We start from the raw sequence: 53,535 nt of genomic DNA, 5'->3' as shown, positions 1-53,535 counted from the left end.
TGGGGACTCTCACCCTAGTATCTGGTTACATCGCTATGAGGCAGCATTGACACTTTTTTTAGGTACTGTTTGATTGGTGGTGTGAATGCCCTCAATCATTGCTCTTTGTCAATGATGGATGAACTAGAGACAATGCCAGGATTGGAGCCTAACAAAGTTTTCCGTTTAATCTCAGCGTGACAAAAAACCATGTAAATCTGAAAAATTGACCCAATCAGGTTTACATTTTTATGTGCGTACAAATAAAAACAAATGTGATTTTGCGCTCAACAATAGAGATTATACTGAGTTATGCACGAAGATTATGCTAATTTTTGATAAAGAATACGTAAATTATTTGGTAAATATACTTAAATTTTCTGGAAGAAAGTAATTATATTGAGTTATTCGCTATACAATACCAGCGATATTTTTTGTATTGAAGCTATAGTGTTTCTGTCACTGCCATAGCATTTCCCGATCATATGAGGTACAGTCTAGTCTCTAATTTCTAGCCTCTAGCCTCAACGAAATGTACCTCACTAAAGCGAGAAATGACTGCTAATGCTAAAGAGAATGATGTTGAATCTTTAGAGGAAGTGGGAGAGGTAGTTATCACAGTCAACAAAACTCAAGCAGTAGTTTGCAGGTTGTGTTGCCAAATATGGAGTCAAATCAATACTAACACCTATGGATAAACCAATTCCTGAGAAATTATCTACCCAAATCGATGCAGGTGTTAAACTCGCTATTGCTCAAGCTATTGAAAGACACCGCCGTTTAGGAGAATCTATTAGTATTTGGGAAAATGGTCAAGTTGTTACATTAACCGCAGAACAAATTCCTCTCCTTGATTCACCTCTACTATCAGTTAGGATAATAGGGGGATAATCTTTCATTGATTATGTTTTTGATGACGATTTTGAATATATTCGGCAACAATTTTTTTACGATTTTCTCGTAATGATAAGTCAGCAGGAGCATCTTGTAGGAGATGTTGAGGATGACCACCTCTACGTTGAACTAGGGTTTGGCGAGGTTTTAAAGTTTGCCAATGTTGATAAATTAGTTTTTTCAGCAGTTCTTCAGATGTAGTATTTTCTTGAGCAATTATTTCTGTTAGGTAGCTTTCTGTTTCTTGATCTAGGTTGATAGATAACATTTTTACCTTACATCATGTTTTTTTATATTTTATATTAACTTCAAAGCGATCGCCTACGGCGGAGCATCGTCGCACTTTCCGAACTAGTGTACGGTGGGTGTCACCCACCGATAATATTCAATGTCAAGGTGCGTTACAGTGAGTGAGAAAGTTTAGTTTTTTGTCAGAGATTATCGCCACCTAGCACACGCTACAAGATCAGGCGATGACCGACCTTCTGTCGTAGACCATCGCACTTGGTTTGTGGTTGAGTGTTGTATAATCTTATAGTTGAAGGATAAAATGAGCAAAGTGTAGATTGTATGGCTCGTGATTTATTTCACAACATTGTTAGGTCTGCACTAGAGAAAGAAGGTTGGATAGTTACACATGATCCACTAAATATTCAGTGTGGTGGAGTTGATATTCAGATTGATTTAGGGGCGGAAAGGCTTTTAGCTGCCGAGAAAAATGGAGAGACAATAGCAGTTGAGGTCAAAAATTTTGTCAGTGCTTCTAAAATTTCGGAATTTCACATGGCATTAGGACAGTTTATTAATTATCGGACTGCTTTGCGTGCTGAAGATAGCAGTAGAATCTTGTACTTAGCTGTACCACTGGTTATTTATAATAACTTTTTTAATTTACCTTTTATTCAAACTGTAGTAGGTGAAAACCAATTAAAGCTGATTATTTATAACGTTGATACAGAGGAAATAGAGTCATGGATAAATTAAATAACTATCGGACAATAATTAAAGAATTATTAACAAAATCCCTTCAATATAAGCCTAGTTACGGAGATGTTGAAGTCGAGCCAATTTTTGATACAGAACATGACCATTATCAAATTATTAGCATTGGATGGAACAATCAAAAGCGGATTTATAATCCGATAATGCACCTTGATATCAAAAATAACAAAATTTGGATTCAGCAAAATACAACTGAAGTTGATATTGCTTTAGAACTTATGGAAATGGGAGTGCCTAAACAAGATATTGTCATTGGTTTTCATACCTCAAAAATGCGTCAATTATCGGGATTTGCTGTAGAATAAAACGACCATACATCTGCTCAAAATAATAGTTATAAATTTTCCCGCCCACCTACTTAACTAGTCTAGGAGAGCCATAAATTTAGGCGTTCCGTAAGCGTCAGCCGAATGGAGATTTGATAAGGACGTATTGTTTCTTGTACTACATATCTCTAAACAAATATTTTTAGAGCCTATTTATAAAGTAAATATTAAGGTAGGGTGTGTTACGGCTGTGCAAGGATTTGGGAGTTTGAGAAAGTAAAAATGAGCCGTAACGCACCGAGAAACATGGTGCGTTGAGTGTTGCTATAACGCACCCGACAATTTAAGGTTTACTTTATAAATTACCTCTTACTTCGTTCCATAGTTCACCTGATCAAACCTCGACGCGGTTGTGGTGATGGCTGCTGAGAAATAGACAATTTAGCTTGACGTTGCTGTTGTTTCAGTTCTATCTCATCCTTAACACTTGTTAGTCGTGACTGTAATTGAGGAGAGTTTAGTATTTCAGCCATAGTTTTCATTTCAATAGTTTGCTGCTGCTTCTCCCAAGAGTGATGATTTTCTACCTGGGTTTCGTATTCCTGAAGTTTGGACTGAAGCTGCTGCTGATACGTGACCAATTCTTTGATAGTTCCAATAGTTTGCAATTGCTGCTTTAGTGTCAAGTTATACTTATTACTCAACTTATAAAGCGGAAAATGCTCCATTGCTCTGATAGTTTTCTCTTGGATAGCGTGTTCTAACCACAAACTATCAATTTGTGGCTGGAGCTTACTAATTTCGCTTTCAATAGCTTGTCTATCAATAGGTGTTGGTATTTGAGCCACTGGTTGGGCAAAATATTCCTTGACCGCTTGTTCTAAGTACAGTAGTTCTCGGTCAGTCAGTGCATCGATCGCCTTCTTAAATGCCAATTGATTTTGCTGACCTGAAAAACGTTGTTGCAACCGTTGTTTACGCTCAATATCACTCAACTTTTTAGGTGGTGCTGGTGGTGAATGCCGTTGTTTATTATTGTTATCCCGCCATGCTTTGAGAGTTGAGGCTGCGTAAAACACCTTCTCGTATGCCAGTGGCCCCTGAGTCACAATCAAATCATCAACCCCTTTATCCGGCCCCGGCAATGTCACAATACTGACCGATGCTCCCCGTTCTTCCAACAGTCCCCCAGTACGTGAAATAGCAATCTCTATATTTCGCTGAGTTTCTTCTCGTGTCTCATAGTCAAAGCAGAAAGTTATTTCCCGTTCTGGAGTGGCGAAAACAACTAACTCATCCATGAGCCTAGCTTTTACCTGTTCACCAAACTCATCCTTACTACGATAACCAGCGTAAATTCCCGGCAGTCCGATCGCTGCATGACCCTGGCTCAACAAACTCGCTGCTTTCTTCGCTCCCTCAGTAATCGTGACTGGTAAGTTGTGCTTCCAAACACAATACCAAAATCCACTCTTCTTATCGCTTTCAGTTGGGTTAACACCAGCTTTCTCATAGATACGAAGAGCAATATCATCCGGCACATCTAGCAGGAAGATACTCAAATCGGTTTTGGGTGGATGCTCATATTTAATGACCTTGCCGGGTTTATCAGCCTTCTCTCTGGGATTATTAGGTTTGTAGCATCCCCATAACTTTTTATCAGGTTGATTCCCTGGCTGTAAGTCAGCAAAGGACTTGGGATCAACACCAGCATCACACCACCAGCCCCCATTTTCAATATGAGTATACTTACTTATAATTCCCGACGATAACCTACCTGTGTTAGTGCGTGGCAACTGGTCACTATACATGAGATATTCCCAAGCTTCATGCTCCCATTCTCTAGTCTGATGCAAACTTTTGAAGTTACAGGCGGCAATTTCAGGGTGAATGGCACTACCTTCTACTAATTCTTGCCAGTGTTCAGTGTCCAGTCGTTCAGGGGCTTCATCAACATTACCAGGAGTCCAAAATGCTACCGTGGGCTGTGCTGTTTTGGAGACTGTTTTTTTAATAACAGGCTTGGGAGTAGGAAGCGGAGGCGGAGGAGCAGAGGGGCAAGGGGGCAGAGGGGAAATACTGGGCAGGAGAGTAGAGGGGCAGAGGGGCAGAGGGGAAGACTCAGTGTAGGATTGCTCCTCCGCTCCCCTGCTCCTCTGCCCCTCCGCCTCCATAATGGGTGTTTTAGCTACAATCGCAGCAGTTATAACCATTTCTTTCTCTAATTCTGATTGGCGCTGCTTTTCTAACTCCTTCTGCCGAAGTAGGAAAAGTGCATTTTCCTTGGCTCTACTTGATTGCGCTAGGGCTAGTAGATGGTTTTTATCTTCTGTATACAGTTTCAATTCATACCTAGCACGGCTAACCGCAACATAAAAGCTTTCTTGCCCAATGGTGTTATCAGCAGCTATCAATACTCGGTCAGCAGTTTTACCTTGACTACTATATGTAGTGCTGACGATCGCATAATCTAAATGTTGTGCTTGTTGCAGGTTAATAAATTCAGTTTGACCGCTATCGAAATACTCGATTTGAGCGTTAGACCCAGCGATTGCTCTAACTACAAACTCCTGACCGTTACGCCGTCCTAATTGTCGGTCGTTCTTTGTCCAGCGTAGGCGATCGCCCTCCGCAATTTCAATCTGTTGGCGTTGATAAACCGCCTTACTAAATCCTGTATCTACCTGAAAGTGCTTCCCATCACTAGCTTTGAGCGTTAGTTGGTCATTGTCCTTACCCACCACTTCATAAAGCTGTCCTTTCTCCAGTCCCCGACGTTTGTAATTGCGGGTAGGCATAACCATATCACCCAATTCAAAGTTATGGGTGTAGCGCATTTGTACTGAGGTTAAGTCCTTGGCTTGCAGTTGGGTGATGCTGGTTGCAGTTCCTAAACTGCCTTCAGTTTTCAAATGCTCCCGAATTGCTTGGGTAATTTCCAACCGTTCTTTATTGGTTCCAGCTAATACCAGGGTTCGCGTTCGTTGTTCTGGTGTGGCTGTTACATACTCGTGGGCAATCGCTGCAATTTTGGATTCTGCTGTGACAGTCTGAATACAACCGTTTTCATCAAGTCGTGAAAATCCTTCCTCAATCCGACCAGAAGCAATTAAGTCTACTGCCAATTTCAATTTCGGCGCACGTTGTCTTAAAGATTCGTTGAGATGGCTGGTTTTAATTCCTGCCTGTTGCAGAGATTTGAACGGGTTGCCAGCCTCTACTGCTGATAACTGTTTTGTGTCTCCCACTAACAGCACTCTGGCTTGCTCAAGGGTTGCTCGTTCTAAAAGGGCAAGGGCATCTTTAGCACTCAGTAACCCTGCTTCGTCCACAATCCAAATTTGATGAGATTCAATCTCTTGGGGTGGTTCAGAAACTAGCAATCTAGCAACAGTTTCAGCTTGAATATCCAACTCTTGACCCAAAACCCTAGCAGCCATCGAACTGGGGGCAAAGCCTTTGATGGTGTAGCCAGATGCTGCGGCGATTTCCTTCAATTCCTTAAGTGCGAAAGTTTTACCAGCACCGGCTACCCCCTGCCATGCCATAAATTGGTCTGTTGTGGTTGCCGCCACTAGGACTGCGCGACGTTGATCTGTGTTTAAAGCAGTCTTCTCCAGATGACTTTCAACTACCTCTGGGTGGGCGAGTGGGCTAACTTGACCCTGCCCAGACTGCATCAATTTAATAGTTGCTAGTTCTCGGTTGACTGCTGCTAGGGTTGTAAAGTCGCGGTTTTTCTGAGACAGACTGAGTAATTCAGAGTTAGTTTTAACTAGCGGATCAATCTGGCTAACATCTGTGGCTAAACCTTGGTTGAGGATAAATTTTTCTAAATCTTCCTGGGTGAAAGCGACATTTCTTTCCGAGCAATGAGCGATCGCCTCCTCTAAATTTTCATAGCTGACTAAGCGGGGTTGTAGCTCCGGCTGCGCTTCAAGAGGTTGTACAAACTTGATCCCCAATGTAGCCGCTTCTTCTCTCCACTTGACTTTTAACTCCACAGGGTTAATTTTCTGCTTCAAGTTACGGGTTGCAGTCCAAGCCGCTTCACGTTCTGCCCAAGTTGAGTTTTCGCCTGCTGCACTTAATATTTGCTGCCGTCGTTTAGAAAACTCCTTTAAATCCTCTTGCTGAAAACCCTTAATTTCAAACTGCCCATGATTCCTAGCTTCCACCTCATACCCTAATTTTTGCACCTCAAGAGCTAGGTAGTTCTGGTACACCATGCCCAGAAATTTCTTATTTTTGAAAATTTCATCGTTGAGGAGACTGTACCATGAGGCAAGAGCAGGGGGAGATGGCGAGGCAGGGGGATCTGGGGAAGAAAGAAAGTTTTTCCGGTCTTCTTCATCTTCTTCTGCTTTCTTCTCCCCCCCCTGCTTCCCCTGCACCCCCCGCTTCCCCTGCTCTAGATAGGTCATATTCATGACCAGAGCATGAGTATGCAGATGCGGGTCTAGTTCCCTGGTTTCAATGTGGTCAAACTCCGCAACTACTAAATTTCCTGTTCTGGTAGTTTCCCTTAGAGTATTTGTTGTTACCCTAGTGTAGCTATAGCGTTCTTCTATCAATTCTAAAGTTTTTTGCACCGCTAACTGATGGGCAGTGATCAGCCTTTCATCACCGCCCACTAACGCCTGTAAACTGACACTTTTCGGTGCAGAGAAAGTAAAGTCAGTAGCCGCCCGTCGTTGTGATGAGTCTAATTTTCTAGCACAGAGGTTTTGGCTGCCGTCAGGCGATCGCCCATTGACGACGTTAGAAAATGTTTCTTGATGATCTACTGCTCCAGATAGTCCCAATTTTTTCGCACCCTTACCAGACCAGCGTGAAGTACCTTCTTGGTAATACCCTTCCATGAAGTAATGTACTGCTTGCTGTGGTTCTGAGTTCTTGCCTGTTAACACTGCCCACTCCTCTCATAGAATGTCAGGTTTAGTGGTTGAAACAGTTCAGGTATTTGATCAGGATTGCTAATTATAAATTCAAGTCCTATATCCACATAATTGTTGAGTTCGCTTGTTACGTTTTTAAAGTGCTTAACATCAATACACCACACTTTGAAAGAGGTATAACAATTAGGTTTTAGCTCATAAAAGAATTTTTCACTCTTGGGCAGTTCTTGAAATATTCCCACTGCCTCTGCATGGTATTTACAAAAATTAAAACCCACCCAATTGACTTTTTTGAAATAAATTACCCGAATCACTACACCAGAAGAATATTGTTTTCTGGGTGATAGTTGACTACTCCAGTAATGGCTATTCTCCCAAAAGCATATCGACATCATTTGATGCGCTTGGGTCTTTAAAAGCGTTGAACTTACTTTCTGTAGTGCTTGATAATTCAAAACTTAATATTAGTTAATAAAATTTTTCTGCACAATCAAATTTTAAATCCAACTCGATTTTTCTGCACAAACTTTTTGGCGTACTGTGCGAGAATTTTTAGGGGAGTCCAGAGGGGTTTCCCCTTTGGGAGATATTGGGAGATATTGGGAAATGTCGGTATATATCTAACAATTATTGGTGCTGTTTGGTGACTTTTAAGATTAATGACAATCCTGTCAATAATCTCTAATCATCATTTTAATTCTTGGGATTAATTGGGAAGTATTGGGAGAAATATCTTCCTTTTGGTGAATATATTTTTTCTTTGTAGGGTAATATTGGTATTTATTAGAACTCAAATAACTTCTTGAGAGTTCCCATTCATAAATAGAGTGTTTTTTTGGCAGAATAGACCATGATCTTACCCAAACCATTGAAAAATCGTGGCTAATTTTTATTAGCAGAATTTCGCAATTAATAGTCTCAAAAAAAGAGGTAGCTGGCAGTGAATTTATTGCTCAGTCTTGACCCTGGTTCTTCGATGACCAAGATGATTTACCGTGTCCTTGATTCCACACCATACAAGCCCCCAGAATTATTTTGTATGGAACCAGAGTTAATCGCCATTGCTAAAGAATCAATTGACCTATACAAGTCAGGTAGGCTCAATAGCCCCAATCCAGAAAATGAGGCTTGGGTAGAATTTGACTCTGAATATTATGCAGTAGGATTTCTAGCACAAAAGCATTTTGAGGCTCAGGTCAAGTTGTCGGAACTCAAGTATGAAAATGCCATTCCCAAAGTATTAGCAGCAGTAGGAGCGATCGCCACAAAATGGGGATTGGGAACAAGCTTTACTTTATCACTGGCGCTGTTGTTGCCTTATGGGGAATGGGAAGATAGAGAGCGATTGGAAAGGGGTTTAACGGCGGCGTTGTCTAACTTCTCCTTCCGTAGTCAGCAGTTTTCTGTAAACTTGGAATGCTTTGAATGTATGCCCGAAGGTGGGGGACTGGTACTAACCCGCAGCAAAAAACTGGGGGCGAATTTCAATCAGTTGAGTATAGCTGTGTTGATGTTCGGCTTTCGGGACATCTCCGCCGTCAGGTTTGAGCGCGGATTATCTTCTGGTTCATCAGCTAGCTTGGGGTTGGCTTGGATGTTAGAAAAAATCAAAAACCGCACTTCCGGGCAGAATCTACAAGATTTATTGTGGGCGATTCATCAATCAGGAGCTACCCCCAAAGCCAAATACTTTAAATCTTTAGCCAGGAGCAAGAAAGCTGAGTTTAGAGCCGAGGAAGTCACACAAATTATTGAAGTGGCAACTATGGCACGTAAGGAATACTGGGCGAAGGTATCAGATTGGCTCAAAAGTCATGTTCCTGCCAACGTGGATCAGGTGATTATCGGTGGCGGCACATCTGAATATCTAAGTAACGAGCTAAAAGCCTTTTTTGCTCACACCAAAATTTCCTGGGCAGCTGAATTAGAAGAGGATGTGCGCCTAGCGTTTAACTTACCTCCGCACAAAGATGCGCTGATTCTCCGTGTGACCGATGTTTACGGATTATTTCGATACTTGCAAAATCAGGTGACTTATTTGCCTGTGAATGCTCTAACAGATGCGTAATTATGGAAAATAACACCATACTAGAAGATTTGGAATTTCGTCTACGCACCAGAACCTTCCCAGATACTTCAGAAGCTATCTTACTGAACTATCTCAACTCTAAAGCTACTCTCTATCCTTCCAAGGATATGGCAATGATTGCACTGATGAGTTATTGGCTACCGTTAGCCTATCGTGCTGCTGGTTATGGAGCTAAGGAGAATCTAGAACAAAGCATTAAAGATTGCATATATCGCTTGAAGCTTCACCAGCAGTATTTGCAAGAAATGCTGACAGGAGGTTTAGGGAGTATGGCAAATGATTTAATTGAGTCTCCACCGACAAATAGCCACCTGGGTCAATTGTCAACAACTCAGCCTGAGCAGTCCTTGGTGACTAACAATGTACAAGACAACCCCGCAGACGTGACTACTCTTCAACCAAATGATCTGCCTGTGGACACTCCAAGGGAAGAACAAGAGTGGTTTAATCCGCTGGAACCTCGATAGCACAACATGACCAGAAGTCAGAAGTCAGAATACATCCGTCAGAATACCCCATGCCTAAAGTCAGGGGTTTCAAGTAAGGAAAAATTTTCTTATCTCCACGATTAAAATCGGGGGCTTTAAACCACGATTCATCCACCGGTCGCACAGAATCCCAACTGAATTCTGGCTCCTGAATTCTTATTCGGTAATTTCACTTCAATTTGAGCGAGGAATTCCTTTATGTATCGTCAAGAAGAACTGTCTTCAAGCATTACACCAGAAGAAATCATGAGAACTTTGTCTCTCTGTGGTATACCCCAGAAAGAACAATATACAGAGGATGAAGCTGACTGTTTCCGTGAATGTCGTCAGCTCATTGAACAGGGTAAAACTGACTCTGAGGTGATGGAGTTGTTAAAGCAACGTGATACTGTAGCAACTAAAGCTATGCCAAAACCTAAGAGATCAAAAAATTCTCCTAGCTCAGATGAATCCCAGTCAGATGAGCCATCTGTCGATAGTGAACCAAAAGATATTTCTCAATTACTGTCATTAGCCAAGGAGCGAGTAGGCGCTAAAATTACGCTTGGTGAATCTCTCTTAATTTTGCAAGCTTGTGGACTAAAAGACCAGGATGAATATAACCAAGCCGAGTGCGATCGCTTTTTTGAGGCTTGTGATTTAATCAAAAATCAACACAAATCTTTTGAGGAGGTTGCACAATATTTCGGGCTGAATAACTCGACACCAGATGTAGATACAGATAAACTTTTGGAACAGCTAGGAGATACTACGGCTTTATTGGGTGAGGAGGAGCGAGAGTTAATTAGGGAAATGGTGCGACAGAAGGCCAAGGGTGATATGGCTGGGTTGCCCAAGTTATATTTGCAATCTTTATTAGAGGAGATGAAATCATCTGCTTTTCAACAGGAATGGCAGCAACTACGAGAGGCGTTTAGAGCTAAGGTCATGGGAAAAAAGCCGATTTCCCCAGTATTCCAGCCGCAGCCGCCTTTAATGAGCTTGCCGCCGACATCGGAGAATGGGTCAACATCAGAATAGCTGAGGAAAAGCGTACTATTGAGGTCAAAGCACATAAAATTATTGAGGAAAAAGCCAAGCTTCGGGCAACCCAAATAGCTTTGACCAAACTTAATGAATCACAGCAATGGATTGAGACTGAACAGAAGCAAGCGACACTACGTAGTCAGCGATCTCAGCAATTCCGAATAAATTTAATTCATTTTGCTCGTTGGATTGGTTCTGGTTGGTCTGGCTGGTTAATTTATCTGGGGTCGTTTGCAATTTACTTATCCTTGGGTTTCGCTTTAGGTGTCAACTTTCCTTCAGCGATCGCCTGTCCCAATACCAAAAGTTACTGCTACCTTTTGCGGTTGCATAAAGAGACTGTGGTTATTCCTAGTGATTACATCAAACAAACATCTCCAAAAAAATCCAATCGTCAACGTTAATTAGTCTTGCTGTTTTCAAGATTGACAAATGATTTTTCTCAAAATTGATTTGTCAATTGGTCAACTAAAGTCGCAATTCGGAGGTCGGAATTCGGAAATACTTTTACTTCCGACTTCCGAATTGTTTTAGTCATTTTTTAAAAGTGAGATGGTAGTTATTAACTACCATCTTGATTTTATTAGTGACGGCTAAAAACGTAGACTTTGTTATAACTTTCTTCTACTGAATAGTAGTCATCAATAAACCAATCACGGGCTATTGCCTTAAAATCGAGGTAGAAGCTAGGAATACCCATGTCTTCTAAGTTTTTCATCAATCCCTGTTGTTCGATTTGGTCATAAACAAAATCTTCTTCACTTTCATACTCACCCCAGTAATGTTTTTGAAAATCTTCTACACTAGCCTCACTACTGTCATACTCATAATAAGCGGCATAGGCTGCACCATGCTCTGATAATATTTGAGCAAGTTCAGCTAGTTTTTCTATGCTTTCGCATTCAGCAAGGTGAATACCATGCCAGTTTTGAAAATCATGGATCGCCCATTCCTCACAGGCTTCATATTGGCAGCAAGGCGACCAAGATAGCATCCATTCAATATCGTCTTGAATTTCCGAAGCATCTTGTGTACAGTCAATCCAAATTCCGTGTAATTTTCCATTGTTGTATGCAGATAGACAAGCTACATAAATTTGCGGTGCATCATCGTCTTGGCACTCGCGTTCATGCTTGGGAAATGGAAGCAAACAGCTTGCACCTTCAACTATTGGTAAGTCAACACCAGCTAAACTAATTGCTAAATCTACTGCCCTTTGTTCTTTAATAGGAACGATTAAAAGATTGCCTTCAAGATGACAGTTGTAAATCTGTTCAGCAACTAATTGAGCATCTAGTTCTGAGTGAAATATTAGGGTGTTAGAAAACAAATTCATGTGTTACAATCCTTCTAGTATTAGACTCAGAAAAAGCACCTTTAGATTGGTCGTCGGGGGTGCTTTTTCTGTTTTTGATGTAAGAGTTTTGGACTTGGCACTACGCTCTTGGGCTTGATGCTTCGGTCTCGGTTCCGTTGCCGGGAGTCTTTTTGGCACTCCATTTCCTATTTCTCACTCTTTTATTATCCCATATATATATGGGAATTTTCACAATATTTAGTTATTTTTGGATTAAAATAACTAATATATAGCCATATATATACGGGATTTGCTAAGATAAGCTTATAGAAAAAGGCTCATTACTATGGAAAGAAATGATATTGCTACTCGCTTTCAATCAAAAGGAGTAGGAGTAAAATCTGGTGCGAAACCTATATCTGTACTGTTGCCAGACGAATTAGATACTTATGTGCGTAACAAGCCTAATCGTTCCGAATGGCTACGTCAGGTTATAGCTGAGGCCGTAGCTAAAGAGCAAGCTTTAACTTCACAGAAAGATCGATTGTGAATTTTGCTCAGGCGATTCTGCACTCATATATTTGTTATTGTTCTGTGAGGCGCGACGGTGCAGGGGGCTTGTGAAGTGGAGGCGGTCACAAGTATTATTAATACTAGATTTTTATAACCAAAGTAAAAAAATGAGATTGAAGTTTCTTACTTTCAGGTTTTTGAAAATATTTTGAGCATCTCCTACAAGGAGATAATTGCTACTACAAATTAAGCAAGAAATAGCATCATGCCCCTTGATAAAGGGAAAAGCACTAAAAAACAGCAAGCTGAGAATATCAGTTCCCGGTATCTATCAACTACCATTTTCTCATACAACTAGCTCTACTTAACTTAACGCCTATGTGGGTGACTCAGGAACACACATACTCAGGAGTTTTGTACCTATCATCATAAGTGATAACTCCCAACCCTCAAAGATGGCAAAGCATAGCTATTTCTAGCTCTTAACCGAGCATACTTAACTTTAGAAATGAAACTTTTATAAATTGAATAATAAAAAAGAGATATTAGTCAAAATATCACTGAAGAATAACTAGTAATTGTTAATCTTATAAATCAACCAAAAATCATATTTACTCAGCAATAAGAGCAAGTATTCAAATAAATTACCAAAAGTTTTGTATCAGTAAGAATACTGTATTAATACATAAAGTTATTTTTTATTTTTCCGAAATATTACTCATTTAAATTAGATGGCTTTGCGTCTAATTTGAAATAGACTTTCGTATTTTAGGGAATATTTTTTAAAATTAAGCTACTAAGTGGTGTTGCAACTGCCGCTTCAATAGCATCATCAAACTTGGTGCTATTTTCAAAGTTATTGGTATAGCTACATTACTTCAATTTGGACATTAGAGAGAAAATTAAATGGAACTTAATATTGTTTCTAAATTAAACAATACCCATAGTCTTTTACAAGAATTAGGTAATTCAGTTTCACGTTTAGTTAACTCATCTCCTGAAATTTTTGATGATCCTGGTATTAAATCTTGCTTAGAAGGATTTTTAACTGTTTATCAAGAAGCAGTCCAACGATTAGACAATCCTAGTTTTCGTATTGCAACTATTGGGACAACTTCTTCTGGAAAATCAACCATTGTTAATGCGCTGATTGGTCGTAAAATTGCACCAATTGAAGCAGGTGAGATGAGTGGTGGAGTCCTTACCCTAAAACATTCTCAGGAAGGAAAATTATTCATTGTAGACACAGAGAATGCAGCGTGGGAAACTGGTGAATGGACGGGGTTAAGTGATGACGATTTATATCAACGTATTCGCAGAGTAATGCACTCATATCACGATGCACGTAAAAAGCAAGAGTATGTTGCACCACAACTAACAGCTTATGTTCCTCTTTTACCTGCTTGTGATTCTTCCTTACTAGGCTTACCTGAAGGGATAGGAGTAGAATTGATTGATTTACCTGGGCTTAAATCAGTTCAAGATAGAGCTAATTTGGCAACTATTCAACAACAAGTTAATAAAGCTTTTAGTCTAGTTGCTTTAGATTATATGCAAGTGGATGATGACCATAGAAAACGTCTATTAGAAGAATTAAAGAAAGTTGTCGAATATTTACAGGGACGCACAGATTCAATGATTTTTATCTTGAATCGAGTTGATCAACGAGGAGCAGATGATTTACCTCTAGAAGTGCGAATTAATAAATTAAGAGAAGAAATTAAAGACGTTTTATCACTTCCAGAACTTCCTGATGTTTTGCCTTTTAATGCTCGTCTTTTATATTATGCCCAATGTGCTTGGGGAGCAGGAGCTTTTAACCAAGCATCAAAAGTTGATCAACAGACACGGTTAAAATTCATCCAAGCAATGTTTCAAGATTGTGCTGGGATAATTAAATTAAATACTAAAAAAAATCGAGATTTAAAACATTGGTTTCGTGATATAGAAGATGATATAGACAATAATAAGCCTATTGATGATGAAATCATGCGGCAAATTCTCCACTATTGTTTAGAATGGAGCGGTGGTAGAGAACTTTGGGAACGCTTCCGTATACGAGTTCAAGAATCATTTGCAGAACTGGTAATACTCCCAGCTTTAGTGGATGTATTTGATAACTATTCGGCTTTATCACAATTTCTGGATGTCCTAATTCAAACACGAAAAATTTATAATCAAGAACAAGTTGAGGAAGAAAGGGGTAAATTAAATAAAATTAGACACATTTTACATAAAAATATCAATGAGATAGGCAGAGAATTTAAAGCTGAAATTGAGGATTTAATAGGAGGTTTAAAAACTGATAATCCGCAGATTAGGCTTAAAATTAAAAAAAATGCTGAAAAAAAAGGCCGTAATGGGTTTTCTCTAATTTTTGATGCTGTCAGTGAGGTAGAAGGAGATTTAACGGATGTTTTAATTGTTCCAGTTCGTGATGCTCTTAAAAATAATCAAGGAACTTTTGAATTAAGAGATAGGCTACGGGAAGTTATATCACCTTCCTTAGCTGATGACATCGCTAAAACCTATGATAATGTTAGTCGAAGAATAAGCCAATTTTCTTGTGAGTCAGAATATTTAGTTAAGCGTGTACGTGCTGATGATGAGAAAGGACAGAAAGAACTTGAGCATAATGAACGCCATGTTCGTCTTTTATATCACACTATTAGAGCAGCTATAACAGCCAGAGCAGAGTTCTTTCTCCAAGGAAAATCGAAACAATTTGAACAAGCTTTAGAATCATTAATTGATGAACAAATTGAGAGATTAAAGATTTGTTTCGCTGAAGACAGCCTTGATTCTTCAATTGATTTTGAAAATGCAGCAATAAGTGATTTCCGTAAAAAATTAGCTCAAAATCTACCAACTTTACCTGAGAAATTTTTTGAAATTTCAGATACTATTAAGCAAGATCGTTCTAAAAAGACAGAAATAGTTGGACAGAAAACCGAAAACGTAATACGTACAAAAACAGAAGATGAAAGCTATACAGAATATTATCAAAGTGGTTCGTGTTTTCAAAGTACAAAAAGTAGAACCAAAACAAAACCTGTAACCCGTAGTTATACAGAGTCCGTAACTCGTGATATTACCGCAGATGTAGAATATATTGAACTTTTCCTTCCATCCCCAGATTTAATGGCAAAACAATGGTTAAGTGGAATTGAGAAAGGAAAAGGAAGTTTATGGGATATTTTACTAGACTGGATTCTCAAACGCTTAGATTATGTTAGCTGTATCTTTGAAGATTCTGTTAATGACCTCACTAATCTAGCTGAACGTGCTTTGGAAAAGCAATTAGGCATTATCGAGGATAATTTTGAACATGAAAAACAGTTTTGGCATAATTTTGAAGTACTAAAAGATAATGCAACAGGAATTTATCAAAAGTTAGAAAAAGATTTACGTCAATCTTGATTTTACTTTTATCAAATTTTAGGGAGCATCTTGCTTCCAACTAAAATATTTCATTTCTTAATGATTAATCTTTGATTATGTTTGTTAAAAAATTAAACGAAGTAACTGAACAAATATGCAGTGAATTTCCAGGTCGTAACTCTGTTTATTTTTTTCTATATCATGCTAGTAAAATTTGGTGTAATCAACTTGATTTACCTAAAAATATCGCTGATTATATTCTGAGAGGATATAGCCAGCTAAATCAAATACAAGAATTAACAATTTATATTTATGAAGAATGGAAACCAAAACAGCAACAAAGACTAACATTTTTAGGCTTAGAGAAATATGATGAAGAAAGTCAATTATATAAATTAGTCAACAGAATTTTTGCGCTAATAAATATAAAGAGTCAAAATATGAAAATGATTGCACTTATTGCTTTCGTTATTACAGCAGTTGGTTATTTGCTTTATAAGCTCAATCAACAACCAGAACAGCGAACTCGTGCAGCAGAAACTAGACATATTGATAATTATCCATCTCCCTCAATTCAAAGAATTCCTAAACAATTTTTAGTTTTAGTAATTTCTGCATCACAATCAGATTTTATTAAATTATTAGATGCTAAACAAGTCATTGATATTAAGGATGCAGAAAAACTTTATAAATTTACAAAATATTTATGGCTAGGTTCTGAAAATAACTTTAATCAACAACAAGCCAATCTCAAAAATTATTCAGTGACAGCAGGAGAATCAGAATACGACATTAACTTAGTCTGCCTTGAACTAAAACAAAGTGAAGAAGGATTTAAGCCGAATATTAATCAACTTGATAGATATGATGCTTTTCGTAAATTACCTGATTTAGTCGTTAATTTTACTATATCTCCAAGGCTTCAAATGGAAGCATACGAAAATTTTGAAGTTTATAATCGCTAGAAGTGAGAATAAGAATGTTAATAGATACCACTCTTTTAGTTAATAATCCAGATATTATCAAAGGTTTATTAGATGGCTCGATGAAACGCTATGGTAGTGTTATTCGTTGGGCTGCTGGTACAGAAAATGCAGGCCAAATCGTCCGCCATTTAGTAGAAGCGCCAGGAGTAACTAATACAGTAATTAGCGGAGCTAAGGTCATTGGTGAAGGTGTTAATTATTATAAATTATTAGGCATTGAAAAAACTTTATCCTCAGTAATGGGTTTAAGTCAAGTAGCTGCTGGAGCAAGTGTTTTAAATCTTGGTGTCAGTATTCTTGGCTTCGCCTATATGGGCTATAAATTACACCAAATTCAAAAGCAATTAGGTCATATTCAACAGTCTATGGAGGAAGGTTTTGACCGAATGGAAGCAAGCTTATATCGTATTGAAGGTAGTATACAAAAAGGTTTTAGCCAAGTTGGAGTCAGTTTAGATCGTGTTGAGCATCGTTTAAATATTATCTCTGGGCAACTTGGGTATCTTTTTTTATTAGTAGAAGATAACCGACAAAAACAACAAAGTCTTGCTAAAGCTATCTCTCATCTTCATCAAGCAATGTTAATTAAAGAAATTGCTGCTTTAAATGCTGAACTTGATGATCGCAAACGCTTTCCCGATGAATCATCTAGAGAATCCCTAAAAGTCGCTTCTAGAGTACGTTTATTTTTAGCTAACCAAGCTCTACAAGCTACTCCAGAATTAGATGCTGAATTAATGCTCAATACTGATATATCTATTCAAGGTTGGGCTGTAGCCACAGCAACAGAAGCGCAACTTCTCTTAGAAATTGGTCAACATCAAGAAGCTAGAGAATTACTAGCTATAGAAGTACCAAAATTTAAACAAGTAGCAGAAAGATGGGGCAATGAATTAATTAGTGATGAAAACCCTTATTTATCTACAACTTATCGCTTTAATCATTCTCGTTTTCAAGAGTATATTACTCCAGAAAGGGTAGAAAGAATTGTAGAAATTTCTCCCAGCGATCGCACACTATCTTCTGAGCATATTCGCACTAAAAAAATTCATGTTGATGTAGAGTTTGAAATGTCCCATAGCTCCCAGTGGGATCAAACATGGTTACATCGTCAAATTGCAATAGCTGAATATTTAGATACTCTAAGCGAACTTTCAGCAAGATTAGACGGTTTACAATCTTTTGCTGCTTTATGTGAAAGTAAAAATGTTAGCAGTAGCCGACATCTTTTACCAGATTATAATGCTGCAACCGGATTATATGTCTTACAACCTAATGAATAAGCACTTGCATATATATCATTTTAGCTACATCTGAGTTTTTGAGGGTTTGAAGAGATCAAGCTCAAATGGAGATTGGAATCAATGATTTTTAAAATTTATGAGCTATTTGCTGATGATAATTGATGCAAGTAAGAAATAAAAGTAAGAAAAAGTTTGATTACCAAGCTAAAAAGCTTTAATGATAAGGGTTTTGAAAGCCAACACGTCATATAGCAGGATTGCTTGGTCGGGGCTACATCTAGAAAAATCAGATTATAGAACCATTATTCACGTAAGTATAGAGATAACATTAATTATTACTATAAAAACTATAGATAGCAGTTGGTTTTAGCCAAAATCCGGTGTTTTTACATAGGTAATACGGAATTCTTATAGTTATCATGTAGCCAATAATGCGACCACATTAGTGGCAAAGTATTCGTCTAATTAGTTCTGGGTGAAAGTAAGCAGGTTAACTTAATCCGCGCTTGCTTAATTTCAGTATGGGAGATGCCTGTGGGGGGCTGCGCCTACGCAGTTTTGACGTGCAGTTTTTAAGACTAGTGAAGAAAACAAATGTAATGAAAACCTTATTTGAAATTTGTAGCCCTCGCCCTGACATATTAAAAGGGGATATTCGAGAATCTGATTTCGCAGCAGATTTAGCTCAGGTCATCACTGGTACAGCACCACCAGAGTATGCTTTACCAAACAAATTCTTTGCCAATACTCACCCTACTCAAGGGTTAAAAGCATTATTAAAAACTGTTTGTCAAAGGCTGCAAGGCGTGGGCGGTTCCGCCGTGTTGCGTTTGGATACTCAATATGGTGGTGGTAAAACTCACAGCTTGATTGCTTTGACTCATGCTGCACAAGGGATGCAAGGTGTAGAAAATATTCAGGAATTTATTGACCCTGAACTCGTCCCCAAAACTACAGTTAGACTGGCTGTTTTTGACGGAGAAAATGCAGACCCGGTGAATGGTAGACCTCTCGGTGATGGTTTAAGAGCTTACACGCCTTGGGGAGAACTGGCTTATGGATTAGCTGGGGTAGCTGGATATGAGAAAGTACGTAAAAGTGATATAGAAAAAGTTGCACCAGGGGCGGCTACGATTCAGGAGTTATTTGGTGATCAACCAGTATTAATTCTATTAGATGAATTATCTATATATTTACGCAAAATTAAAGGCAGAAAAGAACAAGACCAACTCACACCTTTTCTGACTGCTTTATTTAAAGCTGTGAGTTCTTACGCAAAAGCTTGTGTAGTTTTTACTTTAGCAGTTGGTAAAGAAGGGAAAGCCACAGATGCTTATTCCCAAGAAAATGAGTTCGTAGCAGAAAAACTTGATGAAGCTACTAAAGTAGCAGGTCGAGTAGCCACACTTTTAAACCCAACGACCGAACAAGAAACTGTACAGGTTTTGCGCCGCCGATTATTTTCTTATATTGATGAAGATGCAGCCGAGGAAGTAATTCGTAATTACGAGCAATTATGGATGACTCATCGCAGTGATTTACCAACTGAACGGGTGAATGCAGACAGAGTAACTGATTTTCGCAATGGTTTTCCTTTTCATTCGGGGTTGATGGATTTATTTACAGATAAACTCTCAACGCTGAGTACCTTTCAGCGTGTCAGAGGAATGTTGAGGTTACTGACACGAACCATTGCTCATCTTTGGCAAGAACAACCTGCAAATACCTACGCTATTCATTTACATCATGTTAATCCCGGCTACATTCCCATTCGAGATGAGATTACCACTCGTTTAGAATTAGGGCGTTTTGACCCTGTGATGCAAAATGACGTAGCAGCAACCGAAAAAGAAACTTCCCTAGCACAACAGTTAGATGCTAAATGGTATGCGGGTTTAGCTCCCTATGCTTCTTTTGTCGCTCGTAATATTCTTTGGAATACCTTTGCGTTTAATGACAGTTTACAAGGTATAGACGAGGTAAATCTGCGTTACGCTATCCTCGCCTCTGGTTTGGATATCAGTTTTATTAATGATGCGCGTCAGAGGTTTATTGCTGAATCTGCCTATTTAGATGACCGTCCGGTTGCACCGTTACGGTTTTTAACAGAAGTCAATCTTGGTGTTCTCATTCGCCGCCAGACAAAACAGGTGGATACGAACGAAGCCAGAAATCTGTTGCAAGACCGGATTCGTACTATTTTTTCGGCTGGGAAAACCTTTAATTTGATTCCCTTTGCAGGTGGAGCCTACGATGTAGCTGATGATGTAGCGGACGGTAAACCCAACTTGGTACTGATTAGCTACGATGCTGAGACAGTTCGTAATGAAGCGGTGACAGTACCGCAGTTAGTGGAAAATATTTACCGCACTCAAGGTTCTCAAGGAAAGTTTCGTCAATTACTGAATAATTTGGTCTTTCTGGTTGCTGACGATGCCACTCGTGATGAAATGAAGAATAAGATGCTTTATCGCTTGGCATTAGATGCGATGCGATCGCCTGACCGTTTAGCACAATTACCAGAACACCAGCAAGAGAAAGTTAACGAACTTTACAATAAGTCTGAACAAGAATTAGCAATTATTATTCAACAGTGTTATCGTCATCTGTTTTACCCGTCTCGTAACCGTCTAGAGGGAGCAAGTGTTGATTTAGCTCATACAGCCTTTGATTTACCTTCTGTTTCCGAACGTCCGGGGAATGGACAACAAGAAATTGTCAAAGCGTTGCTGGATAACCAAAAATTACTCCCACCTAATAGTGATCCTCCTGCACCAAATTATATAAGAGATCAGACACCTTTGAAAAAAGGACAAATCAGCACGGCTGAACTCAGAGCAGAGTTTCGCAAAGACCCCCGGTTTCCCATCATGCTTAGTGATGACCCCTTTATTAAAATGGTGCGGTTGGGGATTGAACAGGGAATTTACGTTTATCAAAGTGGAGATTTACTGTTAGGACAGGGCGACCCTTACGCCGAAATTAAAATTGATGAACAGTCAATTGTTTTTACATCAACTTATGCCAAAGAGCGAGGTATTTGGCCTCGTCCTGTTGTTAAGAAACCAAGTGAAATAATAGAAACTGACACAGGTAATATTGCTGATGGAGATAATCAACCTACCACATCTAAAGTAGGGGAAAAAAGCGGTAGTTATAGCGTTGATACTACCGAAGATTCTAAAGAAATACCTGTAATATCACCTTCTCATCCCAATATTTTCAAAGCAGAAGCACCCTTACGGGAAGCTTTAACCAAAATTTGGGAAGATGCACGCAACGCCCAAATTAAGAAAATTAGCCGACTCAGTTTAAGGGTTTTTGATGGTAGCGACGGATTTAAGCTGCTTGGTGTCATTAATACTGTGTCGGGTGCAGATAAACAAGTAAAACTAAATGCAGAATATGAAACTACTAATAGCAGTAGTTTTAGTATCGAGTTTACAGGACAGGTGAGTGATGCTCAACCGATTAAAGATTTCTTGCAACCTCAATTACGTGCTGCACCTGAAACTCACATAGAAATAACATTTACCTTAACCTACACCAACGGGTTAGACCTCAATACAAATGAACCGGAAACAATAACAGAAAAGCTTGCCAGATTTGCTACTGGTGCAGCTTTTGTAGAAGCTTATGCAGAGGCGTGTTAAAAAATGGTTGTTGCTACTCTTCCCTTAAGTCAATTTTCACATCACCATAATTCTTTCACTAAGAATTTGAGTAAACCTCACTATCAATTAAAAGTAGAAAAGCTGCCAGGAAGCGATTTATCTTTAGAAATTTGGCAGTTACCTTGTCCTGCTACACCACATCTCAAAAATCCTAAACGTGTTGCTGGAATTAAAGGTAGAAATTTCGGTTTGATTGAACATCGTTTACTACGTCAACTCAAACAGATAGATATTGATTTAACCAAATTGCAACGAGGAAAAATCAAAGATTTTGATCTTGATGAAGAACAGGCTTTGAGAATGGGTTTAATGTTTCGCGTGTTAGCACCAATGCGAAATCGGGAAAATATGCGCTGTTGTGCTGAGGGAATTGAAGTTATGGGTAAGGAAGAAGCTGCTTATTGGTTGGGAATGGCGATGCACCGTAAAAATCCCAGACGAGTTTTGATGGCGTTGCGTTGTTTGTTGACAGATCCAAATAAAGATTAAAGGAATAAACAATGACCCGACGTTTGATTGAAGAGTGGCTACCTGTAGCGGAAATTGGTGAGGAAAGTGCTAGAGAAAGACGTTCAATGACTGCTTTACCACCTACTTATTATCTCCATGTTTGGTGGGCAAGGCGACCTTTGGTAGCGTCACGCGCTGCGGTTTTAGCTTCTTTATTACCTGCGGATGTTGATCATGAAAAGTTTCTTCATGTTTTAGGTATTCATGGTGATCCTATTGCAACTCGTAGAAAAATTGATTTAGCGAGAAGGAAAGGAGAACGTTTTGAAGGTGAAGCCTATACTTATAAACGTGCTTTTTCTTATATTCCTTCAGAAGCAGATAGAGAATGGTTAAATTATGAAAGTCGCAGAATAGGTTTAAACAGCCCTACAGTTTTAGATCCAACTGCTGGCGGAGGTAGTATTCCTTTTGAAGCAATAAGATTAGGTTTAAATACGTTTGCTAATGATATTAATCCTGTTGCTTCGCTTATTCTCAAAGCAACTATTGAATTTCCTATAACAAATGGCTTACAGGTTTTAGAAGAATTTAATAGGATTTCTCATAAATTTATCAAGTTACGAGAAGAAAGGTTAAAAGAATTTTATCCTCAAGAACCTAAAGCAAATGCGATTTCAACTAATTATCTTTACGCCCGTACTATATGCTGTCCCTATTGCGAAGGAATTATTCCGCTTTCTCCTAATTGGAAACTTGCACCAGATGGTACAGGAGTACGTTTAAAGCCTGACGTAAATAAGCGTATTTGTGAATTTGAAATCGTCCATAAAAGCAAAGACCAATCAGCCGGAACAGTTAGCCGAGGTGATGCTCAATGTCCTTATCCTGATTGTCATCGAGTTGTGTCAGGTGATGAAATAAAAGCTCAAGCACAAGCAGGAGACATGGGCGACCAATTATTTGCTGTTGTGTATAAAGAAAGAATCGTTTCTACAACCAAAACAGGTAAAACACGAGAGAAATGGGAAAGAGGATACCGTGCGCCTCTATCTAGCGATGATAACTCAGCAGAAATTAAGACAAAGTTAGAGAAAAATTTAATTGAATGGGAAACTTTAGATATTATTCCTATTGAACCTATACCTCATGATATTAATGATGATAGACCAATTCAATATGGAATGCCATTTTGGAGAGATTTATTTCATCCACGTCAACTACTTGGTCATGGTACAAGTGTAGAAGTATTTCGAGAAATATTAGAGAAAGAAGAAGCCCAAGGGACATTAGATGAAGCTACAAAATCAGCATTTATTTATTTAAGCTTTGCTTTAGATAAATTGCTGAATTATAATTCTCGTTCAGGACGTTGGGATACAACAACAGGTAGAGTACGTTCTATTTTTGATAGACATGATTTTGCTTTCGTCTGGTCTTACGCTGAAATGTCACCTCTCATAACGGGTTTAGGTTATGATTGGGCGATAGAACAAACGGGTAAATGTATTGCCGAACTTATTGAATCAAGTCGTCCAGACATTGATACCAAAAAAGCTAACAGCAAAAGTAAGCAACTTCAATTATTAAATACGTCATACTTTACTATACCTAATATTACAATCACAAATGATTCAGGAGATAATCTATCTCATTTAGAAGATAAAAGCATAGATGCTATTGTATTTGACCCTCCTTATTATGACAATGTGATGTATGCAGAACTTAGTGATTTCTTTTATGTTTGGCTAAAGCGTACCGCAGGTTATGTTTATCCCGAATTTTTCACCCGCCAACTAACAGATAAAGAAAATGAAGCCGTAGCCAACCCTGCAAAATTTCAAGGCGAAAAAGGTGCAAAAGCATTAGCAACCAAAGACTATCAAGAACGCATGGCGAGTATTTTTAATGAATGTCGCCGTGTATTAAAAGAAGACGGTATTCTCGCCCTCATGTTTACCCATAAAGCCCAAGGCGCGTGGGATGCTTTAGCCAGTGGTTTATTAGAAGCGGGATTTACTATTACCGCTTCTTGGCCTATCAACACTGAAGCCGAAGGAAGTTTGCACATCAAAGACAAAGCCGCCGCTAAAAGTACAATATTCCTTGTTTGTCGTCCCCGTCCTCCCAAATCTGAAGAAAATATCGTTTATTGGGAAGATGTAGAAAAAGATGTTGCTAAAGCTGTCAGAAAACGAGTCCAAGAATTTCAAAAATATGGCATCAAAGGCGTTGATTTATATCTTTCCTGCTTTGGCCCAGCCTTACAAGAATTATCCCAACACTGGCCTATAACTCGCGGTACTCCTAAAGCTCAACCAAAAACGAAACATAAAAGTAAACAAACCAGTTTATTTGATGAATTTGACCCCTATGCAGTCACCCCAGAAGATGCGCTAGACGCAGCTAGAAGGGAAGTGAAACAATGGCGTATGGAACAGCTTTTAGGCACAAAACGCCAAACAAATTTAGACCCTATTACTGAATGGTTTGTATTAGCTTGGGATGCTTTTGAAGCTCCTCGTTTTCCCTACGATGAAGCCCTACGATTAGCCAGAGTTGTAGGCGTAGATTTAGACAAAGAAATTGTAGGTTATTTAGCACAAAAACAATCCAGCGATTTAATTTTATGGGATAGTAGCCAACGCGCCGCTAAAGCTAGTCTAGGTTCACCAGATGGTAGTCGCAGTATGATTGATGCACTACACCACGCTGCTAACCGTGCGCGTAGCAATGGCTTAGAAGCAGCTAAGAAATTACTAGAAAGCAACCAAGTTGATAAAAGTCCAGATTTCCAAACCGCTTTATTAGCCGTATTAGAAGTATTACCTGTTTCTAGTACCTATACAGGTTTTGCTGAAGAAGAAGGAGAAGTTGCAGAAGCTGCTAAAGATTTCGATGTCTTAGAAAGCTTGCGCCGTTTAGCATTTAGCGAAAAAGTTCCCCAGCCAAAACAATTAGAACTGTGGTTGAATATTCAAACTGCTTAAATACTAAAGAGTCAGGAGTTAAAATCATTGTGTAGTGTTGTTTAAATAATTAACGAGGCGAGTAGCAAAATGCAAACTTTAAAAGCTATCTACGAAAATGGTGTATTTCGCCCTCTCGAAAAACCGGAATTGACTGAAGGACAATCTGTCCAACTAATAGTTGACACTACTAATCCTCTTACTCCTCAAGAAATGCTACAACTAGCATCTGAGGTATATGAGGGATTATCAGAAACGGATGTTGACGAAATTGAAGAAATTGCCTTAAAGCGAGACTATTTTTTTACCAATAGAAATGAAGCATGAATCAAGAGCAAGTTCTTTTAGATACTGATACGCTGTCAGCAATTATGCGTCAACATCCGGTTGTCATTCCTAAAGCTCAAGCATATTTAGCTCAACACAGCAGCTTTACATTTTCTATTATTACTCGTTACGAAATTCTGCGAGGATTGAAAGCTAAAGGGGCTAACAAACAACTTCAAGCGTTTGAACATTTTTGTGCCAACAATATTATTACTCCTTTGACTGACGAGATAATCGTCCAAGCATCTGATATTTATGCGGAACTTAGAAAAAAAGGAATTACCATTGGGGATGCTGATATTTTAATCGCTGCTTCAGCAATGGTGAATCGCATAGCTGTTATTACTAATAATCAATCCCATTTTTGTCATATTTCTGGACTGACTATATATAACTGGTTAGTTTAACTAATGGTTTTACTTACAGATTATACTTGGGCGACTAAGTACGACTCTGACACATTGAGTCTAATTAAAGAGTTTTATGAACCTGCGCTGAATTGTGCAGTACGCTATGACCGTTCTACAGGCTTTTTTTCGGCGCGTATCTTGACCTTAGCCGCAATAGGAATTGAGGGTTTAATCCGTAATAACGGAACCATGCGGTTAGTCATTGGCTGCACTCTAGGCGAACAAGAGGTAGAAGCGATCGCACGAGGTGAAAAACTCAGGGAAGTAGTAGATCGTTCTCTATCTAATTTTCCCTTAATCCCAGAGAATATTGAAGAAGCAGACGCATTAGAACTTCTGTCTTGGATGGTTGCACAGGGTTATTTAGAGGTTAAACTTGCCTTACCCTGTTCTCCTGATCGTCAGCCGATACCCGTACAAGGTATTTTTCACGAAAAAGCCGGAATTATTGAAGACAAAGCTGGCAATAGACTAGCATTTAATGGCAGTGTCAATGAAACAGCCAAAGGCTGGGCAGGAAATTGGGAGAGTTTTCATGTCTTTACAGATGGGGGTGGAACAAAACTCCATTTAGATGAAGAGGAACGAGGCTTTGCTAAACTCTGGACAAACCAAGCTAAACGCTGTTTAGTCATTGATGTTCCTACTGCGGTAAAAGAACAACTCCTCAGTTATCTTCCACCTAATGATCAAAAACCAAAGCGATTAGAAGGAATTCCTGAGTCAGAAGTCATTAGTCAGCCTTCTAGTGCTGATTTGAGCGATAAATCGCTCACTACAAACCCTGATAGCAATGAAACAGTTTTTGTTGAAAAGAATCAGCCTCTGGATCTGCAAGAACAATTTAAACAGCTTTGGCGCTTGATCCAGTACGGCCCTGCAATCCCCGAAAAAGGCGATCGCGTTGGCGAAGCTACCTGTGCAATTACGCCTTATCCTCACCAAATCAAGGCTTTTCAACGCCTTTATCAAAACTGGCCTCCCAAACTCCTCATTGCTGACGAAGTTGGTTTAGGTAAAACGATTCAAGCTGGATTATTGATTCGTCAGGCTTGGTTAGCAGGTAAAGCTAAACGAATTCTTATCCTTGCACCCAAAGCGGTTCTGACTCAATGGCAAATTGAACTCAGAGAAAAATTCAACCTGAATGTTCCTATTTATGATGGTAAAACTCTAACTTGGTATGATTGCCCAGCTTTGAGGGTGTTAGGTAAACCCATTATTAAACCTGTCAGCCGTCAGGAATGGCACAAAGAACCGATTGTCATTACCTCCAGCCACTTAATGCGAAGAGCAGATCGCGCCAAAGAATTAATTAATGAAACCGAACCTTACGACTTAATATTTCTCGATGAAGCACATCATGCCCGCCGCCAGGGTGTCAGTGGTACTCAACCTAAAGGGCCTAATCAATTATTGCGATTAATACAGCAGTTAAAACATAGAACTCAAGGTTTAGTTTTATTAACTGCAACTCCCATGCAAGTTAGTCCTATAGAAGTTTGGGATTTACTGAATTTACTAGGGCTACCTCAACAGTGGGATCTAGGAAACTTCCGCCATTTCTTTGATTATGCCAGTACACTTAACCCTAGCCACGATCAATTTGAATTTATGGCACGGTTGTTTCGTGCTGTTGAAGCGCAGTTTGGCGAAACAGCCCTGGAAGCTGCCCAAAAATTTGTTCCAGGTGGTAGTAAATTAGCCACCAAAAAAGTATTGCAAGCCCTCAGAGATGAAGCCACCCTACCCAGAAAACAATTCAACAGCGACAAAAGACGAGTTGCGATCGCCATCATGCGAAGTAATACCCCTGTTAATCGCCTCATTTCGCGCCATACCCGTGAATTATTGCGTCGCTATTACGAAGCCGGAAAAATTAGTAGTCGTATTGCTAATCGTATTGTTGAAGACGGATTTGTTACTTTAACTGCTGATGAAAGAAAAGCCTATGAAGCAGTTGAAGATTATATTTCTACTACGTATAATAATGCTTCTCAATCTGATAAAAATGCTGTCGGATTTGTGATGACTATCTATCGTCGTCGTCTGTCTAGTAGTTTCGCGGCTTTAGAACATACACTAAATCAGCGAATTAATACTCTGAAAACTGGTAACACTTCTCAAGTCGAATCTAATGAAGAAAACCTTTCTGATGATGAAAATTCAGACGAGACAATGGATACTGAAGAAGCTAATCAGTTAGAAATTGTAGCCTTAAAAGCAGAAGAAGTAAGCGATTTAGAATTTTTGTTAAGACAAGTTAAGAAACTACCAATTGACACTAAAGCTCAGGTTTTACGCCAGAAAGTGCAAAAGCTTAGGCAAGAAAATTACCAGCAAATAATTATATTTACTCAATATACTGACACTATGGATTTTCTGCGTCAGTATTTAATTGAAACAGAACAATATAAAGTTATTTGCTTTTCAGGGCGTGGAGGAGAATTAACTGTAAGTAATGGCAATTGGCGAGTTATTTCTAGAGATGACACTAAGCGAATCTTTCGAGAAAGTAAAGCTGATATCCTACTCTGTACAGATGCAGCAGCCGAAGGCTTAAACTTTCAATTTTGTGGAGCATTAATTAACTATGATATGCCCTGGAATCCTATGAGAGTTGAACAGAGAATTGGTAGGATTGACCGCTTAGGGCAAGTTTTTGAAAATATTAAAATTATTAATTTACACTATGAAAATACTGTAGAAACAGATGTTTATGTGGCTTTAAGAGAACGAATTGGCTTATTCTCTCAGTATGTGGGTAAGTTACAGCCTATTTTAGCCACCTTACCTAGAAGTATTACCAATGCTGCTTTATCTAGCCGCACTCAAAAAGAGGAACAACGAGCAGCCCTGGTTAATGAATTGGATAGCAGCATTCGTCAAGCTCAAGCAGATAGTTTTGATTTGGACGTAATTACCGAAGCTGATTTAGAAGAACTTCCACGTCCAGAACCACTATATGATTTGAAAACTTTAGACCAAATACTACAAAGTCCTTCTTTATTACCTCCTGGGATTGATGTTCAACTCATGCAGGATGGCGAATACAAATTTTCCATGCCGGGAATGAAGGAAACTTTGCGAGTTACTACTAAGCCTGATTACTTTGACGAACACCCAGATAGTACAGAATTATGGTCGCCTGGGAGTCCTTTATTTCCCATTGTTGATGGTATTGAGTAGAAACCATAGAGATTGCGACTTTTGGCCTTCGTAACTATAAACTTACAGAGTAAGTTTAAAACTTTCAAATTTCCAGAGGGACACTGCGTAGCTCTTCTTCTCTATCACTTAAAGCTAATTAGCTTGAGTTAGCTAGGTGTCTGCCGAGATAACGGCAAGAGCGTGATCACTATTGCGCGTGAGCGTATCTCAGCGATCACTGTAAAAGTCGCCAATTGTATTGTGAGAGTTGCTGGAGTAACTAATTTTTCAGGTTTCATCACGCAAGTTTTTCAAGTTTCTAACCAGTTATCTAATTTTAAATTGGGAATATTTATAAAATCTTTGATATTGTTAGTAACAAGAATATCGTCACGAGAACGAGCTACAGCAGCGAGCAAAGCATCAAATTCTCCAGTTGGTTTCCCTATTTTTCTAAGTTCGCTTTGAATCTTGCCAAATTCGATAGCTGCATCTAAATCAAATGGTTCTACTGGTAAGAATTCTGTGAACTGTGCTAAGATTTCTAAATTTTTTGCTATCTGTTGAGAACAATAAACGCCTTTATATAGTTCTGACACTACAATGATGGAGAGATAGCATTGGCTGAAAAAGCGATTAAATTTAGTAACAGCTTGGGGATTTTCATTCAGCAATGCAATGCAAATATTGGTATCTAGTAGATACATTAGTCCTTGTCTTGGTTATCAATTGAATTTATGGTTCTGCCTTGATAAGCATGGCGTTGTTGGTCAATTTCTGTAAAAATTTCTGTTAATTCAGGTTGGCTCTTCCAAGATCCAAATAATTGATTAAGTTTCGCTAGTCTTTCTGCTTCTGTTAATGGTTGTTGTGGTTCTGTAATTTGACTTTCAATAAATCCTAAGTCTACTATGATTTCTGTTCCATCTGGAATATTATGAATTTGTTCTAATATTTCAATATTTTGACCACGTTTTATGCCTCTAACTTTCATATTGAATTTTCTCCTGTAATTATTAGTTAACTGATAATAGTTAGTAAAGAAAGTCATAATGTAGCTTTGTTTAAGATTCAATAATTAATTTAGAAACTTTATCCGATAATTTTTGCTGACAAGCATCAAACCATTCTTGAATCAATTTATCTTTACCATCTGGAACTTCATAAAATCTGAAAGACATACCACTACTTCTAGATATTCTGACAACTCCTGACAGGTCAAATGTTTCCTGATGGATTTTAGCGGATATTTCTAATGGTATAGATACAGATTCGAGTTCTTTTTTAGATGGATGTGCTGATGTAATTCCTCTGCTTTCTGCTGTTTTTTTCGCCAGTTCTAAATCTTTGAACGCCTCAGCTTGTCCTGTAGATTTTAGTTTCACACTAAAATCATATTGATTCATTTGTTATTTCCTCCATTAATTAATCATAACAATTGATAACTAATAACCAACCGTCAACCAGGATTTGTTTTTAAATATACTAACCGAAATTGCTAGTTAAGTGAAAAGGGACAAGGAAATAGTTTGAGTTGTTCTTCAGCACACAGTAAACTAGCTAAAGACGAGTCTTGCTTTTGCGTAGGTATTTTAATGGCTATAGAACGGGAATCGGTAAATTTTAAACTTCCCAAGTCTTTAGTTGAATCACTCAGAGCTGAAGCCAAAAAACGCAACACCTCAGCAACAGAGTTGGTAGTCCAGGGTCTGCATCATATACTAGGGGAGACGGAAGTTGTTGAAAATGGTATAGAAGATGTTCTACACCAGATAATTAACCGACTCACTGCACTGGAAGCAAATCAGGTAAACAATACTTCGAGTATAGAAAGCTGTATAGACGATCGCTTACAGCAAATAGAAACTGTTTTAGGGCAACTCACCCAGAGTATAGAACAAGGTATAGAATCAACATCCACGCCGCAACAAGCACAACAACTGAATAAATTAGAAGAAAAGCTAGAAACTGTTGCCAATAACCTTGCTAAACTCAACAACGCACTTGGACAGCTTCGACAACAGGGAAATACAGGTAGAAGGCAATTTTCATCATCGCATCAGTTTCATGGTCAATCAGTAGAAATTCAGTCCTTGGCTGGGGAAAATCTAGCTCGAAGATTGGGTGTTGATGAATTAAGTCTCTCCAGAGAGCGAGAAAACAATACTCCATCCGAATTTGAGTCATGGAGCCGCCATAGAGACCCCGCTTCCCGTGGTTGGCGTTTTGGGGACGATGGATTATATTATCCGGTAAAGTGAAGCTCACGCTCAGGCAATGGCAAGAACTTACACCAGCCATGTGTATATATAAAGATGTTATGGAAATTCTTGATTAACTATTTTATGTCTCTTCAAGTTTACGGCATTCCCAACTGCGGCACTTGCAAAAAAGCTTTTAACTGGTTGCAAAACCACAACATTGACTATGAATTTATTAACACCAAAGAAACTCCGCCTACCCGTGACCAGATTCAAAACTGGGTGAAATCTTTGGGTTCTGCTCCCATGCGGAACACTTCTGGCCAATCCTACCGCGCTTTGGGTGAAGAAAAGAAGACTTGGACTGACGAACAATGGATTGACGCATTCGCTAACGACGCAATGCTGCTCAAACGTCCGCTTTTCGTCAAATATGGAATAGCCGTGCTGGTAGGCTTCAAAGATGAAACAGTCATTCGAGAAAAATTAGGACTTTAATCTCCAAATTACTACCCCCATTACATCCCAACTAGATCGTCATAGCCTAATTTCCCTACCCATTTATCGTGATCATACTTGGGGCGCGATTACACGTTCTGGCTCTAATGTGTAATGAGACTATTAGGCGTAATGAAATTAATAACCTTTAAATTATTAGTTTTCCCTTTATTTTTCAGTACTGATACCATCGCAAAGATGCTTCTCGCTATCCTTGAATTTAGCGGTGGAGTTCTGCACATAAGCACTTACCCAATTACAACCGCGCACAAGTAGACTATCAAAATTTAAATTCCACAAAATCACCGTTTTGTCATCGCTGCCAGAAGCCAAAGTTTTGGCATCAGCGCTGAAACTGACACTATTAACTCTAGCGGTATGTCCAGTGAGAGTGCGAATTTCTTTTCCCGTGGCGACATCCCAGAGTTTAATGGTCTTGTCATCGCTGCCAGAAACCAAGGTTTTGCCATCAGTGCTGAAACTGACACTATTAACTCTAGCGGTATGTCCAGTGAGAGTGCGAATTTCTTTTCCCGTGGTGACATCCCAGAGTTTAATGGTCTTGTCATTGCTGCCAGAAACCAAGGTTTTGCCATCAGTGCTGAAACTGACACTATTAACTGTACTTTTATGCCCAGTGAGAGTGCGGATTTTCTTTAGCGTAGCGACATCCCAAAGTTGGATTGCTGGAGAACTGGGAGAGGCCAAAGTTTTGCTATCAGGGCTGAAACTGAAACTGAAGGTAAGAAATTGTTCATCTTTAAGGCTACGAATTTCTTTGCCTGTGGCGATATCCCAAAGTTTGATAGTCTCATCATAACTGTTAGAAACCAAGGTTTTACCATCAGGGCTGAAACTGACGCTAATGACTGCATTACTATGCCCAGTCATGGTGTGGATGACTTTGCCTGTACTGGCATCCCAAAGTTTAATAATTCCATCAGAGCCGCCAGAAACCAAAGTTTTGCTATCAGAAGCAAAATTGACATTGACTACACTATTGCTCTTAGTGATAGGACGGTTTTCTTTGCCAGTGGCTACATTCCAGGGTTTGAAAGTGCGAATTTCTTTTTCTGTAGTTATATCCCAAAGTTTTATTGTGTTGTCATCGCTGCGAGAAGTCAACGTTTTACCATCAGGGTTGAAACTGACGCTACGGATTGTAGCGCTATGCCCGTTGAGAGTACGGATTTCTTTTCTCTTGGTGATATTCCAAAGTTTGATCGTGTTGTCATTGCTGCCAGAAGCCAGGGTTGTACCATTAGGACTGAAACTGACGCTATTGATCGAACCATTATGTCTAGTTAGTGTGTGGATTTTTTTACCCGTGGTGACATCCCAAAGTGTGATAGTGTTGTCATTGCTACCAAAAGCCAAGGTTGTGCCATCCGGGCTGAAATTTATAGTATTAAATTTAGCATTAGCTCCAGTAATAATATGTGTTTCTTTTCCCGTAGCGATATCTCGAAGTTTAATAGTATTGTCAGTAGCCGTAAAAGCTAATGTTTTGCCATCAGGACTAAAACTAATAATAGTATCAAAATCAATATTAACAGCAGCAAAAGTACGGATTTCTTTACCCGTGGCTACATTCCGGATTTTGATAGTCTTGTTTCTTCTAGAAGCCAAAGTTTTGCCATCGAGGCTAAAAGATATACCAGTATCGAGATCGGCATTAGCTCCAGTGAAAGTGCGGATTTCTTTTCCTGAAGCGACATCCAAAATCTTGATAGTATCGTCACTAAAGCCAAAAGCCAACGTTTTACCATCAGCACTAAAACTGACGCTGATCGGAGATTCCTCGTATCCAAAAGTGTTATTTCCTACACTAAGTGTACGAATTTCCCGTACCATAGCCATATCCCAGAGTTTGATACCTTTAGAAGTGACAGCAGCTAAGGTTTTACCATTAGGGCTAAAACGGATGTAATAGACTCTATTATTAGGCTCGTTAAGGGTAAGAATTTCCTTGCCTGTAGTGACATCCCATAATTTAATAGTGTCATTGCTGCAAGAAGCTAAGATTTTGCCATCTGGGCTAAAATAGACACTATTGACTGAATCATTATGCCCCTCTAAGAGATTGCGCTCTTTTACATCGGAAACAGTTTGCCATAAAGTAGTCACCAACTGCATTGAGGGTTTAGCTTTTAGATGTTGCAATAATATTCCTGCTTGTAAACTTTCTATCAGCGCCTCAAACTCTTTACCCTGGCTCAAGAGTATCTCAGCAGAACGAATCAAAACATCGCTCTTAGCTATTTCTGATTGCCGCCATTGCCATCCTGCAAAGCCAGCCAAGAAGAGTGCAAACGCAGAAAAACTAGTAAGTCCGATAATAGTTCTGCGCCGTTGGCGATCGCGCAATCCCACGCTGGCATCAATAAACTGGGAACCTGCCTCACTAAATCCCCCCAGAACTTGGTTAAACGTTGGGTCTTTTCTAAGCTCTAAAACTTGCTCTAACCTTGATCCACTCCAAAGTTCATCCTCCTTTTTCTTTGATTGCCAACGTACTACATCATCATTGAGACGATTACGGAGTACTATTGCTTGACGATTTTCCTTAATCCAAGTATTCAGTGTTTCCCAAGAAGTAAGCAAGATTTCATGGGCGATTTCTACTGTAGATTCTTGAGCTTGTGGCTGGCGATCGCTGACTAAAAGATTTTCATTAATAAACTTCACCAGTACACTTTGCTCAAGTTGATCGCTAAACTCAAAACGATTTGCCCGTCTACGAACAGGCTTCCATTCTGTAATAGATTCAGAATTTCCACCAATGCCTACCAGTTTGAGGAAGATTCTCTGAGTTGCTAATTTTTCTGGTTCTAGCAATGCGCTGTAGATTTGATCTACGTGTTTCTGTAGCGCACCTCTAACTCCACCCAATTCCCGGTAGGTACTAATATTCAAAGTGCGGTCATTGATGCTGCCAGTTTGTACTTCTGTTTCCCACAGCAGATTTAGGGTGTATTGCAATAAAGGTAAATACCCTGCTTGTCCTTGGATATCCTTAATGATTTCTTCTACTAGCCCAGTCTCAAATACTACACCATATTGAGCAGCAGGTTGCTCAATTGCCAATCGCAACTCATCTATTTGCATTTCTGCAATTAGCGGACGATGCCTATCCGTAGCTTTTACTAGTTGGGGATAAGGGCTTAACCTATCAAGAAAATCAGCCCGCATCGTCATCATAATTTTGACGGAATGCTCCTTGGTTTTACTCAATTGCACTAAGCTGGCGATAAAATTATCGCGCTTGTCAGCAAGGCTTGTAGTAAATAATTCTTCAAACTGGTCGATAAGAATGAACCAATGCTCATTAGGCTGCTTTAGGCTTTTCACTACCTCAGTTAGAGTGTCAGGTTGAGCATTACGGGCAATTTGGGCTTCGGCTTGCTTGTATTTACTAAGTAAACTCGCATAAAAAGATTCAAACGGATCAATATCTGGAGTCAACGTCAGATTGACCAAATGCGACCCCCATTTTTGTGAAAGCCAAGGAATCAACCCAGCACGCACTACTGATGATTTACCACTACCGGAAGCCCCTAATAGCAAAATTAAGTTAGTTTGTTCCAGTTCATTTACTAAACCTGTCAGAAATTGGTCACGTCCGAAAAACAAGTCTTTGTCTGCTGACTCGAATTTCTTTAACCCTTTATAGGGAGAAGTTTGTATAAATTGACGGGTTTTAATCTCCGCAACAGAGATTTGTAGAATCTGAGTTTGATTAAAGGTGACAACGTTACTGTCACCAATTGAAACATTACTAATATTTTGTTGACTACTAGGGAATTCTTGGTTCATATCCCTGCCCATACCTTAGCGACAAGAGGAGCTAGTTTCAACACTGGTTCAGCTAATTCTGCTACTCCCGTTAAACCTTTTTTCAGTGCTTCGATAGACTGTTCCACTAAACTTTTGTCTGGCTGAGGCTTTTTCAATTCCCCTTCAATTGTCTGTAACGGGACTTCTAAAGTTTTCTTTTCAATAGCGTTTAAGGCATTACTTGTCGTAATATCTTGTTTCAATTTTGAGAGAAAAGTTAGAGCTTCCTGTGCATTAGTATTCTGAAGCGTAGCCTGAGTCCTGCTTTGATTTAAACTGCTTCCTCGATCTGCCTGTTGTTGATTAAATGCAATATCAGAATTACCGCTACCAATGTTGATACCCCCAATATTTTGAGAATGGGACTCCGCAGTTTTAGCAGGAGTAGTTATAGTATCTAAAACACTAGGTAGAGACTGTTGCAGTTCTAATTTTTCTTCGGCTGTGAAGCTTTTAATAATGTCTAAAACTTCGCTAACGCTGTATTTTGGCATACATAGTATACTTAACTCGTATCATAATCTACCAAAATTTAAATCCAAATCGAAGTATTTTGGTTGTTTCCCTGGATTTAGCCACAAAAATCCACAATTTGTTTATAAAATTTCACATTTAAGGATAGTTGCATTTCTTAAAGCAGTAGAAAATTCAGTTTTGGAAAATCTAGCCAATTCCACAATTGGGCTACAACGTGTAATCAAGGTTGAAAATGTTTGCTTTCACGCCCCATCGTTTAATTGGTGCAGCACCAGCTAAAGAAGCGATTGAGCTTTAGTTAGCCAGAGAACAAACTACTGAAACAAGATAGGTATTTTAAAAATCAGTCATTCTTAAAAAGTTTTTGCAACATCAACCAGATTTACAGGGTAAGATTGTGCATGACGTATTAGAGCGCACATCTGCGGCTCAAAGTATAGTTGCTAAACAAGTGGAGGTTAGGGCAGAGTTATAGTTCTAATTTGTCTTAGAAACCCAATCCCCATGAACAGGATATTAAGCGGGGGAGGTCACGCGATTCGGAGACGCAAGAGCAAACCCCCGGAAGAGAGGAATGATGCAAAGCAATTCAGAAGCATCCCTTACAGGAGTTGTATTTACTTCGAGTGAGGCTACGAAGCAGAAGCGGCTGGTCGTACTCGTGCCAGGGTTTATGGGTCGGTGTTCTCTCTGGGGGCTACTACGAGAGCGGCTTGAGCAAGAGATAAAATTTAGACCTCATGAAGCTCAATGGCTGCTTTTCGACCACAAAATAAAGTGGTGGAGCATTGGTAGTATTGATGATTTAGCGATTCAACTGCACAGCCAGATTGTTGCGGAATGGATCAGATCGGGTGGGTTCAACGATGTGGTTCTCGTTGGACACAGCATGGGTGGACTCATCGTGCGGCAAGCGTATCTGCTGGCTGCTGGTGCTGTAGCAGGGGAAAATGCGTCTGAATGGGGGCAATATGTAAGTCGGATAGTTCTTTTAGCATCACTCAATCGTGGTGTTGAATTGAGGCGAGTACCTTGGATTTGGCCGCTCGCGTGGATCAACCGTATCTTCCCGTTTTTGCCACATCTACTGTTGGAAGATACCCAACGAGGCTCTAACTTCTTGACTAACTTGAGGATCAACTGGATTCGGCACTTCGGGGCGCTAACTGAGGCACATCGGAGGGGCGAACTTTGGACAGACAACTGCCCGAAGCGTCCACCACTGGTTGTACAGATCCTGGGTTCAAGAGACGGTATCGTCCGCAGGGAGGATAGCAAGGATGTATTGGCCTTCCCAAGAAGTCACTATCTTCAAGTCCCAGATGCCGACCATAGGAGATTGTATCGGCTCGAATTTGCAGCAGATCCGGAACTGCGATACGCCGTCCTGAGACAGGGTTTTATTGGTGAGTTTCCGGATGAGCCTGTAGGCGCTCTAGAGACAGAGCATAATGATGCTTCAATTAAGAGGGTTGTCTTCCTACTGCACGGAATACGCGCTTCCAATGTCGATGACTGGATTAAGGGAATAGAGCGGCGTATCAGTACACGGGATCTCTACACAATCGTTAAGCAACCGACTTATGGCTACTTCTCCGCAGCAAGATTTGTGCTGCCTAGTGTCCGTAGGAAGAATATCGTGGTGTTCCAGGATTGGTACACTGAGGCACTAGCTGAGTATCCGACCGCAGAGTTCGACATCATGGCCCACAGCAATGGAACATATATCTTAGGTCAAAGTTTGCTCACTACACCTGGTATGCGATTCAATAACGTAGCCCTAGTCGGCAGCGTTTTGCCGACTAGTTTTCCTTGGAAAGAATTAATGGAAAGAGGTCAGGTAAACCAGGTACGCAATGATCGGGCAAACCGCGATTGGCCCGTAGCCCTGCTGTGCAACGCCCTGCGTGGGCTACGTATGGAAGACGTAGGGACGGGTGGGTTCGCTGGATTTGAAGGCAACGCGACACACGAGGTCGCATATTACTTTGGGGGTCACGGTGAGGCGCTGAAGCCCGACTATCAAGATATCCTTGTAGACTTCGTTTTTAATGGAACTGTGCAGGAACCTGCCACGCTGAGTTCATCACCTGGTTACTTCCGCCAGTTTTCAAACGCGATGCCTTATGTAGCCAGGCTTGTGGTCTTGACGGTAGGGGTTGGCGTTGGTTGGTTGATCTTTCAAGGTTGCTTAGTTCAGGTGTTCTGGTCAGTACTTGCAATCATTATTACCTATGTCATCTTGGACATTATCTGAAGCGACTTGCACAGAACAGAGATCATGGCTTCCAGAGGTAGCCCATAACCCGAAGCATTCCTTCTTGCGGTTATCCAATTCACGCTCCAAACCCGCACCCCCCCAGCAGTTATGTTTAGATGAGCATAGATGTCTTTTTATTAAAGATGGATTCTATTACCCAGTTAAATGATATCAACTGATGCGATGGACTTCACCCTGCTCTCTTGAACGATCGCCTATGTCGAAGTCTAGCCCATCGCCAGAAAAATTGTACGTCTCTGTTTGTTAAGCTAAAACGCTCCCAACCCCCATCCCTACTGCTTTCCCCCTAGATCGATAAACACTCATATCCCGATCTAGAACGGCTGGTATTGTTCGTTTTTGGGACTTTCTTTACCATCCATATCCGTTGCCACCGGGGTCAGCATACTCAACATGGCGATCGCTCCCCGAATTTGATCTGATTCTACTTCTAAGTAACGTTGCAGCTGCTCTAAGTTGCGATGACCACTGATTTCTTGAATGACTCGCAGAGGTACGCCATTTCTGTGCATGATCGTTAACGCTGTGCGGCGGCAACTGTGACTGGATGCTCCTTCTATGTCAACCAGTCTGCATCCTTCCCGAAAGATCAGGGCTGCATAGTCTTCATGCAAATGTCCCCGTCCCCAGCGTCCGGGGAAAAGGTAGCCATCTATGGAAGTCTTGGGTTTGTAGGCTTCCAGGTGTCGGCGCAAATCGTCTAGCACTGGGATAGTGCGCGTGGCTAGTTTACCTTTAGTGTTGCCCTTGCGGATGATGAGTTCTGGCCGGACTTTGCCTTTGCGATCTAGGACATCTGTAATTTTTAGGGTGACGCATTCTCTGACACGGCAGGCAGTGTAGAGCATGACAGCACATAGGGTACGGTCACGCACTGTTGTTAGACCTTCGGTGAACAGGCGTTGAATTTCTTGCTGAGTCAGAACCTTTGCTTTGCCGTGTCGGTCAATTTTCACTGTTGCTGTACACCCCCGATAGTAAATTATTATCGCAGGTGTAGCCTCAAGTTTTATTTAATTGGGGATGTGGTTGCTATCTAAGAGCGTCCACTGCTTTTGGGACAATGGGGAGTCGCCTATGAATAATGAGGTTTTGGGGTGAAATGCCATAGTGTCAACTTGGTTTGAGCAATGCAGGTAAGTAGTCGGACACAATTAAATTCATTGGCACAGATAGGGGAGAGGGGAAGAATGTGTGTAATTCTGTCAGAGTACTTAACTGTTGTTGATGACTCGTTTTTAGAAAACAGAAGCCGAGTTCTCTAGCTTTTTCTGATCATGTTCACACTCCGAACTAATATGGGTTGAAAATTTGGCATCATATCATGTAGATTATTTTCTGTTTTTATAATCCATGCAGACCGATGTTAAGCAACTGCGGCTCAATGTGATTAGAATTTGATTTTTATTTAATCAGAAATATTTAAAATGTCTATAGTTTCAGAGATTGATTATATTTTGATGTTACTTGTAATATACTCATGATGCTTAAGTGCATCAAAAACTTTGTTAACAAGATAATGGGTAAAAACTGTTGATTTTTCTTAAGTTAGCTAGCTCTGATAGTCTTGGAGGATAGCCGATACATTAGGAATTCATGGTAATTTTATCTAATTTATTTAGTTGATGAAAAGTTGCATCTATGGTTTTACTATCATTTAATGTTCCCTGCTATCTAACTTTAATTTTATTTTAGATTAGTGACTCAACTATCTGCCACTTTATGCAAATTCAGTGGTTAGATTGTGCTGGTTCAGTTATTTATAAATTTATCTGTATTGTTAATAGTGATTTATTAACAGCCTAAAATACACTCGCCTTTTTTCTTTGAGGAATTTGTTAGTAGTGCAGCCTCTTATTGGTTGAGGTTGTTATACAAACTTGTGTATTTCTTGCTGAATTACTCTATTTCCAATTGCTTTAATCCTGCTCATCCTGCATCCCATTTATAAAGACTGAACAAAAGATGAATAATACTTACATCCTCAGTGGCAATCTAGTTGTAGAGTCTCCCTTGAGCGTTGACACAACTATGTTAAGGACTTTAGAACAAGCTTTGGTGCGGGTGCAAGAACGATTGCGAGCTTTTGCTGATAACTCAGATTTTGCTCAAAAGATGGCAATAGCTTTTGGGGAAGGGGTTGCGGTTGACTCTTTACGAACAACGTGGTTGGCAGGAGATTTTAGTATTATTCCCAAGATAGCGATTCGCAATGCAGCAGATATTAATGGTGCAAATGGAGCTTATGAGGCATTTACTAACCGGATTTATTTATCTTGGGAGTTTTTGCAAGCGAATCAGGGGAATCTAGAAAATTTGGTTGGGTTGTTGTTAGAGGAAATTGGGCATCGAGTTGATAGTGTTCTGAATAATGGTGATAGTGCTGGGGATGAGGGGGCAATTTTCTCGGCATTAGTACAGGAAGAAGATATTCCTAATCAGGTGTTAGCGCAGTTAAAAACTGAGAATGATCATGCGACTATTAATATTGATGGGCAGGCGATCGCAGTTGAGCAGCAGAATTTCACTGGTACTAACGGAAATAATACAATAATCGGAACCTCTGGAGACGACACAATTAACAGTGGATTAGGAAACGACAACGTAGATGGTGGGGCAGGGAATGACTTGTTAATAGTGGATTACTCCAGCAACACCTACACCGGGACATCACCAGCAGCAGGGATTAATAGCTCCGTCGGTAGCAACGGTGCAGGTGGATTTAACGGTAATTACTACGCTTACAGGCAGGCTAATAACTTCTCTGATTACGACCAAGTATCTTTCTCCAACATCGAGCGATTTCAGATTACTGGCACAGCAGCCAATGATAACATTCGCACAGGTGACGGCAATGACACGATTATTGGTGGTGCAGGTAATGACACCATCAATGATGGAGGTGGGAATGACAATATTAGCGGTGGCACAGGAAACGACACCATTACCGGCGGAACAGGCATCAACATCATTGATGGTGGAGAGGGAACAGATACCCTAGTCGATGCCAACTTCAGTGCGGCTACCACTAGTCTAAATATTAATGACACTGGCAATCAACCCATCACCCTAGCAGATGGCACAAGTGTCACCAACATTGAACTGTTCACCAACTTAACTACTGGTAGTGGCAACGATGTCATCAGCTTTACCCAGCGCAATAACAACACTATCAACACTGGTAGTGGCGACGACACAATTAACAGTGGATTAGGAAACGACAACGTAGATGGTGGGGCAGGGAATGACTTGTTAATAGTGGATTACTCCAGCAACACCTACACCGGGACATCACCAGCAGCAGGGATTAATAGCTCCGTCGGTAGCAACGGTGCAGGTGGATTTAACGGTAATTACTACGCTTACAGGCAGGCTAATAACTTCTCTGATTACGACCAAGTATCTTTCTCCAACATCGAGCGATTTCAGATTACTGGCACAGCAGCCAATGATAACATTCGCACAGGTGACGGCAATGACACGATTATTGGTGGTGCAGGTAATGACACCATCAATGATGGAGGTGGGAATGACAATATTAGCGGTGGCACAGGAAACGACACCATTACCGGCGGAACAGGCATCAACATCATTGATGGTGGAGAGGGAACAGATACCCTAGTCGATGCCAACTTCAGTGCGGCTACCACTAGTCTAAATATTAATGACACTGGCAATCAACCCATCACCCTAGCAGATGGCACAAGTGTCACCAACATTGAACTGTTCACCAACTTAACTACTGGTAGTGGCAACGATGTCATCAGCTTTACCCAGCGCAATAACAACACTATCAACACTGGTAGTGGCGACGACACAATTAACAGTGGGTTAGGAAACGACAACGTAGATGGTGGGGCAGGGAATGACTTGTTAATAGTGGATTACTCCAGCAACACCTACACCGGGACATCACCAGCAGCAGGGATTAATAGCTCCGTCGGTAGCAACGGTGCAGGTGGATTTAACGGTAATTACTTCGCTTACAGGCAGGCTAATAACTTCTCTGATTACGACCAAGTATCTTTCTCCAACATCGAGCGATTTCAGATTACTGGCACAGCAGCCAATGATAACATTCGCACAGGTGACGGCAATGACACGATTATTGGTGGTGCAGGTAATGACACCATCAATGCAGGGAATGGGAACAACAACATCACAGGTGGTGATGGTAACGACACTATCACTAGCGGTAGCGGCAACGACACCATTGCGGGTGGTTTAGGAAATGACACGATTACCGCAGGAACAGGCATCAATATTATTGATGGCGGAGAGGGAACAGATACTCTAGTCGATGCCAACTTCAGTACACTAACTACGGCTATCAATGTCGGTGATACTGGTATAACTCAAACTGCCATCACCCTAGCAGATGGCACAAGTGTCACCAACATTGAACTGTTTACCAACCTAACTACTGGTAGTGGCAACGATGTCATCAGCTTTAGCCAAGACACAAACAACAGCATTAGCACTGGAGCAGGCGACGACACAATTAACAGTGGATTAGGAATTGACAACGTAGATGGTGGGGCAGGGAATGATCTATTAATAGTGGATTACTCCAGTAACACCTACACCGGGACATCACCAGCAGCAGGGATTAATAGCTCCGTCGGTAGCAACGGTGCAGGTGGATTTAACGGTAATTACTTCGCTTACAGGCAGGCTAATAACTTCTCTGATTACGACCAAGTATCTTTCTCCAACATCGAGCGATTTCAGATTACTGGCACAGCAGCCAATGATAACATTCGCACAGGTGACGGCAATGACACGATTATTGGTGGTGCAGGTAATGACACCATCAATGCAGGGAATGGGAACAACAACATCACAGGTGGTGATGGTAACGACACTATCACTAGCGGTAGCGGCAACGACACCATTGCGGGTGGTTTAGGAAATGACACGATTACCGCAGGAACAGGCATCAATATTATTGATGGCGGAGAGGGAACAGATACTCTAGTCGATGCCAACTTCAGTACACTAACTACGGCTATCAATGTCGGTGATACTGGTATAACTCAAACTGCCATCACCCTAGCAGATGGCACAAGTGTCACCAACATTGAACTGTTTACCAACCTAACTACTGGTAGTGGCAACGATGTCATCAGCTTTAGCCAAGACACAAACAACAGCATTAGCACTGGAGCAGGCGACGACACAATTAACAGTGGATTAGGAATTGACAACGTAGATGGTGGGGCAGGGAATGATCTATTAATAGTGGATTACTCCAGTAACAACTACACCGGGACATCACCAGCAGCAGGGATTAATAGCTCCGTCGGTAGCAACGGTGCAGGTGGATTTAACGGTAATTACTTCGCTTACAGGCAGGCTAATAACTTCTCTGATTACGACCAAGTATCTTTCTCCAACATCGAGCGATTTCAGATTACTGGCACAGCAGCCAATGATAACATTCGCACAGGTGACGGCAATGACACGATTATTGGTGGTGCAGGTAATGATACCATAAGTGCTGCGGGTGGAAGCGATCGCCTGATTGGTGTAGCTCAAAACGCTCTCAACCCAGGATTGGGAGAAATTGACACCCTCCAAGGTGGTGCAAGTGGAGACATTTACATTATCGGTAATGCAGCTACTACCTTCTATGATGATGGCAACACTACCACCGTAGGGACAACAGATTACGCCCGGATTGTTGGCTTTAACGCTAATGAAGATATCATCCAACTCACAGGCCCAAAAACTAACTACATCCTGGGGATATCTCCCATCACTGGCATCACTGGCACGGCAATTTACATTAACAAACCCACTGGCGAACCCGATGAACTCATTGCCATTATTGAAGGAGTTACAGGATTAAATCTTAATTCCAGTGTTTTCATCGAAGCGCAAAACGAATCGGGTTTACTTTCTTTTAGTCAGCCTACTTTTAGCACTTCTGAAAGTAACAACGCCACCATTACAATTACCCGTGAACAGGGAACTGTTGGTGCAGTTAGTATAACTTTGGCTCTAACTAATGGTACAGCCACAGCTCCTAATGATTATGACAACTCTAACATTATTGTTAACTTTGCTGATGGCGAAACAAGTAAAATCGTTACTATCCCCATCGTTAACGATACGATTTTTGAACCCAATGAGACTGTCAATCTTACCCTGATTAACCCTACGAATGGCGCATCTCTGGGAACTCAAAAAACAGCGACTTTAACTATTGTCGATAACGATGCTCGTCCTGGTGCGATCGCCTTTAGTGCAGCTAACTATAGCATCAATGAAAATGGTACACCTGTCACAGCAATTACTATTAATCGGACTGGTGGTAGTGATGGTGCAGTTAGTGTTACCTTAACTCCTAGTAACGGTACAGCAACAGCACCTAGCGACTTTAATAGCAACCCAATTATAGTTAACTTTGCTAACGGGGAAATTACTAAGACATTTGCCATTCCTATAGTTAACGATGCTGTTTCCGAACCCAATGAAACCATCAATTTAACCCTCAGCAATGTCACAGGTGGCGCAACCATTGGCGTACAAAATACTGCCCTATTAACGATTATTGATAACGATCCCTTACCTGGAACTCTCGCGTTCACCAGTCCCAACTACAGCATCAATGAAGACGGTACACCTGTTGCGGCTGTGACTATTACCCGGACAGGCGGTGCAAGCGGCGCAGTTAGCGTTACTTTGACACCTAGTAACGGGAGTGCGATCGCTCCTGCTGACTATACTAATACTGCCATTACTGTCGATTTTGCCAATGGCGAAACCAGTAAAACCGTGACTATTCCTATCACCAACGATACTTTAGTTGAGGGGAATGAGACAATTAACCTCACCTTGACTAATCCTACTGGTGGTGCAATTCTCGGTAGTCAACAGAATGCAAATTTGGTAATTATCGATAATGATATACAGCTAGCCTTTGCTAATAGCAGTTTCAGTATTAATGAAGATGGGACAGCCATTAACCAAGTTACAGTAGTACGCAGTGGTGTAACTAGTACTGCTGTCTCCGCAATTATTCAACTAACTGATGGTACAGCAACAGTACCTTCTGACTATACTAATACCCCCATTACTGTTAACTTTGCGGCGGGAGAAACTAGTAGAACTGTTGCGATTCCCATCATTAATGACTCAGTATTCGAGGCGACAGAAACCATCAATTTAACTTTAGCTAATCCTACTAACGGCGCAACATTAGGAACTCAGAAAACAGCCGTTTTAAACATTGTTGATAATGATGTCTTAGCTGGAGTAATTCAGTTTAGCAACGCTAGCTATTCGATTAATGAAAATGGTACGCCTGTAAGTGCCGTAACTTTAACTCGCACAGGGGGAAGTGATGGTGCAGTTAGTGTCAGAGTTGACCTCACAAATGGCACAGCAACAGCAGGTAGTGACTATAACAATAACTCAATTATCGTTAACTTTGCCGATGGCGAAACTAGTAGAACTGTCACCATCCCCATCATTGATGACAGTAATTTAGAAAGCAGTGAAACCATCAATTTAACTCTTGCTAATCCTACCAATGGCGCAACAATTGGAACACAAAACAGTGCAGTTGTCAATGTTATCGACAATGATTTTAAACCGACATTAACCGTTAATATTACTGCTGAACAAGTTAACGAAGGCAACACCATTCAGGGAACAGTCACCCGCAACACCGACACCACAACACCTCTGACTGTCACCTTAGTTAATAGCGATAATACCCAAATTACCGTACCGACAACCGTGACAATTCCGGTGGGAGCAAATTCGGTTAACTTTAGTATCACGGCTGTTGATGATAATCTCCTGGAACTGCCGAAAAATTACAGTATTATTGCCTCAGCACAGGGATTTATCAGTGGTTCAGATAGTGTTGCGGTGATTGATAATGATGCAGTCACCTTAAGTTTAACGGTTGATACTACTAATATAAATGAGAATGGTGGGAAAGCGATCGCCACCATCACCCGCAATATCGTTACCGATATCCCCTTAGTAGTGCAACTATCTAGCAGTGATACTACAGAAGCAACTGTCCCTGCTACAGTCACCATTGCAGCTAATCAAGCATCAGCTACCTTTGAAATTCAAGGCGTTGATGACACGATTGTTGATGGTACACAACCTGTAATTATTACAGCGAAACCTGTCTATACAAACACAAATGTAGCCTTACAAACAGGAAATGCCACTGCTAATTTAAATGTCATTGATAACGAAAGTCCCAGTTTAAAATTAACCATTGATCGGGACTTTATTTCAGAAACAGGAACAGCCACAGCCACTATTACTCGGAATACAAATACAACTAGTGAATTAGTTGTCACCCTCAATTCTAGCGATACAACAGAAGCCACAGTTCCCAACACAGTCACAATTGCGGCTGGACAAACTTCCGCAACATTTGCAATTACTGGAGTTAGTGATGGGATTAATGATGGTAGTCAGACAGTCAATATTACAGCTTCAGCTAATGGGTTAAATAGTGGTACAGATAGCTTAGAAGTGACTGATATCAATGTCCCCGATTTAACTGTCACTAATTTACAAGGAATTCAACCAACCTATACAGGTAGACAATCTCAATTTACCTACACTGTTACTAATAATGGCACTATCAACGCATCAGGAAGTTGGAAAGACAGAGTTTATCTATCTACAGATAACAAACTCGATGCTAATGATACATTATTAGGTGAATTTGGTTTAGGCAGTGCAGAAAATCCGGCTAACTTTGCACCAGGTTTATCTTACAATCGCACCGTCACCTATTTTACACCACGCACTCCTGGACAGTATTATTTAATTGCCAGCACCGACACAGGTAATACAGTCAATGAAGGGGTAGGAATTGGTGAGAATAATAATACAACCATTACACCATTTACAGTCACACCAGCCTATCGAGCTATAGTTTACACAGATACAGAGACGGGTTTAGCCGGAAATTCTGTCATCTTGCGTGGACAAGCTATTAGTAACATCGATAATTCTCCTGTAGCTTATGAATTTGTCAAAGTCAGGGTAGAAAATAAAGGCACAATTCGAGAATTTGATTCATTTACCGATGCAAACGGTAACTTTGTTAGACAGTTTAATCCCCTCCCTGGTGAAGCAGGGACTTACAACATTAACGCTTATTTCCCCGGTTTTGCTAATGAAGATAACGCCGCCGAAGACCAATTTACTCTAATAGGAATGCGGTTTGAGCAGAATGACCAATTTTTGCAGCAGGTAACGCAAAAAATTGTTGAAGGAACAACCTTTAATGGACAAGTCAAACTGCAAAACCTAAGTAATATCGGCTTATCAGGACTAACTGCAAGTATCGTTGATGCGCCGAGTAATTGGACTGTAGAAGTTACACCACAAAAAACCAGCCTCGCCGGGAACGAAGAAATCACAGTCAACTACAACATCACTGTTCCTGATGACAGCTTACTCTACGACCAGTTACAAATTCGTCTCAATACCACCGAAGGAGTTACAGCCACTTTACCTGTAACAGTGAATGTCGAGCAAATTCTACCGCGATTAGTAGCTGATACCAGCACCTTACAAGCTAGTATGCTGCGGGGAGGACAAACATTAGTTGAATTTACCGTGACTAACCAAGGGGGAATTGCTTCTGGGGCGTTAGATATATTGCTTCCAGAAGCACCTTGGTTAAAGTTAGCTTCTCCTGTAGAAATACCTTCACTAAATCCAGGTGAGTCTGCTAAGGTTTCCGTGTTATTACAACCATCTGCAACTCAAGAATTAACAGTTTATAACGGCGATTTAGTAATTGCAGGTGCGGAGACATCGTTAAGATTACCTTTCAATTTCCGTGCGGTTTCAGAGGCGAAAGGCAATCTAAGTATTAATGTAGTCGATGAATTATTCTTCTTTACTGAAGGTTCACCAAGGTTAGCAAATGCCACAATTTCACTGATCGATCCGTTTAGTGGCAGGGTAATCTTTTCTGAACAAGATGCTGATGGAGTTTTATCAAAAACGGATTTAGCCGAGGGATATTATAAACTACGGATTAGTGCCGATAGTCACGACTCCTATGAGAAAAATATTTATATCGAAGCAGGAGAAACTGAAAACGTTCAAGCTTTCTTGTCTCGCCAAACAGTTAAATATACCTGGACGGTAACACCGACAGAAATTCAGGATCAATATACGATCAGCATTGAAAGTGTTTTTGAAACTAATGTTCCTATTCCTACGGTAGTCATTGAACCTAGTTTCATTGATTTAGATCAATTGCAGGTGGTTGGTCAGGTAATGCAAATTAATGTTACCGCCACAAATCATGGTTTGATTTCTGCTCATGACATTGATTTAGACTTTGGTGATCACCCCTTCTACAAAATCGAAGCTCTCATAAATAATATTGATACTCTAGCGGCGAAAAGTTCTATCACCGTCCCTGTGCGGATTACCCGCATTGCCGACTTTGATACCCTAACTCCTGCGGGTGGGGAACTCGCCATACAATCAACCCCCTCTGTTCCCTGTAGCATTTCAGCCAGTATCGATTATTCCTATGAGTGTGCTGGGGAAGAAATTACACGAGATATCCCTATTCCTATTTTTAATGTAGAAGGTAACTGTACCACTCCTGGCGGTGGGGGTAGCGGCGGTGGTGGCTGGTGGGGTGGCGGTGGCGGCTGGTGGGGTGGCGGTAATGGCGGTGGTGGCGGTGGCACTGGTAGTCGTGTCACCCCGATTGAAGTAAACTTACAAGACTCTAACTGTGACCCATGCAAGGAGAAAAATCTTCAAGCTCTTTCCTGTATTATCCGTTCATTAGGCGGCAAAGCTAAAGGGTTAATTGGCGCAGTTGTAGGTGGAATTAACTGCTGGGTTAATATTGCCAATGGTATCAAAGACTTTAAAGAAGGAAACTATCTTGAGCTTCCTAAACCGTCAGAAATTTGTGACCCACCAGAACCTCTGGACTGTTTAGAAAACCTCTGTTTTGAAGGATTTGGTGGTGATGGTGGCGGTGGTGATGGGCCTGAGGGACTGAGCTTAACCATAAATGCTCTTACTCCTGCCAATGTTGCTAGTGGACTCCAGACTCTACAGCGATATACAACCTACTGGGATGTTCTGAATGAAGTTGCCTTAAACTACTATGGGGATGCGGTTTGGCTTAAAGTAAGTGATGAAAACCAGCCCATTTTGCAAGCTTGGCATCAGGCTTTTAAAGAATATGCTCAAGGCGATACCATTGAGAAGTTTAAAATATCCGATACGGAGCGGGAACAACTTCTAATTTTAGACTTTCCGCAACCATTAACAGCAGATGATGTCAATAAATTTATTGCTCGATGGAATCGCAACATAGAGTATTACAGCCAAGGAATCTTCAGTAAAGCAGACCTGAGTGCAGATCAAAACCCAGATTTCATGGCAATTGATCAGTTGCAAACCCTTGAATCCCAGATTGATCAATTCAAGACAGTTCTTGAAAGTGAAGGTTACGAAGACTTGTATGATGCCACGCTGGGTTTAAGTAATGAGTTATACGAATCTCTCAGTGGTGAAGGAGGGGTCTGCGCTACGGTCAAAATCAAAATTGACCAAGAGGCAGTAATGACTCGTGCCGCCTTCTTGGGCGCACTGGAAATCGAAAACGGCAACAGCAGCAACCTGGAAAACCTCTCTGTTACTCTTCAAATCAAAGATGCAAACGGCAGAATTGTCAACGACTTATTCGGTATCACCAACCCCATTCTCAAAAATATTACCGCCGTTGATGGTACGGGTATCCTCAGAGGCGATGACCCGACAACTAGTGTAGATGAAGGTATCGGTTCCGCCCAATGGACATTTATCCCCACTAACCTCGCAGCACCGGAAATTCCCAGCCAATACACCATCGGTGGGACTCTCAGCTACACTGAAAATGGCAGTCAAATAATAGTTCCCTTGCTTGCTGCTCCCATCACCGTTTACCCCCAAGCGGAACTGTATCTCGACTACTTCCATCAACGAGATGTTTTCGCTGATGACCCCTTCACCGATGATATTATTGAAACCTCCGTTCCTTACTCCCTAGCTGTATTAGTGAGAAACGAAGGCAAAGGGGAAGCGAAGAATTTAAAAATTACCTCTGGTCAACCGAAGATTATTGATAATGAAAAAGGTCTGCTGGTAGACTTCCAAATTATCGGTTCGGAAGTGAATGGTACTGGTGTCAGTCCTTCTTTAACAGTAGATTTCGGCAATATTGCCGCCGGACAAACCGCCGTTGCTGACTGGTTGCTGAAATCTTCCCTGCAAGGTAAATTCATTGAGTACAAAGCTACCTTTGAACATATCAATAATCTCGGTAAGGCTGAACTTTCCTTAATTAAAGATGTCAAAATTCACGAATTAATTCACAAAGTCCAAGTCACCCAACCAACTGATGACGGACTCCCCGACTTTTTAGTTAACGATATCTTTGACGCGAAATTCACTCCTGATACTCTCTACTTCAGTCAGGGGGGAACAGCACCCGTCAACGCTGCAACTAGTATCACCGCCGATGCACCTGCAACTCTGAGTGACCTCAGCGTACAGATTTCCACTACTGTTAACGCAGGTTGGAATTATTTCCGCCTCGCTGACCCCAGCAACGCCCAATTTGATATCCAGAAGGTATTGCGTGCTGATGGTACAGAAGTCAAACTAGATAATGTTTGGACAACAGACCGCACCTTCCCCGCTACAGGTCGTCCCGTCTACGAAAATATTCTGCATTTCCTCGATCGCAATTCTACCGCAGGCAACACCACCTACACCGTCATCTACACTCCAGGCGGCCCCAGCATCACCGACATCATCGATGTCACCCCAGACCCCCGTTCCACTCCTGTAAATGCCATCGCTGTTGACTTCTCAGAAGCAGTTAAAATTGACACATTTGATAGCAGCGATATTACGTTAACTCTTAACGGTGGGGCAAATCTGATTACTAGTGCTGTCACCATTGTCGCCCAATCTCCTACCCGTTTCCAAATTACCGGACTGAGTAACTTAACTAACATAGATGGTACTTATCTACTCACAGTTAATGCAGCCGGAATTGCAGACATTGGCGGTAAATTCGGTACAGGCGCAGTTAGCGAAACCTGGATTAAAACAGCTACAGGTAACGCTGATACCACTGCACCGATAGTTACCGACATTGTAGATTTGTTGGCTGACCCCCGCAATCAACCTGTCTCTTCTCTCAACGTCATCTTCTCAGAAAAAATCGACCTTAGCACCTTCACTTGGCAAGATATCACCCTGACTCGCAACAGTGGCACGAATTTAATTACTAACGCTGTCACCGTCACCGCCGTTAACGATACCACCTACCGCATCAATGGACTAAGTGGGTTAACTACAACAGATGGAAATTACATCCTCACCGTCAACGGTAGCGGTATTCAAGATTTATCTGGTAACGCGGGTACAGGTACACAGTCCGAAACTTGGGTGATGGATACTGTTGCACCGACTGTTCCTACTAATGTTGCTGTCACAGCTACCCCATCCCCAAATAGCTTGCAGACAGCCTCGGCTAGTTTGGGAGTCCTCAACCAATTCGGGCAAATTCGGGTTAATAGTACTTCGGTGACTGTCACTGGTGATTTGGGTGAAGCGGGTTTACGTGTCTCCCTGATTGATAAAACCACCGCCCAAATTTTAGGACAAGCAACTGTCACCGGCACTAGCTTTAGCGGTGACATTCAACTCCCCTCTCCCGGTAGCAGAGATGTGGATGTGCGAGTGCAAGATGTTGCTGGAAATATCACGACAACTACTTTAAGTCTGTTTGCTGATGTCACTCAACCAACAATTACTGAATTCCTCAACGTTCCGCAAAACTCTGTTATTACCCCTGTTGACTTTATTGATGTTCGCTTCTCAGAACAAATCAACCTAAATACCTTCGATAAAAACGACATCACCCTCTCACGCAACGGGGAAAATCTCACCCTCCCTGACACTGTAACCGTTACATATCTCTCCGGTACAACCTACCGCATCAATGGGTTAAGCAACTTCAACACCCCTGGAATTTATGAGTTACAGGTTGATGCAACCACAGTTCAAGATAACGCTGGTAATCTTGGAGATGCAGCAAAAACTACCAATTTCACCATTGCTGCACCTCCTACTCCTGGCATTACTGTAACTCAAAGTGCTGGTAGCACAGTCGTCACTGAAGGTGGTAACACTGATAGTTACACTCTCGTCTTGAGAACTCAACCTACAGCAGATGTCACTATCACCTTAAATCCTGGTAGTCAAATTACCACCGATAAAACTACTCTCACCTTCACCTCTGCTAACTGGAATATTCCCCAAACAGTTACCGTCACAGCAGTTAACGACACTATTCCTGAAGGTAATCACACTAGCAGCATCAGTCACAGTGTCAGCAGTATAGATGCCAATTACAGTAATGTCACCTTACCTGATATCGCCGTCAACATCACCGATAACGATGCCGAAATTCGGGGGATGAAGTGGAATGACATCGATGGCGACGGTGTGAAAGATACAGGTGAACCAGGATTACAAGGTTGGACAATTTATCTTGACAGCAACAGCAACGGACAATTAGATAACGGCGAAATCTCAACCACCACCGACGCTAACGGTAATTATCAATTTACCAATCTGCGTCCAGGAATTTACACTGTTGCGGAAGTACAGCAACCAGGATGGAAGCAAACTTTCCCCGGTACTAGCATTACTACTACTAACGCTGACATTCCCCTGGCTATTCCCAGTTTAGATATTATTTCCCCTGGCGATCGCACTCAGATACAACTCAACTTTAGTGCAGCTAATTACATAGTCAAGGAAGACGGCACAGCTATCACAGAAGTTTGGGTAACTCGCACAGGTAACAGCAGTAGTGCAGTTAGTGCCACACTGAGCTTTACTGATGGTACGGCTGCTGGTTGTAGTTGTGCAGCTAGTTCCGTCAATAATGATTTCAATAATGTGCCGTTTACAATTACATTCGCAGAAAATGAAACCAGCAAACTCATTTCTGTGCAAAATGCCCTGTTAGGTAATTCTCAAGCTATCAAGATTCGTAATGATAGCAAAGTCGAAGGCAATGAATATTTCACCATTAAGCTGACTAACCCCACAGGTGGCGCGGTTCTTGGAAATCAAAGTATTGCTACTGTCACAATTATTGATGAT

32 protein-coding genes (1 of these 32 cut by a window edge) are annotated in these 53,535 nt (G+C 40.8%); 22 read left to right on the top strand and 10 right to left on the bottom strand.

What is annotated here, in order from left to right:
- Positions 1-533: 533 nt before the first annotated feature.
- Together FD725_RS31280 and FD725_RS31275 are read left to right on the top strand one after the other, a co-directional pair.
- Positions 534-677 carry a hypothetical protein gene (locus FD725_RS31280; RefSeq protein ID WP_179052070.1) on the top strand — a complete coding sequence of 48 codons (144 nt, stop codon included), beginning with the start codon at positions 534-536 and terminating at the stop codon, positions 675-677.
- Entirely contained in the window at positions 670-870 is a 201-nt protein-coding gene (locus FD725_RS31275; RefSeq protein ID WP_179052069.1) for a hypothetical protein, read from the top strand. The genes FD725_RS31280 and FD725_RS31275 overlap by 8 nt, the downstream gene beginning before the upstream one ends.
- Before the next feature lie 4 nt (positions 871-874).
- Here FD725_RS31275 and FD725_RS31270 read toward each other — a convergent pair whose 3' ends face one another.
- On the bottom strand, positions 875-1,141 hold the full coding sequence (locus tag FD725_RS31270) for a hypothetical protein (protein WP_179052068.1): 267 nt from the start codon (positions 1,139-1,141) through the stop codon (positions 875-877).
- Positions 1,142-1,443: 302 nt separating this feature from the next.
- Here FD725_RS31270 and FD725_RS31265 point away from each other — a divergent pair, with 302 nt between their 5' ends.
- Both FD725_RS31265 and FD725_RS31260 read left to right on the top strand, forming a co-directional pair.
- Positions 1,444-1,857, top strand: a complete 414-nt coding sequence (locus tag FD725_RS31265) for an element excision factor XisH family protein (protein ID WP_179052067.1) — start codon at positions 1,444-1,446, stop codon at positions 1,855-1,857.
- Entirely contained in the window at positions 1,845-2,180 is a 336-nt protein-coding gene (locus tag FD725_RS31260; protein WP_179052066.1) for a XisI protein, read from the top strand. Before FD725_RS31265 ends, FD725_RS31260 begins: the two co-directional genes overlap by 13 nt.
- A 347-nt stretch (positions 2,181-2,527) precedes the next feature.
- Here FD725_RS31260 and mobF read toward each other — a convergent pair whose 3' ends face one another.
- Complete coding sequence (mobF, locus tag FD725_RS31255) at positions 2,528-7,051, bottom strand: MobF family relaxase (protein ID WP_179052065.1); 4,524 nt, start codon at positions 7,049-7,051, stop codon at positions 2,528-2,530.
- Positions 7,045-7,494 (bottom strand): hypothetical protein, encoded by a 450-nt coding sequence (locus FD725_RS31250; protein WP_256872040.1) that lies wholly within the window; start codon positions 7,492-7,494, stop codon positions 7,045-7,047. Before FD725_RS31250 ends, mobF begins: the two co-directional genes overlap by 7 nt.
- A 485-nt stretch (positions 7,495-7,979) precedes the next feature.
- On the opposite strand from FD725_RS31250, the gene FD725_RS31245 reads away from it, so the two are divergent.
- The 4 genes from FD725_RS31245 to FD725_RS31230 all read left to right on the top strand — a co-directional run bounded on the left by FD725_RS31245 (position 7,980) and on the right by FD725_RS31230 (position 11,046).
- A complete protein-coding gene (locus FD725_RS31245) occupies positions 7,980-9,107 on the top strand; it encodes a ParM/StbA family protein (protein ID WP_256872039.1) in 1,128 nt (375 codons plus the stop codon).
- A gap of 2 nt (positions 9,108-9,109) precedes the next feature.
- Positions 9,110-9,595 (top strand): hypothetical protein, encoded by a 486-nt coding sequence (locus FD725_RS31240; protein WP_179052064.1) that lies wholly within the window; start codon positions 9,110-9,112, stop codon positions 9,593-9,595.
- A 219-nt stretch (positions 9,596-9,814) separates the two neighbouring features.
- A complete protein-coding gene (locus tag FD725_RS31235; protein ID WP_179052063.1) occupies positions 9,815-10,636 on the top strand; it encodes a hypothetical protein in 822 nt (273 codons plus the stop codon).
- Between the two features lie 80 nt (positions 10,637-10,716).
- Positions 10,717-11,046 (top strand): hypothetical protein, encoded by a 330-nt coding sequence (locus FD725_RS31230; protein WP_179052062.1) that lies wholly within the window; start codon positions 10,717-10,719, stop codon positions 11,044-11,046.
- 179 nt (positions 11,047-11,225) lie between these two features.
- Here FD725_RS31230 and FD725_RS31225 read toward each other — a convergent pair whose 3' ends face one another.
- Positions 11,226-11,978, bottom strand: a complete 753-nt coding sequence (locus FD725_RS31225; protein WP_179052061.1) for an antirestriction protein ArdA — start codon at positions 11,976-11,978, stop codon at positions 11,226-11,228.
- A 307-nt stretch (positions 11,979-12,285) separates the two neighbouring features.
- On the opposite strand from FD725_RS31225, the gene FD725_RS31220 reads away from it, so the two are divergent.
- The 10 genes from FD725_RS31220 (at position 12,286) to FD725_RS31175 (ending at position 29,082) form a co-directional block, all read left to right on the top strand.
- Entirely contained in the window at positions 12,286-12,489 is a 204-nt protein-coding gene (locus FD725_RS31220; RefSeq protein WP_179052060.1) for a hypothetical protein, read from the top strand.
- An 869-nt stretch (positions 12,490-13,358) separates the two neighbouring features.
- Positions 13,359-15,872: a dynamin family protein gene (locus tag FD725_RS31215; RefSeq protein WP_179052059.1), complete on the top strand. Its 2,514-nt coding sequence runs from the start codon at positions 13,359-13,361 to the stop codon at positions 15,870-15,872.
- Positions 15,873-15,949: 77 nt separating this feature from the next.
- A complete protein-coding gene (locus FD725_RS31210; protein ID WP_179052058.1) occupies positions 15,950-16,798 on the top strand; it encodes a hypothetical protein in 849 nt (282 codons plus the stop codon).
- A 14-nt stretch (positions 16,799-16,812) separates the two neighbouring features.
- Positions 16,813-18,102 (top strand): hypothetical protein, encoded by a 1,290-nt coding sequence (locus tag FD725_RS31205; protein WP_179052057.1) that lies wholly within the window; start codon positions 16,813-16,815, stop codon positions 18,100-18,102.
- A gap of 560 nt (positions 18,103-18,662) precedes the next feature.
- Entirely contained in the window at positions 18,663-21,716 is a 3,054-nt protein-coding gene (locus FD725_RS31200) for an ATP-binding protein (protein ID WP_179052056.1), read from the top strand.
- A gap of 3 nt (positions 21,717-21,719) precedes the next feature.
- Complete coding sequence (locus FD725_RS31195) at positions 21,720-22,226, top strand: hypothetical protein (protein ID WP_256872038.1); 507 nt, start codon at positions 21,720-21,722, stop codon at positions 22,224-22,226.
- Positions 22,227-22,237: 11 nt separating this feature from the next.
- Positions 22,238-25,177, top strand: coding sequence for a DUF1156 domain-containing protein (locus FD725_RS31190; protein ID WP_179052055.1), 2,940 nt, complete (start codon positions 22,238-22,240; stop codon positions 25,175-25,177).
- Positions 25,178-25,246: 69 nt separating this feature from the next.
- Entirely contained in the window at positions 25,247-25,483 is a 237-nt protein-coding gene (locus tag FD725_RS31185) for an antitoxin family protein (protein WP_179052054.1), read from the top strand.
- The gene (locus FD725_RS31180) at positions 25,480-25,890 is read left to right on the top strand and encodes a type II toxin-antitoxin system VapC family toxin (RefSeq protein ID WP_179052053.1); all 411 of its coding nucleotides are present in this window, start codon (positions 25,480-25,482) and stop codon (positions 25,888-25,890) included. Before FD725_RS31185 ends, FD725_RS31180 begins: the two co-directional genes overlap by 4 nt.
- A gap of 3 nt (positions 25,891-25,893) precedes the next feature.
- Complete coding sequence (locus FD725_RS31175) at positions 25,894-29,082, top strand: DEAD/DEAH box helicase (protein ID WP_179052052.1); 3,189 nt, start codon at positions 25,894-25,896, stop codon at positions 29,080-29,082.
- A gap of 272 nt (positions 29,083-29,354) precedes the next feature.
- Here FD725_RS31175 and FD725_RS31170 read toward each other — a convergent pair whose 3' ends face one another.
- The 3 genes from FD725_RS31170 to FD725_RS31160 form a co-directional block, all read right to left on the bottom strand.
- Positions 29,355-29,750 carry a type II toxin-antitoxin system VapC family toxin gene (locus tag FD725_RS31170; RefSeq protein ID WP_179052051.1) on the bottom strand — a complete coding sequence of 132 codons (396 nt, stop codon included), beginning with the start codon at positions 29,748-29,750 and terminating at the stop codon, positions 29,355-29,357.
- Entirely contained in the window at positions 29,750-30,037 is a 288-nt protein-coding gene (locus FD725_RS31165) for a hypothetical protein (RefSeq protein WP_179052050.1), read from the bottom strand. Before FD725_RS31165 ends, FD725_RS31170 begins: the two co-directional genes overlap by 1 nt.
- A 70-nt stretch (positions 30,038-30,107) precedes the next feature.
- Positions 30,108-30,449: a hypothetical protein gene (locus FD725_RS31160; RefSeq protein WP_179052049.1), complete on the bottom strand. Its 342-nt coding sequence runs from the start codon at positions 30,447-30,449 to the stop codon at positions 30,108-30,110.
- 189 nt (positions 30,450-30,638) lie between these two features.
- On the opposite strand from FD725_RS31160, the gene FD725_RS31155 reads away from it, so the two are divergent.
- The gene (locus FD725_RS31155) at positions 30,639-31,304 is read left to right on the top strand and encodes a hypothetical protein (RefSeq protein ID WP_179052048.1); all 666 of its coding nucleotides are present in this window, start codon (positions 30,639-30,641) and stop codon (positions 31,302-31,304) included.
- Positions 31,305-31,388: 84 nt separating this feature from the next.
- On the top strand, positions 31,389-31,742 hold the full coding sequence (locus FD725_RS31150; RefSeq protein ID WP_179052047.1) for a Spx/MgsR family RNA polymerase-binding regulatory protein: 354 nt from the start codon (positions 31,389-31,391) through the stop codon (positions 31,740-31,742).
- A 168-nt stretch (positions 31,743-31,910) separates the two neighbouring features.
- Here FD725_RS31150 and FD725_RS31145 read toward each other — a convergent pair whose 3' ends face one another.
- A complete protein-coding gene (locus FD725_RS31145; RefSeq protein ID WP_179052046.1) occupies positions 31,911-35,558 on the bottom strand; it encodes a WD40 repeat domain-containing protein in 3,648 nt (1,215 codons plus the stop codon).
- A complete protein-coding gene (locus FD725_RS31140) occupies positions 35,555-36,073 on the bottom strand; it encodes a hypothetical protein (RefSeq protein ID WP_179052045.1) in 519 nt (172 codons plus the stop codon). Before FD725_RS31140 ends, FD725_RS31145 begins: the two co-directional genes overlap by 4 nt.
- 557 nt (positions 36,074-36,630) lie before the next feature.
- Between FD725_RS31140 and FD725_RS31135 the strand changes: the two genes are divergently transcribed.
- Positions 36,631-38,313 (top strand): alpha/beta fold hydrolase, encoded by a 1,683-nt coding sequence (locus tag FD725_RS31135; protein WP_179052044.1) that lies wholly within the window; start codon positions 36,631-36,633, stop codon positions 38,311-38,313.
- Positions 38,314-38,651: 338 nt separating this feature from the next.
- On the opposite strand, the gene FD725_RS31130 is transcribed toward FD725_RS31135, so the two are convergent.
- A complete protein-coding gene (locus tag FD725_RS31130; RefSeq protein WP_179052043.1) occupies positions 38,652-39,293 on the bottom strand; it encodes a site-specific integrase in 642 nt (213 codons plus the stop codon).
- Between the two features lie 1,009 nt (positions 39,294-40,302).
- On the opposite strand from FD725_RS31130, the gene FD725_RS32905 reads away from it, so the two are divergent.
- Positions 40,303-53,535, top strand: partial view of a Calx-beta domain-containing protein gene (locus FD725_RS32905; protein WP_256872037.1) — the 5' portion only. 567 nt of this gene lie beyond the right edge of the window; the window shows 13,233 of its 13,800 coding nt (coding positions 1-13,233); its start codon is at positions 40,303-40,305; its stop codon lies off the right edge, out of view.

The sequence above is a fragment of the Nostoc sp. TCL26-01 genome (assembly GCF_013393945.1).
Taxonomy (GTDB): Bacteria; Cyanobacteriota; Cyanobacteriia; order Cyanobacteriales; family Nostocaceae; genus Trichormus.
This window is presented reverse-complemented; position numbering and strand designations above follow the sequence as displayed.

Bases quoted from the DNA above. Each gene is read 5' to 3' on its own strand.
- FD725_RS31270 (WP_179052068.1), bottom strand. From the start codon at position 1,141: ATGTTATCTATCAACCTAGATCAAGAAACAGAAAGCTACCTAACAGAA.
- FD725_RS31160 (WP_179052049.1), bottom strand. From the start codon at position 30,449: ATGAATCAATATGATTTTAGTGTGAAACTAAAATCTACAGGACAAGCT.
- FD725_RS31215 (WP_179052059.1), top strand. From the start codon at position 13,359: ATGGAACTTAATATTGTTTCTAAATTAAACAATACCCATAGTCTTTTA.
- FD725_RS31275 (WP_179052069.1), top strand. From the start codon at position 670: ATGGATAAACCAATTCCTGAGAAATTATCTACCCAAATCGATGCAGGT.
- FD725_RS31205 (WP_179052057.1), top strand. From the start codon at position 16,813: ATGTTAATAGATACCACTCTTTTAGTTAATAATCCAGATATTATCAAA.
- FD725_RS31225 (WP_179052061.1), bottom strand. From the start codon at position 11,978: ATGAATTTGTTTTCTAACACCCTAATATTTCACTCAGAACTAGATGCT.
- FD725_RS31180 (WP_179052053.1), top strand. From the start codon at position 25,480: ATGAATCAAGAGCAAGTTCTTTTAGATACTGATACGCTGTCAGCAATT.
- FD725_RS31140 (WP_179052045.1), bottom strand. From the start codon at position 36,073: ATGCCAAAATACAGCGTTAGCGAAGTTTTAGACATTATTAAAAGCTTC.
- FD725_RS31240 (WP_179052064.1), top strand. From the start codon at position 9,110: ATGGAAAATAACACCATACTAGAAGATTTGGAATTTCGTCTACGCACC.
- FD725_RS31260 (WP_179052066.1), top strand. From the start codon at position 1,845: ATGGATAAATTAAATAACTATCGGACAATAATTAAAGAATTATTAACA.
- FD725_RS31220 (WP_179052060.1), top strand. From the start codon at position 12,286: ATGGAAAGAAATGATATTGCTACTCGCTTTCAATCAAAAGGAGTAGGA.
- FD725_RS31265 (WP_179052067.1), top strand. From the start codon at position 1,444: ATGGCTCGTGATTTATTTCACAACATTGTTAGGTCTGCACTAGAGAAA.
- FD725_RS31155 (WP_179052048.1), top strand. From the start codon at position 30,639: ATGGCTATAGAACGGGAATCGGTAAATTTTAAACTTCCCAAGTCTTTA.
- FD725_RS31165 (WP_179052050.1), bottom strand. From the start codon at position 30,037: ATGAAAGTTAGAGGCATAAAACGTGGTCAAAATATTGAAATATTAGAA.
- FD725_RS31190 (WP_179052055.1), top strand. From the start codon at position 22,238: ATGACCCGACGTTTGATTGAAGAGTGGCTACCTGTAGCGGAAATTGGT.
- FD725_RS31195 (WP_256872038.1), top strand. From the start codon at position 21,720: ATGGTTGTTGCTACTCTTCCCTTAAGTCAATTTTCACATCACCATAAT.
- FD725_RS31235 (WP_179052063.1), top strand. From the start codon at position 9,815: ATGTATCGTCAAGAAGAACTGTCTTCAAGCATTACACCAGAAGAAATC.
- FD725_RS31280 (WP_179052070.1), top strand. From the start codon at position 534: ATGACTGCTAATGCTAAAGAGAATGATGTTGAATCTTTAGAGGAAGTG.
- FD725_RS31175 (WP_179052052.1), top strand. From the start codon at position 25,894: ATGGTTTTACTTACAGATTATACTTGGGCGACTAAGTACGACTCTGAC.
- FD725_RS31200 (WP_179052056.1), top strand. From the start codon at position 18,663: ATGAAAACCTTATTTGAAATTTGTAGCCCTCGCCCTGACATATTAAAA.
- FD725_RS31135 (WP_179052044.1), top strand. From the start codon at position 36,631: ATGATGCAAAGCAATTCAGAAGCATCCCTTACAGGAGTTGTATTTACT.
- FD725_RS31170 (WP_179052051.1), bottom strand. From the start codon at position 29,750: ATGTATCTACTAGATACCAATATTTGCATTGCATTGCTGAATGAAAAT.
- FD725_RS31210 (WP_179052058.1), top strand. From the start codon at position 15,950: ATGTTTGTTAAAAAATTAAACGAAGTAACTGAACAAATATGCAGTGAA.
- FD725_RS31145 (WP_179052046.1), bottom strand. From the start codon at position 35,558: ATGAACCAAGAATTCCCTAGTAGTCAACAAAATATTAGTAATGTTTCA.
- FD725_RS31150 (WP_179052047.1), top strand. From the start codon at position 31,389: ATGTCTCTTCAAGTTTACGGCATTCCCAACTGCGGCACTTGCAAAAAA.
- FD725_RS31185 (WP_179052054.1), top strand. From the start codon at position 25,247: ATGCAAACTTTAAAAGCTATCTACGAAAATGGTGTATTTCGCCCTCTC.